The sequence below is a fragment of the Pseudomonas sp. HB05 genome (assembly GCF_016756915.1).
Taxonomy (GTDB): domain Bacteria; phylum Pseudomonadota; class Gammaproteobacteria; order Pseudomonadales; family Pseudomonadaceae; genus Aquipseudomonas; species Aquipseudomonas alvandae.
This window is the reverse complement of sequence record NZ_JAESPG010000017.1, coordinates 1-57245: the sequence shown is the minus strand read 5'-3', so window position 1 is coordinate 57245 and position 57245 is coordinate 1. Positions and strand designations below refer to the sequence as shown.

Annotated in this window: 48 protein-coding genes (1 of these 48 running past the window's edge); 24 read left to right on the top strand and 24 right to left on the bottom strand. The window is 61.1% G+C overall.

Translation table 11 applies throughout. The features are described from left to right. Both pxpB and JMN22_RS15960 read left to right on the top strand, forming a co-directional pair. Nucleotides 1-665: the 3' portion of a 5-oxoprolinase subunit PxpB gene (pxpB, locus tag JMN22_RS15965; protein WP_198797161.1), read on the top strand. It extends 40 nt beyond the left edge of the window; only the last 665 of its 705 coding nucleotides appear in the window; its start codon lies beyond the left edge, outside the window; its stop codon occupies nt 663-665. Continuing rightward, the gene (locus JMN22_RS15960) at nt 662-1582 is read left to right on the top strand and encodes a biotin-dependent carboxyltransferase family protein (RefSeq protein WP_198797162.1); all 921 of its coding nucleotides are present in this window, start codon (nt 662-664) and stop codon (nt 1580-1582) included. The genes pxpB and JMN22_RS15960 overlap by 4 nt, the downstream gene beginning before the upstream one ends. A gap of 119 nt (nt 1583-1701) precedes the next feature. Here JMN22_RS15960 and JMN22_RS15955 read toward each other — a convergent pair whose 3' ends face one another. Both JMN22_RS15955 and JMN22_RS15950 read right to left on the bottom strand, forming a co-directional pair. Next, nucleotides 1702-2880 carry a vWA domain-containing protein gene (locus JMN22_RS15955; protein ID WP_003198888.1) on the bottom strand — a complete coding sequence of 393 codons (1179 nt, stop codon included), beginning with the start codon at nt 2878-2880 and terminating at the stop codon, nt 1702-1704. A 34-nt stretch (nt 2881-2914) separates the two neighbouring features. After that, nucleotides 2915-3760, bottom strand: a complete 846-nt coding sequence (locus tag JMN22_RS15950) for an AAA family ATPase (RefSeq protein ID WP_003184225.1) — start codon at nt 3758-3760, stop codon at nt 2915-2917. A gap of 385 nt (nt 3761-4145) precedes the next feature. Here JMN22_RS15950 and JMN22_RS15945 point away from each other — a divergent pair, with 385 nt between their 5' ends. Further along, the gene (locus JMN22_RS15945) at nt 4146-4646 is read left to right on the top strand and encodes a DUF2442 domain-containing protein (protein WP_030141175.1); all 501 of its coding nucleotides are present in this window, start codon (nt 4146-4148) and stop codon (nt 4644-4646) included. Here JMN22_RS15945 and JMN22_RS15940 read toward each other — a convergent pair. Then, on the bottom strand, nt 4643-5719 hold the full coding sequence (locus tag JMN22_RS15940; protein WP_198797163.1) for a DUF748 domain-containing protein: 1077 nt from the start codon (nt 5717-5719) through the stop codon (nt 4643-4645). The genes JMN22_RS15945 and JMN22_RS15940 overlap by 4 nt on opposite strands. A gap of 126 nt (nt 5720-5845) precedes the next feature. Between JMN22_RS15940 and cysK the strand changes: the two genes are divergently transcribed. From cysK to JMN22_RS15925, 3 genes are all read left to right on the top strand, one after another. Then, nucleotides 5846-6820, top strand: coding sequence for a cysteine synthase A (gene cysK, locus JMN22_RS15935; RefSeq protein ID WP_030141173.1), 975 nt, complete (start codon nt 5846-5848; stop codon nt 6818-6820). Nucleotides 6821-7173: 353 nt separating this feature from the next. Beyond that, nucleotides 7174-8112, top strand: a complete 939-nt coding sequence (locus JMN22_RS15930) for an aspartyl/asparaginyl beta-hydroxylase domain-containing protein (protein WP_198797164.1) — start codon at nt 7174-7176, stop codon at nt 8110-8112. Nucleotides 8113-8446: 334 nt separating this feature from the next. After that, on the top strand, nt 8447-9310 hold the full coding sequence (locus JMN22_RS15925; RefSeq protein ID WP_198797165.1) for a DMT family transporter: 864 nt from the start codon (nt 8447-8449) through the stop codon (nt 9308-9310). Between the two features lie 115 nt (nt 9311-9425). Here JMN22_RS15925 and JMN22_RS15920 read toward each other — a convergent pair whose 3' ends face one another. After that, nucleotides 9426-10316 (bottom strand): EamA family transporter, encoded by an 891-nt coding sequence (locus JMN22_RS15920; protein ID WP_198797166.1) that lies wholly within the window; start codon nt 10314-10316, stop codon nt 9426-9428. A 130-nt stretch (nt 10317-10446) separates the two neighbouring features. Here JMN22_RS15920 and aceK point away from each other — a divergent pair, with 130 nt between their 5' ends. The 5 genes from aceK (at nt 10447) to JMN22_RS15895 (ending at nt 20580) form a co-directional block, all read left to right on the top strand. Next, nucleotides 10447-12168: a bifunctional isocitrate dehydrogenase kinase/phosphatase gene (gene aceK, locus JMN22_RS15915; RefSeq protein WP_198797167.1), complete on the top strand. Its 1722-nt coding sequence runs from the start codon at nt 10447-10449 to the stop codon at nt 12166-12168. 170 nt (nt 12169-12338) lie between these two features. Continuing rightward, the gene (hrpA, locus tag JMN22_RS15910; RefSeq protein WP_198797168.1) at nt 12339-16250 is read left to right on the top strand and encodes an ATP-dependent RNA helicase HrpA; all 3912 of its coding nucleotides are present in this window, start codon (nt 12339-12341) and stop codon (nt 16248-16250) included. A gap of 352 nt (nt 16251-16602) precedes the next feature. Further along, nucleotides 16603-17724, top strand: coding sequence for a beta-ketoacyl-ACP synthase III (locus tag JMN22_RS15905; RefSeq protein WP_198797169.1), 1122 nt, complete (start codon nt 16603-16605; stop codon nt 17722-17724). A 280-nt stretch (nt 17725-18004) separates the two neighbouring features. After that, on the top strand, nt 18005-19315 hold the full coding sequence (locus tag JMN22_RS15900) for an OprO/OprP family phosphate-selective porin (RefSeq protein WP_198797170.1): 1311 nt from the start codon (nt 18005-18007) through the stop codon (nt 19313-19315). Between the two features lie 140 nt (nt 19316-19455). Then, on the top strand, nt 19456-20580 hold the full coding sequence (locus JMN22_RS15895) for a GNAT family N-acetyltransferase (protein ID WP_198797171.1): 1125 nt from the start codon (nt 19456-19458) through the stop codon (nt 20578-20580). A gap of 164 nt (nt 20581-20744) precedes the next feature. On the opposite strand, the gene JMN22_RS15890 is transcribed toward JMN22_RS15895, so the two are convergent. The 4 genes from JMN22_RS15890 to JMN22_RS15875 form a co-directional block, all read right to left on the bottom strand. Then, a complete protein-coding gene (locus tag JMN22_RS15890) occupies nt 20745-22577 on the bottom strand; it encodes an ABC transporter ATP-binding protein (protein WP_198797172.1) in 1833 nt (610 codons plus the stop codon). Nucleotides 22578-22661: 84 nt separating this feature from the next. Then, entirely contained in the window at nt 22662-23225 is a 564-nt protein-coding gene (locus JMN22_RS15885) for a peptidylprolyl isomerase (RefSeq protein WP_198797173.1), read from the bottom strand. 4 nt (nt 23226-23229) lie between these two features. Continuing rightward, a complete protein-coding gene (locus JMN22_RS15880) occupies nt 23230-24033 on the bottom strand; it encodes an alpha/beta fold hydrolase (RefSeq protein ID WP_198797174.1) in 804 nt (267 codons plus the stop codon). A gap of 14 nt (nt 24034-24047) precedes the next feature. After that, nucleotides 24048-24971 carry a LysR family transcriptional regulator gene (locus JMN22_RS15875; RefSeq protein ID WP_030141161.1) on the bottom strand — a complete coding sequence of 308 codons (924 nt, stop codon included), beginning with the start codon at nt 24969-24971 and terminating at the stop codon, nt 24048-24050. A gap of 50 nt (nt 24972-25021) precedes the next feature. Between JMN22_RS15875 and JMN22_RS15870 the strand changes: the two genes are divergently transcribed. The 3 genes from JMN22_RS15870 to JMN22_RS15860 all read left to right on the top strand — a co-directional run bounded on the left by JMN22_RS15870 (nt 25022) and on the right by JMN22_RS15860 (nt 27295). Then, entirely contained in the window at nt 25022-25336 is a 315-nt protein-coding gene (locus JMN22_RS15870; RefSeq protein ID WP_030141160.1) for a hypothetical protein, read from the top strand. 150 nt (nt 25337-25486) lie between these two features. Continuing rightward, nucleotides 25487-26086 carry an FMN-dependent NADH-azoreductase gene (locus JMN22_RS15865; protein WP_198797175.1) on the top strand — a complete coding sequence of 200 codons (600 nt, stop codon included), beginning with the start codon at nt 25487-25489 and terminating at the stop codon, nt 26084-26086. A 342-nt stretch (nt 26087-26428) separates the two neighbouring features. Beyond that, nucleotides 26429-27295 carry a carboxylate/amino acid/amine transporter gene (locus JMN22_RS15860; protein ID WP_030141158.1) on the top strand — a complete coding sequence of 289 codons (867 nt, stop codon included), beginning with the start codon at nt 26429-26431 and terminating at the stop codon, nt 27293-27295. 109 nt (nt 27296-27404) lie between these two features. Here JMN22_RS15860 and JMN22_RS15855 read toward each other — a convergent pair whose 3' ends face one another. Next, nucleotides 27405-28703 (bottom strand): mechanosensitive ion channel family protein, encoded by a 1299-nt coding sequence (locus tag JMN22_RS15855; RefSeq protein ID WP_030141157.1) that lies wholly within the window; start codon nt 28701-28703, stop codon nt 27405-27407. Between the two features lie 191 nt (nt 28704-28894). On the opposite strand from JMN22_RS15855, the gene JMN22_RS15850 reads away from it, so the two are divergent. Next, on the top strand, nt 28895-30241 hold the full coding sequence (locus JMN22_RS15850) for a DEAD/DEAH box helicase (protein WP_198797176.1): 1347 nt from the start codon (nt 28895-28897) through the stop codon (nt 30239-30241). A 221-nt stretch (nt 30242-30462) separates the two neighbouring features. Here JMN22_RS15850 and JMN22_RS15845 read toward each other — a convergent pair whose 3' ends face one another. The 3 genes from JMN22_RS15845 to JMN22_RS15835 all read right to left on the bottom strand — a co-directional run bounded on the left by JMN22_RS15845 (nt 30463) and on the right by JMN22_RS15835 (nt 32237). After that, a complete protein-coding gene (locus JMN22_RS15845; protein ID WP_030141155.1) occupies nt 30463-30738 on the bottom strand; it encodes a hypothetical protein in 276 nt (91 codons plus the stop codon). A gap of 175 nt (nt 30739-30913) precedes the next feature. Beyond that, nucleotides 30914-31624 (bottom strand): sulfite exporter TauE/SafE family protein, encoded by a 711-nt coding sequence (locus JMN22_RS15840; protein WP_187293337.1) that lies wholly within the window; start codon nt 31622-31624, stop codon nt 30914-30916. Between the two features lie 340 nt (nt 31625-31964). Then, nucleotides 31965-32237, bottom strand: a complete 273-nt coding sequence (locus JMN22_RS15835; protein ID WP_198797177.1) for a hypothetical protein — start codon at nt 32235-32237, stop codon at nt 31965-31967. Between the two features lie 562 nt (nt 32238-32799). On the opposite strand from JMN22_RS15835, the gene JMN22_RS15830 reads away from it, so the two are divergent. Next, nucleotides 32800-33057 carry a BrnA antitoxin family protein gene (locus JMN22_RS15830; RefSeq protein ID WP_198797178.1) on the top strand — a complete coding sequence of 86 codons (258 nt, stop codon included), beginning with the start codon at nt 32800-32802 and terminating at the stop codon, nt 33055-33057. Nucleotides 33058-33251: 194 nt separating this feature from the next. On the opposite strand, the gene JMN22_RS15825 is transcribed toward JMN22_RS15830, so the two are convergent. Further along, complete coding sequence (locus JMN22_RS15825; RefSeq protein ID WP_198797179.1) at nt 33252-33983, bottom strand: DUF899 domain-containing protein; 732 nt, start codon at nt 33981-33983, stop codon at nt 33252-33254. 188 nt (nt 33984-34171) lie between these two features. Between JMN22_RS15825 and JMN22_RS15820 the strand changes: the two genes are divergently transcribed. Next, a complete protein-coding gene (locus JMN22_RS15820; protein WP_030141150.1) occupies nt 34172-34564 on the top strand; it encodes a hypothetical protein in 393 nt (130 codons plus the stop codon). Between the two features lie 124 nt (nt 34565-34688). Here JMN22_RS15820 and JMN22_RS15815 read toward each other — a convergent pair whose 3' ends face one another. From JMN22_RS15815 to JMN22_RS15805, 3 genes are all read right to left on the bottom strand, one after another. Next, the gene (locus JMN22_RS15815) at nt 34689-35555 is read right to left on the bottom strand and encodes a DUF6279 family lipoprotein (protein WP_198797180.1); all 867 of its coding nucleotides are present in this window, start codon (nt 35553-35555) and stop codon (nt 34689-34691) included. An 81-nt stretch (nt 35556-35636) separates the two neighbouring features. Then, nucleotides 35637-36347, bottom strand: a complete 711-nt coding sequence (locus JMN22_RS15810) for a TorF family putative porin (protein WP_030141148.1) — start codon at nt 36345-36347, stop codon at nt 35637-35639. A 197-nt stretch (nt 36348-36544) separates the two neighbouring features. Beyond that, on the bottom strand, nt 36545-36733 hold the full coding sequence (locus JMN22_RS15805) for a hypothetical protein (protein ID WP_018607615.1): 189 nt from the start codon (nt 36731-36733) through the stop codon (nt 36545-36547). A gap of 330 nt (nt 36734-37063) precedes the next feature. Between JMN22_RS15805 and JMN22_RS15800 the strand changes: the two genes are divergently transcribed. After that, nucleotides 37064-37900, top strand: coding sequence for a CvfB family protein (locus JMN22_RS15800; protein WP_030141147.1), 837 nt, complete (start codon nt 37064-37066; stop codon nt 37898-37900). A 407-nt stretch (nt 37901-38307) separates the two neighbouring features. Then, on the top strand, nt 38308-39762 hold the full coding sequence (locus tag JMN22_RS15795) for an NCS1 family nucleobase:cation symporter-1 (RefSeq protein ID WP_198797181.1): 1455 nt from the start codon (nt 38308-38310) through the stop codon (nt 39760-39762). Here JMN22_RS15795 and JMN22_RS15790 read toward each other — a convergent pair whose 3' ends face one another. After that, nucleotides 39763-40935 (bottom strand): MFS transporter, encoded by a 1173-nt coding sequence (locus JMN22_RS15790; RefSeq protein WP_198797182.1) that lies wholly within the window; start codon nt 40933-40935, stop codon nt 39763-39765. A 103-nt stretch (nt 40936-41038) separates the two neighbouring features. Here JMN22_RS15790 and ptrR point away from each other — a divergent pair, with 103 nt between their 5' ends. Both ptrR and JMN22_RS26665 read left to right on the top strand, forming a co-directional pair. Continuing rightward, entirely contained in the window at nt 41039-41932 is an 894-nt protein-coding gene (gene ptrR, locus JMN22_RS15785) for a putrescine utilization regulator PtrR (protein ID WP_198797183.1), read from the top strand. A gap of 138 nt (nt 41933-42070) precedes the next feature. Continuing rightward, nucleotides 42071-42199 (top strand): PA1414 family protein, encoded by a 129-nt coding sequence (locus tag JMN22_RS26665; RefSeq protein ID WP_256222727.1) that lies wholly within the window; start codon nt 42071-42073, stop codon nt 42197-42199. 249 nt (nt 42200-42448) lie between these two features. On the opposite strand, the gene JMN22_RS15780 is transcribed toward JMN22_RS26665, so the two are convergent. From JMN22_RS15780 to speB, 4 genes are all read right to left on the bottom strand, one after another. Continuing rightward, on the bottom strand, nt 42449-43837 hold the full coding sequence (locus JMN22_RS15780; RefSeq protein ID WP_198797184.1) for a sodium:solute symporter: 1389 nt from the start codon (nt 43835-43837) through the stop codon (nt 42449-42451). Between the two features lie 159 nt (nt 43838-43996). After that, nucleotides 43997-45541 (bottom strand): purine-cytosine permease family protein, encoded by a 1545-nt coding sequence (locus JMN22_RS15775; protein WP_334598811.1) that lies wholly within the window; start codon nt 45539-45541, stop codon nt 43997-43999. Between the two features lie 51 nt (nt 45542-45592). Then, the gene (locus JMN22_RS15770) at nt 45593-46000 is read right to left on the bottom strand and encodes a YybH family protein (RefSeq protein ID WP_198797186.1); all 408 of its coding nucleotides are present in this window, start codon (nt 45998-46000) and stop codon (nt 45593-45595) included. A gap of 9 nt (nt 46001-46009) precedes the next feature. Continuing rightward, a complete protein-coding gene (speB, locus tag JMN22_RS15765) occupies nt 46010-46960 on the bottom strand; it encodes an agmatinase (protein ID WP_072341466.1) in 951 nt (316 codons plus the stop codon). A 333-nt stretch (nt 46961-47293) separates the two neighbouring features. Here speB and JMN22_RS15760 point away from each other — a divergent pair, with 333 nt between their 5' ends. Then, the gene (locus tag JMN22_RS15760; RefSeq protein ID WP_030141140.1) at nt 47294-48187 is read left to right on the top strand and encodes a LysR family transcriptional regulator; all 894 of its coding nucleotides are present in this window, start codon (nt 47294-47296) and stop codon (nt 48185-48187) included. 2 nt (nt 48188-48189) lie between these two features. Then, entirely contained in the window at nt 48190-48786 is a 597-nt protein-coding gene (locus JMN22_RS15755) for a tRNA-uridine aminocarboxypropyltransferase (RefSeq protein ID WP_030141139.1), read from the top strand. Nucleotides 48787-48935: 149 nt separating this feature from the next. On the opposite strand, the gene JMN22_RS15750 is transcribed toward JMN22_RS15755, so the two are convergent. The 3 genes from JMN22_RS15750 to JMN22_RS15740 form a co-directional block, all read right to left on the bottom strand. Beyond that, nucleotides 48936-50300, bottom strand: coding sequence for an HlyD family type I secretion periplasmic adaptor subunit (locus tag JMN22_RS15750; protein WP_198797187.1), 1365 nt, complete (start codon nt 50298-50300; stop codon nt 48936-48938). A gap of 196 nt (nt 50301-50496) precedes the next feature. Continuing rightward, entirely contained in the window at nt 50497-52656 is a 2160-nt protein-coding gene (locus JMN22_RS15745) for a type I secretion system permease/ATPase (RefSeq protein ID WP_198797188.1), read from the bottom strand. 19 nt (nt 52657-52675) lie between these two features. Next, entirely contained in the window at nt 52676-54034 is a 1359-nt protein-coding gene (locus JMN22_RS15740) for a TolC family outer membrane protein (protein ID WP_198797189.1), read from the bottom strand. A gap of 453 nt (nt 54035-54487) precedes the next feature. Here JMN22_RS15740 and JMN22_RS15735 point away from each other — a divergent pair. Continuing rightward, the coding region (locus JMN22_RS15735; protein ID WP_202334973.1) for a retention module-containing protein at nt 54488-57245 on the top strand (2758 nt) is incomplete at its 3' end.

Below are 57245 nucleotides of genomic sequence, written 5' to 3'. Positions count from 1 at the left end.
TGGTGCGCCTGTTCGACGAAATCGCCGAGGCCAACATGCCGTGGATGCTCGCTGCCAGCGAGCGCCTGCGCCAGGTTTTCGCCGACGATCTGATCGATCTCGTGCCGTCCTATACGACCTTGATGGTGCATTACGATTTGCTTGCCCTGACGCCGGCCCAGGCGCGCGATTTGGTCGCAGAAGCGCTGAATAATCTTTCCCCTGATGCCCGGTCTGCTGGCCGATGCCATGTGCTGCCGGTGTGGTACGACCCCAGCGTCGGACCCGAGTTGGGTTTGCTGGCGAGTCGCAGCGGGCTGACGGTGGAGCAGGTGATCCGTCGTCACAGCGAGCGCGAATACCAGGTGTTTGCCCTGGGTTTTGCGCCAGGTTTCGCCTTCATGGGATTGGTGGACGAAGCACTGGCCGCACCGCGCCTCGACACCCCGCGCAAGCGCGTGGCGGCGGGCAGCGTTGGCATTGCCGAGCGCCAGACTGCGGCGTATCCGGTGGTGTCGCCTGGCGGCTGGAACCTGATCGGGCGATCCCCGGCCAAACTGTTCGATCGCGAGCGCGACGGCTACAGCCTGATGCAGCCCGGTGACACGGTGCGTTTCGCCGCCGTCGATCACGCTGAATTCATCGCCCTGGGCGGTGACGACACACCGCTGGAGGCCCAGGCATGAGCCGTTTGTTGATTGAGGCCAGCACCCCGCTGTGCCTGTTGCAGGACGCCGGCCGGTTCGGCGTGAGGCACCTGGGCGTGACCCAGGGCGGCGCGGCGGACTGGCTGTCGATGAGCTGGGCCAATTGGATGCTCGGCAATGCGCCGGACGCGGCGGTGGTGGAGATCACCCTTGGCGGCTTCACGGTGTTGGCCGAAGACGATTGCGTGCTGGCGTTGGCCGGGGCGGACCTGGGCGCGCGCATTGACGGCCAGGGCGTGGCGTCGTGGCGCTTCTTCAGTTTGCGCAAAGGCCAAGTGTTGGCGCTCACTCAGCCCGTGCTTGGCGCCCGGGCCTACCTGGCGGCGCCTGGCGGGTTCGACGCACCGCAAGTCCTGGGCAGTCGCTCGACGGTTGTACGTGAAGAGCTCGGCGGTCTGGATGGGCGAGGGCGAGCGCTGGGTCGCGGTGAGCGCTTGAGCTATTCGGGCCCGGCGACGCCGCGCCCAATGCCGTACACGCGGATTCCGGATTTCCAGCAGGTGCAGCCGCTGGACCTGATCCTCGGCGCGCAGAACGGTGCGTTCAGCGGGCGTAGCCTGTTTGATGCGTTCAATACCGATTGGACGCTGGACAGTCGCGCCGACCGCATGGGCATGCGGTTGTTGGGCGCGGCGCTGGAATACCAGGGGCCGGCGATGATTTCCGAAGGCATTCCGCTGGGCGCCGTGCAGGTGCCGCCGGACGGCCAGCCGATCGTGCTGCTCAACGATCGGCAAACCATCGGCGGTTATCCGCGCCTGGGCGCCTTGACCCCGCTGTCCCTGGCCCGGCTGGCGCAATGCCTGCCCGGGACGCAGGTGCGGTTGCGGCCGGTGGTGCAGGCGGTTGCGCATCGGCAGCAGGTTGAGTATTTGCAGGTGTTTTTGAAAGGCTAGAAGCATCGTCGGATCGCCGCCCGGAGCAAGCTCGCTCCCACAAGGGATCTCAGGTGTGACGAAGATCTCTGTGGGAGCGAGCTTGCTCGCGATGAGGCCTGTACAGGCAACCAAAAATCCTACTTGGAAAGAAACCGCATCCCTTCCTCCAACCCCCGCAACGTCAGCGGGTACATCCGGTCTTCCACCAACTCGCGCACGATGTTGGTCGAGGCGGTATAGCCCCAGGTGTCCTTGGGGTACGGGTTGATCCAGATGAGCTTCTTGTATTTCTCCATGAAGCGCTGCATCCACACGTAACCGGCTTCTTCATTCCAGTGCTCGACGCTGCCGCCGGCCTGGGTGATTTCATAGGGCGCCATGGCCGCGTCACCAATGAAGATGACTTTGTAGTCGGCGCCGTATTTGTGCAGCAGATCCTGGGTCGAGGTGCGCTCCGAGGTGCGGCGCAGGTTGTTCTTCCACACCGATTCATAGACGAAGTTGTGGAAGTAAAAGTACTCCAGATGCTTGAACTCGGTCTTGCAGGCCGAGAACAGTTCTTCGCAGATTTTCACGTGGGCATCCATCGAGCCCCCGATGTCGAACAGCAGCAGCAACTTCACGGTGTTGCGGCGCTCCGGGCGCATCTGGATATTCAGCAGGCCGGCGTCCCGGGCGGTGTGGTCGATGGTGCCGTCGATGTCCAGTTCTTCGGCCGCGCCCTGGCGAGCGAACTTACGCAGGCGGCGCAGGGCGATCTTGATGTTGCGAGTGCCCAACTCCACTTGATCGTCGAGGTTCTTGTACTCGCGCTGGTCCCAGACCTTGACGGCCTTGCCCTGGCGCTTGCCAGCGTCGCCGACCCGAATGCCTTCCGGGTTGAAGCCGCCAGAGCCGAACGGGCTGGTACCGCCAGTGCCGATCCACTTGTTACCACCGGCATGGCGTTCCTTCTGTTCTTCCAGGCGTTTCTTGAATTCTTCGATCAGCTTGTCCAGGCCGCCCAGGGATTGGATCTGCGCCCGTTCCTCGTCGGTCAGCGAGCGCTCGAATTCCTTGCGCAACCAGTCTTCGGGAATCAGCGCCTGGAGGTGATCGTCGAGTTTTTCCAGGCCGTTGAAGTACGCGGCGAACGCCCGGTCGAACTTGTCGAAATGCCGTTCATCCTTCACCAGGATCGCCCGGGACAGGTAATAGAACTCGTCCATGTCGGCGAAGATCACCCGCTGTTTCAGCGCGTTGATCAGGTCCAGCAGTTCGCGCACCGACACGGGCACCTTGGCGGCGCGCATCTCATTGAACAGGTTAAGCAGCATGGCAATCGCCCTCGCTCTTGTTGGACGAAGAGGATCAGCGCGTGCCGCGACGGCTCATGAACGCCAGGCGCTCAAGCAATTGCACGTCCTGTTCGTTCTTGACCAGGGCGCCGGCCAGCGGCGGAATCGCCTTGGTCGGATCGCGCTCGCGCAGCACTGCTTCGCCGATATTGTCGGCCATCAGCAGCTTGAGCCAGTCAACCAGTTCGGAGGTGGAAGGTTTTTTCTTCAGGCCTGGCACCTTGCGCACGTCGAAGAACACGTCCAGCGCTTCGCTGACCAGGTCCTTCTTGATGTCCGGGTAGTGCACATCGACGATTTTCTGCAGGGTGACGCGGTCGGGGAAGGCGATGTAGTGGAAGAAACAGCGGCGCAGGAAGGCGTCCGGCAGTTCCTTTTCGTTGTTGGAGGTAATGATGATGATCGGGCGCTGCTTGGCCTTGATGGTTTCGTCGGTCTCGTAGACATAGAACTCCATCTTGTCGAGTTCTTGCAGCAGGTCGTTGGGGAATTCGATGTCGGCCTTGTCGATCTCATCGATCAGCAGGATCACCCGCTCCTCGGACTCGAAGGCTTCCCAGAGCTTGCCCTTCTTCAAGTAATTGCGCACGTCATGGACCTTGTCCACGCCCAACTGGGAATCGCGCAGGCGGCTGACCGCGTCGTACTCGTACAAACCTTGGTGGGCCTTGGTGGTGGACTTGATGTGCCAGGTGATCAAGCGCGCGCCGAAGGACTCCGCCAATTGTTCGGCCAGCATGGTCTTGCCGGTGCCCGGCTCGCCCTTGACCAGCAACGGTCGCTCCAGGGTGATGGCGGCGTTGACGGCCAGTTTCAGGTCATCGGTGGCCACGTAGGCGCTGGTGCCTTCGAACTTCATCTGCAATTCCTCGAACGGTGTCGCCGGCCCGGCGAGGCGGGGCGCGCGAAATAAATGTCGTGCCCGACTATACCGCGAGGCCCCGCCGACTGTGAACGCAGACGCTGTATTCAGTCTCTGAATGGGGCGTCACATGTTGACTCAGTCTCGGCGGCTTGCCAGTATTGCATATCGCCAATTTGGCGATATGTTAAGGCCCAAGTTTTGTTAAAGGCGAAGAGCTGTTGTGGCGAGGGAGCTTGCTCCCGCTCGAGTGCGCAGCGCTCGCAGGCTTTTAGGGCCGCTTCGCAGCCCAGCGGGAGCAAGTGCGTAACACGAAAGTCATGTTTTGGTCGCTGGACTGGGTAAGGTCCCATCAGGCGCAATTGCTGGAGGAATGGCAACGATGCTACCCATGAAAAGGCCGCGGTTATTGGCCGTGCAGCCTTCATTACCGTTCAGTCTCGAGTTGACGTTTATCGACGGCCAGCGATTGACGCTGGATTTGACCGCCGACGTGCAACGTTACCCTGGCCTGAAACCCTTGCTGGAAAAGGGTGCGTTTGCGGGTGCAGCCCTTGGCGATGATGGCTGGAGCGTGGAATGGCCCGATCTGGATATCCAGATCGGCGCTGATACCTTGTATTTCGATGCGCTGGCGCAGAATGCCGTGGATGAAAACACTCGCATTTTCATCGACTGGCGCGCCCGCACCGGTTTGCCACTGAACAAGGCGGCCGAAGCGCTGGGCGTGAGCGCCCGTAGCATCAGTCGCTACAGCAGCGGTCGGGAGGCTGTGCCGCGATCGCTTGCCCTGGCGTGCCTGGGCTGGGACTCGCTGCAAAGCGGAGCGGGCCGAGCAGTGGCTGAGCAAAAAGGTCGCTATCGCGTAACGCCCAAAACTTAATCCTTCGAAGGTGGCGGTTGCTCGTAGCGGGCATTGAAGGCCTGGACGAAACCGTTGCGCAAAATCTGCAGGAAAGCTTCGAAGGCGCTGATGTCCTGTTGATGCACATTGCCACTGAGCTCGACCCGGGTGGCAAACTGGTTCTTGCGCTGGTTTTTCAGAGCGGTTTCGCTTGTGCCGACCAAGGCTTCCCAGACCGAGCGGAAGATGTTTTTGTTCTGGTTCTCCACGTCTTGCTGCCAGTCGAATACGTCCACGTCACGCAGCAGTGGCTTGATGTAGCCGCTGAGCCGGGCGTTGTCGGCTTCGGCCTCGATCACCAGGTCGCCGTGGCCGGCGTTGAAGTCGAATTTTCCATAGGCCGCGGCGAAATCGTTCAGGCGCTTGAGCTCGATGTTGGTGGCGCGCAAGCGGAAGTCGAAGTCCTCGAAGTTGCTCAAGGGGTCGAAGGTCGCCTGGACTTCCAATGGTGCGTGTTCCGCCACCAGGGCCTTGCCTTCGAAACGGGCGTCGCGCTTGCCTTCGGTGTCCACGACGTTGGTCAGGTTATAAAAGCTGGCGTTGACGTTGGTGGCCCGCAGGTTCACCGGCGGCTTGGAGTTGAAGTTGCGAAAGGTGAGCTTGCCGTCATTGATACGCACCTCGTTGAGTGTGATGGGCATCAGCTTGCTCAGTTGTTCTCGCCAATTGGTGCCCCGGCCTGTCTGGGAATTCTCGCGGTTGGCCCCGCCGTCGACGAAGTTGACTTCCGGATGGGCGAACTCCACTTCGGCGACGACCGCATGGTCATACCACAGCGAGTGCCAGCTTACGGACAAGTCGACCAATGGAGCATCGACGAACGGCACCGGGACCTTGCCGTCGACCTTGGTGATCTTCAGGCCATTGATCCGATAGGCGCCGCGCCAGAGGGCCAGATCGACGTCCGTGACTTGGCCGTGGTAATCGCCCATGTTGGCCAGTTTGTCGTTCAGGTAATCGCGCACCAAATAAGGCAAGGCGAAATGCACGGCCACCAGCAACGCAACGATGGCGACGAATGTCCACAGTGGCCAGCTGTATCGACGCTTCATAAGAGTAGTCTCCGTTGTTAATGCCATTGACTGTTGCAACAACGGGAACGTTCGGTGCAACTGGACGGCCTTCGGCAACAGGCTTACCTTTAAACGCTAAATTTTCTCTGTATTAAGGACCCGGCCATGAGTCGTATATACGCTGACAACGCCCATTCCATTGGCAATACGCCATTGGTGCAGATCAATCGCATCGCCCCGCGCGGCGTGACCATCCTGGCGAAAATCGAAGGGCGTAACCCGGGTTACTCGGTCAAATGCCGGATCGGCGCGAACATGATCTGGGACGCGGAAAGCTCCGGCAAACTCAAGCCCGGCATGACCATTGTCGAGCCGACCTCAGGCAATACCGGCATCGGCCTGGCGTTCGTGGCCGCCGCCCGTGGCTACAAGCTGACGCTGACCATGCCCGCCTCGATGAGTATCGAGCGGCGCAAAGTGCTCAAGGCCCTGGGCGCGGAGCTGGTGCTCACCGAACCGGCCAAGGGCATGAAAGGCGCCATCGAGAAAGCCGCCGAGATCATGGCCAGCGACCCGTCGAAATATTTCATGCCGCAGCAGTTCGATAATCCCGCGAACCCGGCGATCCACGAAAAAACCACCGGCCCGGAAATCTGGAACGACACCGATGGCGCGGTAGACGTGCTGGTCGCTGGGGTAGGCACCGGCGGAACCATTACGGGGGTTTCGCGGTATATCAAGAACACCTGTGGCAAGCCGATCCTTTCGGTGGCGGTGGAGCCCGAGGCTTCGCCGGTAATCACCCAGGCACTGGCGGGACAGGAGATCAAGCCCAGCCCCCACAAGATCCAGGGGATCGGCGCAGGTTTCGTACCGAAGAACCTCGATCTGTCGATCGTGGACCAGGTCGAGCGGGTCACGGATGACGAATCCAAGGCCATGGCCCTGCGCTTGATGCAGGAAGAAGGCATCCTTTGCGGCATTTCCTGCGGCGCGGCCATGGTCGTGGCGGCGCGCCTGGCGGAGAAGCCGGAAATGCAGGGCAAGACCATCGTCGTGATCCTGCCGGATTCGGGCGAACGGTACCTGTCGAGCATGCTGTTCAGCGATTTGTTTACCGAGCAGGAGATTCAGCAGTAACCACAGGCAGGGAGTGGCGAGGGGTTTTCTGTGGCGAGGGGATTTATCCCCGCTGGGCTGCGAGCAGCCCCCATTGCGATCAATTGCAGGATCTGTTTGGCCTTGTTGGGGTCGCTTCGCGACCCAGCGGGGATAAATCCCCTCGCCACAAATAGGTTTAGTTGCTCTGAAGATTGATTTGGTGTCAGCCAAGGTTCAGGCGACGCATGTTAACAAGGGCTTTGTTGCGTAATCCTCAACAGTGAATGTTGCGCCCGGCGATGTTTAACCGGCAAAGGGACGTTTAACATGGCCGGCCGCCGCGTCGGGCTGATGACGTTGCGTAAATGGTTCCAGACAAGGAGTTAAAAAGAATGACCGTTTCGTTTGTCGCGAAGGCCTCGGTGCTGCTGCTTTTCCTGGGCAGTACGCTGTATGTGCACTTGCGTGGCAAGGCGCGTTTGCCGGTGCTGCGCCAGTTCGTCAACCATTCGGCATTGTTCGCCCCTTACAACGCCTTGATGTACCTGTTTTCCGGCGTGCCCTCCAAGCCTTACCTCGATCGCAGCAAGTTCCCCGAACTGGACGTGCTCAAGGAGAACTGGCAAGTGATCCGCGACGAAGCGATGCATCTGTTCGACGAGGGTTACATTCGCGCCGCTGAGAAAGACAACGATGCCGGCTTTGGCTCGTTCTTCAAGAAGGGCTGGAAGCGCTTCTACCTCAAGTGGTACGACAAACCGCTGCCGTCTGCCGAGTTGCTGTGCCCCCGGACCGTCGAGCTGGTCAGCCAGATCCCCAATGTGCGAGGCGCGATGTTTGCCTTGTTGCCGGGGGGCAGTCACCTGAACCCCCATCGCGATCCCTTCGCCGGGTCCCTGCGTTACCACCTGGGGCTGTCCACACCCAATTCCGATGATTGCCGGATCTTCGTCGACGGGCAGATCTACGCCTGGCGCGACGGTGAAGACGTGATGTTCGATGAAACCTATGTGCATTGGGTCAAGAATGAAACATCGCAGACGCGTGTGATTCTGTTCTGCGATGTCGAACGGCCGTTGAGCAACCGGTTGATGACCCGGCTCAACCGCGCCATCAGCGCCTTCCTCGGGCGGGCCACCGCACCGCAGAACCTTGATGACGAACGTGTCGGCGGTATCAACCGGGCCTATGCCTGGAGCAAGTCGTTCAGCGACGGCATCAGCGGCAAGGTCAAGCAATTCAAGCGCAAGCACCCCAAGGCCTATCGGGTCATGCGTCCCGTCCTGGCCGTAGCCGTATTCACGGCGCTGGGCTACTGGTTGTTTGTCTAGATATTGCGTTACACATAGAGCGCTGGTTATAGTCGGCGCTCGGTTTTCGGACCCATCCCCCAAGAGATCGGCTCATGCCTGCATCCCCTTTCACCGCGGTCGTGGTTCCAGCGTTCAACGCTGGCGTCGTGCCGTGCGGGAATCGGTCGCCTGAGCAGATCGGTCAATACCCTCCACCTGTCAGTCGCTCACCGGTATACGCCTGCGTATCACCGCCGGGTGTTGGTGTTCAGGGCTGATCGGCAACGGTTGCCGTTCCCTGTGCCCGCCTGAAAAAACGACTGGATTTCAGCTTCGGCTGAGTTGGCTTCTTGCCTGACTACAGGTGGTATTCATGTTTTTCCTTTCCAAAAACGCCTTATTGGCGACGGCTTCCACGAGCCTGTTCGTTCTGCTGTGGAGCAGCGGGGCGATCTTTTCCAAACTGGGCTTGGCCCACGCGTCACCTTTCGCCTTCCTGCTGATCCGTTTTGCTATCGCACTGTGTGCGTTGGTGCTGTTGATACCCATGTTGAAGTTCAAGTTGCCCAGGTCCGGCAAGCCGATGTGGTACGCGGCGGCGACCGGCCTGGTGTTATTGGGCGCCTACCAGATTTTCTATCTGTTGGCGCTGCAACTGAACGTCACCCCTGGGGTGATGGCGACGCTGATGGGCGTGCAGCCGATCCTTACCGTGGTGCTCATGGAGCGCCAGCGTTCCTGGCAGAGGATGTTCGGCCTGGCGCTGGGATTGGTGGGCTTGATCATGGTGGTGTACCAAGGCATCGGCCTGGCCGGCATGTCACTGGCGGGCATGCTGTGCGGGTTGTTGGCGCTGGTGAGCATGACGGCGGGGTCCATCATGCAGAAGCGCATCACCGATAATCCGCTGGGCACGCTGCCGGTGCAGTACCTGGCCGGGCTCGTTTTGTGCGCGGTGTTCGTTCCGTTCCAACCCTTCCACTTCGAGCACAGCGCGGGTTTCATCGTGCCGGTGTTGTGGATGGGGCTGGTGGTGTCGGTGCTGGCGACGTTGTTGCTGTACCGGTTGATCGCCCGGGGCAACCTGGTCAACGTCACCAGTCTTTTCTACCTGGTGCCGGCGGTGACGGCGATCATGGACTACCTGGTGTTCGGCAACCGGTTGGCGTTGTTGAGCTTGCTGGGGATGGCGTTGATCATTGTCGGGTTGGTGTTTGTGTTTCGTAAGAGCCGATAGCTAACTCGTTGGCAGTACCACCGCTATCGCGAGCGAGCTCGCTCCCACAAAGGGCTGCGCATAATCCTGTGGGAGCGAGCTTGCTCGCGATGGCTTATCCAGATACACCAATGGACTACCGGCTAGGCACCCCAGGCTTCAACACCAACCACAACGCCGCCGCAATCAACACCCCGCCATACACATGCGCCATGCCCAGCGGCTCATCCAGCAGCAACGCGCCCCACAACACCCCGAACGGTGGGATCAGAAAGGTCGTGGTCATGGACTTGACCGGGCCGATGGAGCTCAGCAGCCGGAAATAAAGAATATAGGCAAATGCCGTACACACCAGGCCCAGGCCCAGCAGTGACAGCCAGACGCTCCAGCCACCCCAACTGGCCGGCGGCTGGGTGACTACGCTGTAGCCAAACAGCGGCAACAGGAAGAGCGTGGCGCCGAACATGCTGCCCAGGGCGGACAGGCGGCTGTCCAGCCCGCCTTGATGATCGAGCCAGCGCCGGGTGAGGAAACCGGCAAAGCCGTAGCAGGTGGTTGCGAGCAGGCAGGCGAGGGCGCCCATCAGCAGTTGCAGGTCGAACGCCACCGGGCCGGCCCGGGTCAGGATCGCGACGCCCATCAGGCCGAGAAAGACCCCGCTGACCTTCGCCGCCGTGAGTGGCTCACGAAAAAACAACCCACCGATCAGCACACCCATCAGCGGTGTCGTCGCGTTGAAGATTGCCGAATAACCGGCCGGCAATACTTGTGCTGCCAGGGAGTAGAACGTCGCCGGAATACCCGAGTTGATCAAGCCCAGTACCATCACGGCTTTCAGCTTGCCGCGAAAATTCCAGTCGACGCGCATCAGCGCGAGGATGCCCAGCAGGCCGACGAAGGCAATGGAAACGCGGAAGAAGGCCGTAGGAATCGTGCCAAGGACCGGGGCGATGATGCGCATGAATAAAAAGCTCGCGCCCCAGATGGCGGCCAGTGACAGCAAACGCAGGATATCGACGAGGTTCACGAATGTGTCCTTCCTTGATCGGGCCGCAAGTGTCGCCCCGCCAAACACCGATGGCAATGGTTGCGTTGCCGAGCAATTGACCTCTAAGCTCAATCGCCAATAACAAGCATGACCCGCCGAGGTTTACCCTATGCCGCAGCCATGGCCCGCCACCGATATCGCCCGTTCGATCCTCGACGGCTTCGACGATTATCGCGAGCATTTCCGGCAGATCACCGATGGCGCCCGCGCCCGGTTCGAGCAGGCCCGATGGCTGGAGGCGCAGGCGGCATCGGCGGCGCGCATCAATCTGTATGAAGAAAAAGTCTTCGAAACCGTCGCCAGGTTGCGCAACGCCTTCGCTGCCGAAACCTTGATGGACGTCGGTTGCTGGCCACTGGTGAAAAGTGCCTACATCAGCCTCATCGACCTGCGCTTTGACGACGAATTGTCGGAGACCTGGTACAACTCGATCTTCTGCGGCCTGTTCAGTCATGACCTGATCAGCGACGGCACCATGTTCATCCACACGACGCGGCCAAGCCTGCGCCGTGCCCGCGCGGCCCAGACCCGTAGCTACAAGCCCCAGGGGCAACTGGACAAGATGCTGGTGGCGATCTTCGCCGATTATCGCTTCAGCGAGGATTACGCCGACCTGCCTGGCGACCTGCAACGCCTCGAAAGCCAACTGCGCGAGAACCTGCCGGACTGGGTCTGCAAGGACCCGGAACTGACGGTCGAACTGTTTTCCTCGGTGCTCTATCGCAACAAGGGCGCTTACCTGGTGGGCCGCATCTACACCCGCGACGACCAATGGCCGCTGGTGATCCCGCTGCTGCACCGCGAAGGTCGCGGTATCCAGATCGACGCGCTGATCACCGACGAGGCGCAGGTGTCGATCATCTTCTCGTTCACCCGTTCGTACTTCATGGTCGACGTGCCGGTGCCGGCGGAATTCATCGGTTTTCTCAAGCGCATCCTGCCGGGCAAGCACATCGCCGAGTTGTACACCTCGATTGGTTTCTACAAGCACGGCAAGTCGGAGTTCTACCGCGCCTTGATCAACCATCTGGCGAACACCGACGACCAATTCATCATGGCTCCGGGCGTGCGCGGCATGGTCATGAGCGTGTTTACCCTGCCGGGCTTCAACACGGTGTTCAAGATCATCAAGGACCGTTTCTCACCGTCGAAAAACGTCGACCGGGCCACGGTCATCGAGAAGTACCGACTGGTGAAAAGCGTCGACCGGGTCGGGCGCATGGCCGACACCCAGGAGTTCGCCGATTTTCGCTTCCCCCTAAGCAAGTTCGAGCCGGCCTGCCTGGAGGAACTGCTGGAAGTGGCGCCGTCCACGGTCTCGGTAGAAGGCGACACCGTGCTGATTCGCCACTGCTGGACCGAACGCCGGATGACGCCCCTGAACCTCTATCTGGAAAATGCCAATGAAGCCCAGGTGCGCGAGGCGCTGGAAGATTATGGCCTGGCGATCAAACAGCTGGCGGCGGCCAATATCTTCCCCGGCGACATGCTGCTCAAGAACTTCGGCGTGACCCGCCACGGCCGCGTGGTGTTCTACGACTACGATGAAATCTGCTTCCTCACCGAAGCCAATTTCCGCCATATCCCCCAGCCGCGCACGCCGGAAGACGAGATGGCGTCCGAGCCCTGGTATTCCATCGGCCCGCTGGATGTCTTCCCGGAAGAATTCCCGCCGTTCCTGTTCGCCGATGCCGGCCAGCGCAAGCTCTTCGATCAACTGCACGGCGAGCTGTACAACGCTGACTACTGGAAAGGCCTGCAAGAGGCGATCCGGGCGGGGAAGGTGATCGATGTGTTCCCGTATCGGCGCAAGGACCCGGACAGCGAGTAACCTCCAGGCAAACGCGTCTCCCTTGCCACAACAGCATTCCTTGACGCAGATCCCCTGTGGGAGCGAGCAAGCTCGCTCCCACAGGGTGTGGCTGTTTCTGTGTTCGGCGCAATAGCCGCAAATCTGCGACAATCGCCCCCTCGCTCAAACCGACGACCCCTGCGTACCTGATGACCGACCAAGCCCCTACAATCGACAAACTGCTGAAAAACCTCGATCACGCCATGCTCGCCGACCGGCACCGGTTGCGGCGGCAGTTGCTCGAGCTGCGCAAGAAACCCGACGAAGCCAAGCTGGCCCAGTGGGTGACGCGCATGCAGGCGTCGTGCGACCAGGTGCTGGCGCGCAAGGCGAGCGTGCCGTCGATACGCTACGACGACAACTTGCCGATCGCCGCCAAGCGCGACGAAATCAAGGAGGCGTTGCTCAAGCATCAGGTGTTGATCATTGCCGGCGAAACCGGCTCGGGCAAAACCACGCAGTTGCCGAAGATCTGCCTGGAAATCGGCCGCGGCCAGCAGGGCTTGATCGGCCACACCCAGCCGCGCCGCATCGCGGCCCGCAGCGTGGCGAGCCGGGTCGCCGATGAGCTGGCCACGCCGTTGGGCGCGCTGGTGGGTTATCAGGTGCGGTTCGAGGACCAGAGCGACGCCAACACCCTGATCAAGCTGATGACCGACGGTATCCTGCTGGCCGAAACCCAGAACGACCGTTACCTCGAACGCTACGACACGATCATCGTCGACGAAGCCCACGAGCGCAGCCTGAACATCGACTTCCTGCTCGGCTACCTCAAGACCCTGCTGCCGCGTCGTCCGGACCTGAAAGTCATCATCACCTCGGCGACCATCGACCTGGAGCGCTTCTCCAAGCATTTCGATGACGCGCCAATCGTTGAAGTCTCGGGCCGCACCTTCCCGGTGGAAACCTGGTATCGCCCGCTGACGCTGGAGCAGGACGAGGAGGGCAACCGGGTCGAGGACGACTTGACCGTCGACCAGGCGATCCTCGCCACCCTCGACGAAATCGCCGCCTACGAGCGCAGCGAACGGCGCAGCCCCGGCGATGTGCTGGTGTTTTTGCCGGGCGAGCGGGAGATTCGCGACGCCGCGGAGATGCTGCGCAAGGCCCAGCTCAAGCACACCGAAATCCTGCCGCTGTATGCGCGCCTGTCGCCCGCCGAACAACAACGGATCTTCCAGTCCCACCCGGGCCGTCGCGTGGTGCTGGCGACCAACGTCGCCGAGACCTCGCTGACCGTGCCGGGCATCCGCTACGTGATCGACAGCGGCACCGCGCGCATCAGCCGCTACAGCTATCGCGCCAAGGTCCAGCGCCTGCCCATCGAAGCCATTTCCCAGGCCAGCGCCAACCAGCGCAAGGGCCGCTGCGGGCGGGTCGAGCCGGGGATTTGCGTGCGCCTGTACAGCGAGGAAGATTTCCTCAGCCGTCCCGAGTTCACCGATCCGGAAATCCTGCGCACCAACCTGGCGGCGGTGATCCTGCAGATGCTGCACCTGCGCCTCGGCGAAATCACCGATTTCCCGTTCATCGAGCCGCCGGACGGCAAGGCTATCAGCGACGGTTTCAACCTGCTGCAAGAACTCTCGGCGGTGGACCGCAACAGCCAGTTGACGCCGTTGGGTCGGCAATTGGCGCGCCTGCCGGTGGACCCACGCATGGGCCGCATGTTGTTGGAAGCGGCGAAATTGGGCAGCCTCCAGGAAGTGCTGATCGTTGCCAGCGCCATGTCGATCCAGGACCCGCGCGAGCGTCCGCCCGAGCGCCAACAGGCCGCCGACCAGGCCCACGCCCAATGGAAGGACGCGGATTCGGACTTTGCCGGGCTGGTCAATCTGTGGCGCGGTTTTGAAGAGCAGCGCCAGGCCTTGACCGCCAGCCCGCTGCGCAACTGGTGCCGCAAGAACTTCCTGAATTATCTGCGCCTGCGCGAATGGCGCGATTCCCATCGCCAGTTGAGCCTGATCTGCCGCGACATGCAGCTGAGCCTCAACAAGGACCCGGCCGACTACCCGAAACTGCACAAGGCCGTACTGTCGGGCCTGTTGAGCCAGATCGGCCAGAAGACCGAAGACGGCGATTACCTCGGTGCTCGCCAGCGGCGCTTCTGGGTCCACCCCTCGTCGGGCCTGGGCAAGAAACGTCCGCAGTGGCTGATGACCGCCGAGCTGGTGGAAACCACCAAGTTGTACGCACGCATGGTGGCGAAGATCGAGCCGGACTGGATCGAACCGCTGGCCGGGCACCTGATCAAGAAAAACCACTTCGAGCCCCATTGGGAGAAGAAGCGCGGGCAAGTGGTGGCCTATGAGCAAATCACCTTGTTCGGCCTCATCGTCGTCGGTCGCAGGCCGGTGCACTACGGGCCGGTGGATCCGGTGGTGTCCCGTGAGTTGTTCATCCGCGAGGCGCTGGTACGCGGCGAGATCCAGTCGAAGGCCAAGTGCCTGAGCGCCAACACGCGCTTGCTGGAACAACTCGACGAGCTCGAAGCCAAGGCCCGTCGCCGTGACATCCTCGCGGACGAGGAAACCCTGTTTGCCTTCTACGATGCGCGCCTGCCCGCCGAGATCCACCAGACCGCGACGTTCGATAGCTGGTACCGGATCAACAGCCAGAAAGACCCGCAGCTGCTGATCATGCGTGAGGAAGACGTGCTGGCCCGCGAGGCGAGCGAGGTGACGGCCAACCAGTACCCCGACACCTTGCGTGTCGGCGACCTGACCTTGCCGTTGAGCTATCACTTCGAACCCAACCATCCCCGCGACGGTGTGACCTTGCGGGTGCCGGCGCCGCTGCTGCCGATGCTCCCGCCGGAGCGTCTGGACTGGCTGGTGCCGGGGATGATCGAAGCCAAATGCATCGCCCTGGTGCGCAACCTGCCCAAGGCCTTGCGCAAGAACTTCGTGCCGGTGCCGGATTTCGTCAAGGCGGCGCTGCAGCGCATTACGTTTGCCGAGGGCTCGTTGCCACAGTCGTTGGGGCGTGAGCTGCTGCGCATGACCGGCGCGCGGGTCAGTGACGAAGCCTGGGCCGAAGCGACGCAGCAGGTTGAAAGCCATCTGCGCATGAACCTTGAAATCGTCGATGGCCAGGGCAAGTTTCTCGGCGAAGGGCGAGACCTGGCCGAACTGACCGCGCGGTTTGCCGAAGCCAGCCAGGCCGCGTTGGCCGTGCCGCAAACGGCCAAGAGCCAGGAACCGGTGGAAGCGAAAGTCTTCGCGCCGGTGGCCGAGAAAACCCAGCAGAAGATTGCCGGATTGTCGATGACGGTCTACCCGGCGTTGGTGGAAGAGGGCGGGGTGGTCAAGGAAGGACGCTTCCCGACCCCGGCCGAAGCCGAGTTCCAGCATCGTCGCGCGTTGCAGCGCTTGCTCATGCAGCAATTGGCCGAAACGGCGAAGTTTCTCCGAGGCAAACTGCCCGGGTTGACGGAGTTGGCCTTGTTGTACCGCGAGCTTGGGCGCGTGGACGGTCTGGTGGAAGACATCCTGTTGGCCAGCCTCGACAGTTGCATCCTCGAAGGCGAGCCGAGCCTGCCCCGTGACGGTGCCGCGCTGGCGGCCCTGGCCGAACGCAAGCGCGGCGGCTGGACCGAGCACGCTGAACGCCTGGCGAAGCTGACCCTGGACATCCTCAAAATCTGGCACGGCTTGCAGAAACGCTTCAAGGGCAAGATCGACCTCGCCCAGGCCGTGGCGCTGAATGACATCAAGCAGCAGCTTAGCCACCTGGTGTATCCGGGTTTCGTGCGGGAAACCCCGCACCAATGGCTCAAGGAGCTGCCGCGCTACCTCAAGGCCATCGAGCAACGCTTCGAGAAGCTGGGCAGCCAGGTGCAGAAGGACCGAGTCTGGAGCGGCGAGCTGTCCAACCTCTGGGCGCAATACCAGGCCCGCGCCAGCAAACACGCCCAGGAAGGCAAGCGCGACCCGCAATTGGAGCTGTACCGTTGGTGGCTTGAGGAATACCGCGTGTCGCTGTTTGCCCAGCAATTGGGGACCAAGGTGCCGATCTCCGACAAGCGTCTGGGCAAGCAGTGGGGGTTGGTGGAGGGTTGATGCCACACACCATCAACTTTCTGTGAAGCCCTGTGGGAGCGAGCTTGCTCGCGATAGCGGTGTATCAGTCAACATCAATGCAGGCTGAACCACCGCTATCGTCGGAACGCCGCCCGGAGCAAGCTCGCTCCCACAGGGTAGGGTGTTGTAGTGAATGGAACATGGGCCAAACGCCAGCGTTTATGGCAAACTTCGCGGCTATAAATGCCGGTCCCGTGGTTTTGCGCTTCAATCTCACGGGCGGATCGGAATAAAGCGATGCCTGGGCTGCTTCCCCGGATGGGAAAAGTCCCTTTGTGTGTTGGTACGTCGGTGCCAATATTTTCTGCCTGAACAGATCAGAGACACGACCATGCATAACGTCGTCATCAGCGGCACCGGCCTGTACACCCCGGCCAACAGCATCTCCAACGAAGAGCTGGTGCAATCTTTCAATACCTATGTCGCGCAGTTCAACGCCGATAACGCCGAGGCCATCGAGCGCGGCGAAGTGGAAGCATTGACCGAATCCAATGCGGCGTTCATCGAAAAGGCGTCGGGCATCAAGAGCCGCTTTGTCATGGACAAGGACGGTATCCTCGATCCTCAACGCATGACCCCACGCCTGCCCGAGCGCTCCAACGACGAGTGGTCGGTGCTTTGCGAAATGGCCGTCGGCGCCGCGAAACAAGCCCTTGAGCGCGCCGGCCGTACCGCCGCCGACATCGACGGCGTGATCGTTGCCTGCTCCAACCTGCAGCGTCCATACCCGGCCATCGCCATCGAAGTCCAGGAAGCCCTGGGCATCGAAGGTTTTGGTTTCGACATGAACGTGGCCTGTTCCTCGGCGACGTTCGGCATCCAGGCCGCCGCCAACAGCGTGCAGCTGGGCCAGGCCCGGGCGATCCTGATGGTCAACCCGGAAGTGTGCACCGGCCACCTGAATTTTCGTGACCGCGACAGCCATTTCATCTTCGGTGACGCGGCCACGGCCGTGATCATCGAGCGCGCGGACCGGGCGACCTCGCCGTACCAGTTCGACGTGGTCAGCACCAAGCTGCTCACCAAGTTCTCCAACAACATCCGCAACAACTTCGGCTTCCTCAACCGCGCGGCGGAAGAGGGCATCGGCACGCGGGACAAACTGTTCGTCCAGGAAGGCCGCAAGGTGTTCCGTGATGTCTGCCCAATGGTGGCGGAGCTGATCGGCGCTCATTTGGCAGAAAACCAGCTGAACGTCGGCGAAGTGAAGCGATTCTGGCTGCATCAGGCCAACCTGAGCATGAACCAGCTGATCGTGCGCAAGCTGCTGGGACGCGAAGCCACCGAAGAGGAAGCCCCGGTGATCCTCGACCGCTACGCCAACACCAGCTCGGCCGGTTCGGTGATTTCATTCCACATGTATCAGGACGACTTGCCCAGCGGTTCGGTCGCGGTGCTCAGTTCGTTTGGCGCCGGCTATTCGATCGGCAGCGTGATCCTGCGCAAGCGTTGATCTGCCCCTGCTCGATTTCCTGTGGCGATGGAGCAAGCTCCCTCGCCACAAAAAGCAGCCTGATCAGCTCTTCACCGCTCTAGCTTGCCGCTCGCAGCTCACCTCTCGAAGCTGCTCTTTTTTTTATTCCCTTTCGAAGTAAAAAGTTCCGCTGTCATAAAATCTTTATGTGATAGCAACTCGCCTGACATAACCCATCGCCAAGATCCCCTCCCAACACCAGCGGGCCCAGTTCCGCGTGTTTTCTAACGCATAGACTACCAACTAGGGGAATTCTTCGATGATCCGTAAGCACTTCGCAGGTGTTGCCGCCAGCGCACTGGCAATGGCAGTAACCGCCCAGGCTTTCGCCGGCACCGTGACCACTGACGGCGCCGATATCGTGGTCAAGACCAAGGGCGGCCTGGAGGTCGCTACCACTGACAAAGAGTTCAGCTTCAAGCTCGGCGGTCGTTTGCAGGCTGACTACAGCCAGTTTGATGGTATCTACACTGACAACGGCAACTCGGCAGACGCCGCTTACATCCGCCGTGCCTTTCTGGAACTTTCCGGCGTGCTGTACACGGACTGGGCCTATACCATCAACTACGACATGTCCCACAACAGTGGTGACTCCGACAACGGTTACTTCGACGAAGCGTCCTTGGCCTACAACGGCTTCAAGCCTGTTTCGATCAAGGTTGGCCGTTTCGACCCCGACTTCGGCCTGGAAAAAGCCACCAGCTCCAAGTGGGTGACCGCGCCAGAGCGTAACGCCGCCTACGACCTGATCGACTGGGCCAACAGCCACCAGAACGGCCTGGGCATCCAGGCGTCGAGCACTTTCGCCGATTCGTTCTACGCCTCGGCTGGCGTGTTCAGCAAAGACACCGACGACACCGACGGCGACAGCGTCAAGCAGGTCAACGGTCGCTTCGTGTTCGCACCGATGCACGACGCCGGCAACGTGCTGCACTTCGGCCTGAACGTGGCTTCCCGTGACGTGTCCGACACCGTGTTCGATGCACGCTACCGTTCTCGACTGGGCATGCGTGGTGTTGAAACCCTGGGCGGCAATGACGCCGGTCCAAACGGCAACCGTCCGGTATTGGGCGGCGCCAACAACTCCCCGGCCGGCTCGTACGACCGCGACACTGCTTTCGGCCTGGAAGCCGCTTTCGCCATGGGCCCAGCGTCGATCCAAGGTGAGTACATCACCCGCAAGACCAAGGCTGACGCGGACGGTTTCGAAGACATCAAGGGCCACGGCTTCTACGTCCAGGGTGCCTACACCCTCACGGGCGAATCTCGCGGCTATAAAGTCGGCAAGTTCGACGCGATCAAACCGCAGAACAAGTCCATCGGCGCCTGGGAAGTGTTCTATCGCTACGACAGCATGACCGTCGAAGACGACAACATCACCACCGCTACCGCGACCCGTGACGTGGGCGACGCCGAAGCCAAGGTGCACAACCTGGGCGTGAACTGGTACGCCAACGAAGCGGTGAAAATCTCGGCCGCCTACGTCAAGGCCAAGACCGACAAGGTCACCAACGTCAACGGTGATGACGATGGCGACGGCTTTGTCATGCGCGCCCAGTACGTGTTCTAAATCGCTTTGACCTGATACACCGCTGCACTTTCATCCGTTACAGCTCCTTTGAACCCCGCCTCTGGCGGGGTTTTTTTATCCCCGTCCGCTCAGGATCGGCGATACTCGCCTGATCCGTCGTCTGGATCTCGGGGAACCGCATGCCGCTTCACGTCTTGGACAGCCTGTCCGCCATCGCGCCACACGAGTGGGACGCGCTGGTGCCCGTCAACCAACCCTTCCTGCGCCACGCTTTTCTCACCGCCCTGGAAGACAGCGCCAGCCTGGGTTCGCATACCGGGTGGCAGCCCGAGCATCTGCTGCACCTCGAGGAGGGGCGGTTGCTGGCGGCGTTGCCCAGTTATCGCAAATGGCATTCCTATGGCGAGTATGTGTTCGATCACGGTTGGGCCGACGCTTGCGCCCGGGCCGGCATCGACTATTACCCCAAGCTGCTCACGGCGGTGCCGTTCAGTCCGGTCAGCGGCCCGCGACTGTTGGCGGCGCGTGCGGAGGACGGCTTGGAGTTGCTCGGCAGCCTGCCGGGCTATCTGGAAATCGAGGGGCTTTCCAGCGCTCACATCAACTTCACCGATGCCTCCACCGACGCCGCGCTGGCTGGGCAAGAGGGCTGGTTGCAGCGGATCGGCTGCCAATACCACTGGCAGAATCGCGGCTATCGGGACTTCCAGGATTTCCTCGATGCGCTCAGTTCCCGCAAGCGCAAGCAGATGCGCAAGGAACGCGAGCAGGTGGCGGGGCAGGGCATTGACTTCGAATGGCTGGAAGGCCATCAACTGGACGAGGCGCAGTGGGACTTTGTCTACGCCTGTTACGCCAATACCTACGCGGTGCGTCGGCAGGCGCCTTATCTGACCCGTGCGTTCTTCAGCCTGCTGGCGGAGCGCATGCCCGAGGCCATTCGCGTGGTGCTGGCCAAGCAAGGTTCACGGCCAGTGGCGATGGCGTTCAGCCTGGTGGGCGGCGACAGTTTTTATGGGCGTTATTGGGGTTGCCTGGCGGAATTCGATCGCCTGCATTTCGAGACATGTTTCTACCAGGGCATGGACTACGCGATTGCCAACGGCCTGCAGCGTTTTGATGCCGGAGCACAGGGCGAGCACAAATTGATTCGCGGGTTCGAACCGGTGATCACGCGCTCGTGGCACTACCTGCGTCATCCAGGCCTGAAAGCGGCGGTGGCGGATTTTCTCGCACGCGAGCATGAGGGCGTGATGGCGTATGCCGAAGAGGCCAGGACGGCACTGCCTTATCGGCAGTGCTGAGGATGTTATGAAATCCCGTGGCGAGGGAGATTGCTCCCGCTGGACTGCGCAGCAGGCCCCTGCGGTGTATCTGACACATCGCAGTGCCAGATACAGTTTGGGGCTGCTACGCAACCCAGCGGGAGCAAGCTCCCTCGCCACGGGGTTTTGTGCTTAACCAGGGTTCAATCGATCCCGACAAATCCACCCGTCTGATGCTGCCACAGCCGCGCATACAACCCACCCTGGGCCAACAGCTCGGCATGGCTGCCGGTCTCGGCGATCCGACCTTTCTCCAGCACCACCAGCCGATCCATCCGGGCGATGGTGGAGAGGCGGTGGGCGATGGCGATCACGGTCTTGCCTTGCATCAGCGTCTCGAGGCTTTCCTGGATGGCTGCCTCGACTTCCGAGTCCAGCGCTGAGGTCGCTTCGTCCATGATCAGGATCGGCGCGTCCTTGAGCAGCACCCGGGCAATAGCGATGCGCTGGCGCTGGCCGCCGGAGAGCTTCACGCCGCGCTCGCCGACGTGGGCATCGAAACCGGTGCGGCCTTCGGCGTCCGAGAGCAATGGGATGAACTCATCCGCCCGGGCCTTGTGAACCGCTTCCCAGAGTTGCGCGTCGGTGGCGTCAGGCTTGCCATAAAGCAGGTTGTCGCGGATCGAACGGTGCAGCAGCGACGTGTCCTGGGTGATCATGCCGATGCGCGCGCGCAGGCTTTCCTGGCCGACGTGAGCAATGTCCTGGCCATCGATGAGGATGCGCCCGCCCTGGACGTCATAAAGACGCAACAGCAGGTTCACCAGCGTCGATTTACCTGCGCCGGATGGCCCGATCAGGCCGATCTTCTCGCCTGGCTTGATCACCAGGTTCAGGTCGCCGATCACACCGCTTTTCTTGCCGTAGTGGAAATCCACATGCTCGAAACGCACTTCGCCCTGGGCCACAGCCAGCGGCTTGGCTTGCTCGCGGTCGGTGACGCTGACGGGTTGGGAGATCGTCTGCAGGCCGTCCTGGACCATGCCGATGTTTTCGAAGATGCCGGTGACCACCCACATGATCCAGCCGGACATGTTGACGATGCGGATCACCAGGCCGGTGGCCAGCGCAATCGCACCGACGCTGATCAGCGATTGGGTCCACAACCACAGCGCCAGGGCCGTGGTGCCGGCGATCAGCAGGCCGTTCATGCTGGTGATGACCACGTCCATGCTCGTTACCACGCGGCCGGCCAGCTGGGCTTTTTCGGTCTGCTCTTCGATGGCTTCGCGGGCGTATTGCTGTTCGAAGTTGGTGTGGGCGAACAGCTTCAGGGTGGTGATGTTGGTGTAGCCATCGACGATCCGCCCCATGAGTTTGGAGCGGGCATCGGACGACACCACCGAGCGTTCCTTGACCCGCGGTACGAAGTAATACAGCGCGCCGATGTAGGCGGCGATCCACATCAACAGCGGGATCATCAGGCGCCAATCGGCTTCGGCGAACAGCACCAGGGAACTGATGGCATAGATCAGCACGTGCCACAACGCATCCACGGCCTGCACCGCCGAGTCCCGCAAGGAGTTGCCGGTCTGCATGATGCGCTGGGCGATGCGTCCGGCGAAATCGTTCTGGAAGAAGTTGAGGCTCTGCTTGAGCACGTAGCTGTGGTTCTGCCAGCGGATCAGGCTGGTCATGCTCGGGCTTAGGGTCTGGTGGACCAGCAGGTCATGCAGGGCCACGAAGATCGGCCTGAACACCAGCGCAACCACGGCCATCCACGCCAGTTCAAGGCCGTGGACCTTGAAGAAGTCGGCGCTGGGCGTCGCCTGGGTCAGGTCGATGATACGGCTCAGGTAGCTGAACAGCGCCACTTCGATCAGCGCGCCGATCAGGCCGACCACCAGCAGCGCGGCGAAGCTGGGCCAGACTTGTTTCAGGTAATAGGTGTAGAAGGGCAGGACGCGGTTCGGCGGGGCCGAGGTCGGCGCGTCGCGAAAGATGTCGATCAGTTTTTCGAAACGGCGATAAACCATGGGTTACATAGCCCGGGCAGGGCTCTCCTTATTTGCTGTGGGCGGCGCGGGATCGCCGACGCCGCCCAGGCTTGCCCTGCGGGTTTAGTCGATGCGCTTGGCCGACTTGATGATCACAGGGTCGATCGGCACGTTTTGCATGCCTTGTTTGGTGGTGGTCTGGGAGTTGACGATGATGTCCACCACGTCCATGCCCTTGACCACCTTGGCGAACACTGCGTAGCCGGCGTCGCGGCCTGGGTCGAGGAAGGCGTTGTCGGCCACGTTGATGAAGAACTGGCTGGTGGCCGAATCCGGGTTGGAGGTGCGGGCCATCGACAAGGTGCCGCGCACGTTATGCAGCCCGTTGCTGGCTTCGTTCTTGATCGGCGCCTTGGTGTCTTTCTGTTGCATCTGCTGGGTAAAACCGCCGCCCTGGGCCATGAAGCCCGGAATCACACGGTGGAAAATCGTGTTGTTGTAGAAGCCGCTGTCGACGTACTCAAGGAAGTTCTTGGTACTGATAGGGGCCTTCACCGGGTCCAGTTCGATTTCGATCTGGCCGTTGGTGGTGTCCAGCAAGACGTGTGGCGCCTTGGCCGGTTGCGCGGCCATCAGGTTGGCAGCAAAAAGGATGGTGCCGGCGGCGAGGGCGAGTTTTTTCAGCATGGGTTCAATGATCCTGGGTAGTGGAATCGATAGCGGTCAAGAATTCGAGCAGGGTCTGGTTGAAGCGTTCAGGTTGATCCAGCGGCGTAGCGTGCCGTGAATCGGTGATGACTGCCAGTCGTGCGTCAGGCAATAGCTTTACATAAGCCTCTTTCAGCGCCACCGGGGTGTAGTCGTGATCGGCGCAAATAATGAGGGTTGGACAGGCAACTTGCGCCAGGCGTTCCTGTACGCCCCAGCCGACAATGGCGTCGAAGCTGGCGAGATAAGCACGTTTGTCGTTCGTTGCCCAGCGCCGGGCCATTTCCAGGCGCAGCTCGGTCTGTTCGGGCTTGGGAAACAGCTTGGCGCCGAGGGCCTTGCCGATGGTTTCCAGGCTGAGCAGGCGCATCAGGCTCCAGCGCTTGAACCATTGCCAGCAATCATCGGGCGTGCGGACCTTGACCTCGGGGGCACTGTTGACGATGCACAGGCTCTTGACCCGCGCGGGTTCGTCCACGGCCAGTTGGAAACAGATCATGCCGCCCATGGACCAGCCCACCAAGTGCACGGCGCCCAGGTCGAGGTGATCGATCAGCGCGCCCAGGTCTGCGCTGAAACCGCCGATGCTGTAGCGCTCGCGTGGCTTGTCGGAGCGACCGTGGCCGCGCACATCCAGCACGATCAGGCGATAACGGGCGGACAGCACCGGGATCTGCTTTTCCCAGTCCCGAGTGCTGGAACCCAGCCCATGGACCAGCACCAAGGGCGCGCCGTGACCATATTCCTCGTAGTGCAGGTTGCAACCTTCGTGCGCAAAGTAGGCCATCGGCGAAGTCCTTGTCAGGCTTGTTCAGGGGCGGCGAACGGTGCATCCAGCGGCGCCGTGTCAAAGGTGCGCAGCAGTTCGATGAGGATTTGCGTGGCCGGGCCCAGGGGTTTTTCCTTGTTGGAGAACAGATAGAAGGTCGAATTGCGGCTGCCTCCCTGTTCCAAGGGTAGACGCTTGAGCAAGCCTTCCTTGAGTTCTCGTTCGATCATGTGCCGGGGCAACCAGGCGAATCCCAGGCCGCTGCCGACAAACGTCGCGGCAGTGGCGAGGCTGCCGACGGTCCAGCGTTGCTCGGCACCGAGCCAGCCGACGTCCCTGGGCTGTTGGCGGCCGGAGTCGCGGATGACCACTTGCAGATGGCTTTCCAGGTCCTGGAAGTTCAGCTCGCGGTTGAGGCGGTGCAGGGGGTGCTCGGGATGGGCCACTGCGATGAATTCGACGTCGCTCAATTCCGCGCCCAGGTAACCGGGAATGCTGAAGCCACTGATGGCCAGGTCGGCCACGCCTTCGAGCAGCACTTCTTCGACGCCGGACAACACTTCCTCACGCAGCCGCACCCGGCAGCCTCGGCTCTGCGGCATAAATGCCGTCAGCGCCCGGACGAGGCGGGCGCTGGGGTAGGCTGCGTCGACCACCAGGCGCACCTCCGCTTCCCAACCTTGCTCCATGTGGTGGGCCAGGTCTTCCAGTTGGCTCGCCTGCTTCACCAGTTGCCGCGAGCGGCGCAACAATACGCCGCCGGCCTCGGTCAGCACGGCCTTGCGTCCATCGATGCGCAGCAGCGGCACGCCGAGCTGGTCCTGCATGCGGGCCACGGTGTAGCTCACCGAGGATTGGGAGCGGTGCAGCACTTCGGCGGCCTGGGCGAAACCACCGTGGTCCACCACCGCCTGCAACGTTCGCCATTGATCAAGGGTCACGCGGGGCGCTTTCATATTGAGCTCCTCTTGTCCTAAGCTGGCGGTCCCTTGGTGGAGACTGCCGAATGAAAAAAATCTGTTGTGCGCTGTTGGCCCTGTTGCCGCTGACCGCCTTTGCCTACCCGATCGACGTGGAAAAACACCTCAACGGCCTGAGCATCGACTACAACGCCTACGACACCGATGCCGACATCGGCTCGATCCAGGTCAACAACTACGGCAGCACCGATGCGGCCTGCAAGGTGGTGTTTCGCAACGGCCCGGAAGCGCCGCGCACCCGCAACATCGAAGTCGCCGCCGGCAAGTTCAAGAACGCCACCGCCAAGTTCAACCGCAACATCATCAAGCTGCGCATCGAGCTGACCTGCAAGCCGAAATAGCCGGCGGCGGGGCAGCGCCATAAAGCTTGCTCCGCTTATAAACGAAAATATCGATGTGTTGCAGCAATTATTTGCGCTTTTTCATCGATATGATCGCGCTTAACCTTCACTCCATCGACTGACAACATTTTCAGATGGAGCCTACAAGCCATGTCCCGCGTCCTGATCATCGAAAGCAGTGCCCGCCAGCAAGATTCTGTTTCCCGTCAACTGACCCAGACCTTCATCAGCCAATGGAAAGCTGCGCATCCGTCCGATGAAATCACCGTTCGCGACCTGGCCGTCAATCCGGTACCGCACCTGGATGCCAACCTCCTGGGCGGCTGGATGAAGCCGGCCGAGCAGCGCAACGATATAGAAAATGCGTCGCTGGAGCGCTCCAACCAACTGACCGACGAACTGCTGGCCGCCGACTTACTGGTGATGGCGGCGCCGATGTACAACTTCGCGATCCCCAGCACCTTGAAAGCCTGGCTCGACCACGTGCTGCGTGCCGGTGTGACCTTCAAGTACACCCCCACCGGCCCTCAGGGACTGCTGACCGGTAAACGCGCCTTTGTGCTCACCGCACGCGGCGGCATTCACGCCGGCGGCGCCTCCGATCATCAGGAACCGTACCTGCGCCAGGTCATGGGTTTCATCGGTATCCATGACGTGACCTTCATCCATGCCGAGGGCATGAACCTGGGCGGCGACTTCCAGGAGAAGGGTTTGAACCAGGCCAACGCCAAGCTTTCCCAGGTCGCCTGAGCCGTTAATCCTCGGGTAATCGCCGAGTGGTCTAGTGACTCGGCGCTTCCCTTCAAACCGTTTTGCGCATCGAACCTCCCTTTGCACTTATTGCTCCTGAGTGCATCAGCCCGATTGAACGCTTAAGCGAGATCGGGCTTTTTTTTGCCTGCAATTTTCCATTCGCTGAATGCCCATGTGGGAGCGAGCTTGCTCGCGAAGGCGTCGTGTCAGTCGATGCATTAGCTGCCTGATACTCCGCTTTCGCGAGCAAGCTCGCTCCCACAGGGTCCTGCGTGTCGAGATAGTCGCGACAACCACCAAAACCCGCTATCTTCGCCGCCATTCAAAACGAGGAGCGGTATGGGCTATCTACTTTTTGTGACCTTGATCCAGGCATTTTCCTTCAGCCTGATCGGCGAATACCTGGCGGGGCATGTCGACAGTTATTTCGCGGTGCTGGTGCGCGTCGTGCTGGCGGGACTGGTGTTCATTCCCCTGACGCGCTGGCGTCAGGTCGAGCCATCGTTCATGCGCGGGATGCTGTTGATTGGCGCTCTGCAGTTTGGCGTGACCTACGTCTGCCTCTATCTGAGTTTCCGAGTGCTGACCGTGCCGGAAGTGCTGCTGTTTACCATCCTTACTCCGCTGCACGTGACCTTGATCGAAGACGCCCTCAATCGTCGCTTCAATCCCTGGGCACTGATCGCGGCACTGGTGGCTGTGGCCGGTGCGGCGGTGATTCGCTACGACCGGATCAACCCGGATTTCTTCATGGGCTTCTTGCTGTTGCAACTCGCCAACTTCACCTACGCGGCCGGGCAGGTGTTGTACAAGCACTTGGTGGCGCGTCACCCAAGCGACCTGCCGCATTATCGGCGTTTCGGTTATTTCTACCTCGGCGCGCTGATGGTGGCGTTGCCGGCGTTCCTGCTGTTCGGCAAGGCTGATTTCTGGCCGGAAGCACCGTTGCAATGGGGCGTGCTGGTCTTCCTCGGGCTGGTCTCCACCGCGTTGGGGCTGTACTGGTGGAACAAAGGTGCCTGCCTGGTCAACGGCGGCACGCTGGCAGTGATGAACAACCTGCACGTGCCGGTGGGGCTGCTGGTGAACCTGTTGATCTGGAACCAGCACGAGGCGCTGGGGCGGTTGCTGCTGGGTGGGTCGGTGATACTGGCGGCGGTGTGGATCAGTCGGTTGGGGGTACGACAACCTCAGCCTTCACCCTAACCCCTGTGGGAGCGAGCTTGCTCGCGATGGCGCACTATCAGTCAGCATCTATGTTTCTGACACACCGCTATCGCGAGCAAGCTCCCACACAGGGGGAATCGGGTTGGCTTCAGACCACCTGCTTCTGCGCCTCCGGCAGGTGACTCGCCCCCAGCACCGCCGGCAGCAACCCCGCCCGCAGATCCGTGCCGCTCGGCTGCTGGTACAGGCCCAGCCCGAACTCCGGCATCACCGCCAGCAGGTAATCGAAGATATCCCCCTGGATGCGCTCGTAGTCGGCCCACACGGTGGTGCCGGTGAAGCAGTAGATTTCCAGCGGGATGCCCTGGGCGGTGGTCTGTAGCTGGCGCACCATGCACGTCATGTTCGGCTGGATCTCCGGGTGGCTTTTCAAATAGGCCAGGGCATAGGCGCGAAAGGTGCCCAGGTTGGTCATCCGCCGGCGGTTGGCCGCCATCGCCGCGACGTTGCCCTGGGCTTCGTTCCAGGCCTTGAGTTCGGCCTGTTTGCGGCCCATGTAGTCGGTCAGCAGGCGAACCTGGGACAGGCGCTGCTCTTCGTCATCATGCAGGAAGCGCACGCCGCTGGCATCGATGAACAGGCTGCGCTTGATCCGTCGTCCGCCGGATTGCTGCATGCCGCGCCAGTTCTTGAACGACTCGGACATCAACCGCCAGGTCGGGATCGAGACGATGGTCTTGTCGAAGTTCTGCACCTTGACCGTGTGCAGCGTGATGTCCACCACATCGCCGTCGGCGCCCACCTGCGGCATCTCGATCCAGTCGCCGACCCGCAGCATGTCGTTGCTGGTCAACTGCACGCTGGCGACGAACGACAGCAGCGTGTCCTTGTAGACCAACAGGATCACCGCCGACATCGCACCCAGGCCCGACAGCAGCAACAGCGGCGAACGATCGATCAGCGTGGCGACGATGATGATCGCGCCGAACACATACAGCACCATTTTCGTCAGCTGCACATAGCCCTTGATCGAGCGGGTGCGTGCGTGTTCGGTGCGGGCGTAGACGTCCAGCAGGGCGCTGAGCAGGGCGCTGATGGCGAGCAACATGAACAGGATGGTGAAGGACAGCGCGACATTACCGAGGAAAACCGTGCTGGTCTTGCTCAAGCCAGGCACCAGATGCAGGCCGGACTGAATGATCAGCGACGGCGTCGTCTGCGCCAGGCGATGAAAGACTTTGTTCTGGCGCAGGTCGTTGACCCAGTGCAGGGCCGGTTGCCGGCCGATCAGCTTGGCGCCGTGCAGGATCAGGTAGCGCGCCACGCGCCCGAGCACCAATGCGATCGTCACCAGCAGCGCCAGCGCAAGGCCGGAATGCAGCAGCGGATGTTGATCCAGGGCGCCCCAGAAATCCTGGAGGTTGAGCCAGAGTTGTTTGATATCCATGGGTGAGACGGTCTTCTGTGAGCGCGATGGGGCGAATTAGAGCATTTAAGCGCCGTGAAGTGACCGTTGATCGTGAATCCAGTCATCAAAACACGTCGATTTGCTGCCGTTTGCACAAAGAAACTCGGCCTTCGCGCTCGAAACCGTTACCCTATGCAGCTGTTTTTTTGCATTTCTTCGAGGTAGCACCCGTGTTTTCCCAATTCGCCCTGCACGAACGCCTGCTCAAAGCCGTGGCCGAGCTTAAATTTGTCGAGCCAACGCCGGTGCAGGCAGCGGCTATTCCGCTCGCGCTCCAAGGGCGTGACCTGCGGGTGACGGCGCAAACCGGCAGCGGCAAGACCGCCGCGTTCGTGTTGCCGATCCTCAACCGCCTGATCGGCCCGGCCAAGATCCGCGTCAGCATCAAGACCCTGATCCTGCTGCCGACCCGTGAACTGGCCCAGCAGACCTTGAAGGAAGTGGAGCGCTTCTCGCAGTTCACCTTCATCAAGTCCGGCCTGATCACTGGCGGCGAAGACTTCAAGGTCCAGGCCGCCATGCTGCGCAAGGTGCCGGACATCCTGATCGGCACGCCGGGGCGGATGATCGAGCAATTGAACGCCGGCAACCTCGACCTCAAGGAAGTCGAAGTGCTGGTGCTGGACGAAGCCGACCGCATGCTGGACATGGGCTTTGCCGAAGACGTGCAGCGCCTGGTGGACGAATGCGTCAATCGCCAGCAGACCATGCTGTTCTCTGCCACCACCGGCGGTTCGGGCTTGCGCGAGATGATCGCCAAGGTGCTGAATAACCCTGAGCATTTGCAGCTCAACGCGGTCAGCCAACTGAACTCCACCACCCGCCAGCAGATCATCACCGCTGACCACAACCAGCACAAAGAGCAAATCGTGAACTGGTTGCTGGCCAACGAGACCTACGAAAAAGCCATCGTCTTCACCAACACCCGGGCCATGGCCGACCGCATCTACGGTCGCCTCGTTGCCCAGGAATACAAGGCGTTCGTGCTGCACGGCGAGAAAGACCAGAAGGACCGCAAGCTGGCCATCGACCGCCTCAAGCAGGGCGGCGTGAAAATTCTCGTCGCCACCGATGTTGCTGCCCGTGGCCTGGACGTGGATGGCCTGGACATGGTCATCAACTTCGACATGCCCCGCAGCGGCGATGAATACGTGCACCGCATCGGTCGTACCGGTCGTGCCGGCAACGACGGTCTGGCGATCTCGCTGATCTGCCACGGCGACTGGAACCTGATGTCGAGCATCGAGCGCTATCTCAAGCAGAGCTTCGAGCGCCGCACCATCAAGGAAGTCAAAGGCACGTACGGCGGACCGAAAAAGGTCAAGGCGTCGGGCAAGGCCGTTGGCGTGAAGAAGAAAAAGGTCGACGGCAAGGGCGACAAGAAAAAAACCGGCGCCAAGGCCCCGACCAAACGCAAGACCGCCAACCGCCCGAAGACCGACGCCCCGTCGCTGGTCAGCAAGGACGGCATGGCCCCGCTCAAGCGCCGCAAGCCAGAGGCGCCGGCGGCTGAGTGAGTTGGCGTTAGCGCTTCATGAAAAAACCGGACCTTGGGTCCGGTTTTTTTATGCACAGATGAATCTGACACGACGCCCGTGGCGAGGGGATTTATCCCCGCTGGGGCGCGAAGCGGCCCTAAATCTGGCAACCCGGTATGTCAGATTAATCGGGAGGGCCGCTTCAGCCCAGCGGGGATAAATCCCCTCGCCACAAAAGCTGGTCATGCCTGACTCAGCGATCACTCCGCCTTCTTCTGCGCCTCTTCCAACTCCTGCAGACGCTTGTCGATCAACTGGCACTTGTCCGGCAGATCCTTGCTGGAAGTCCCCAGATCCATGGCTTGCAGTTCGTCATTCATTTCCTTGGCCTTGGACGGGTCCTGCTCGGTGAGCTTGGCAACCTTATCCGCCAGTTGCTCGCGCTTGAGGGTGGCTTCTTCAGGCGTGCAGGTGGCCCAGGCGGGCAGGGCGCAGGCGAGGGTGGCGGCGAGGGTGAGTTTGATGAGGGTTTTCATGGCTCGGGCCTCGTATTCCTTTGTTGGGCGGATATCCGGTTGAGGCTGGGGGCGGGTGGAAAGTTCATTGATTTACCATTTAGAAAATCCCGCTTTTGGCTTGTTGCGCCAGCAGTTTCTTTGCCTGTCCGCCGGCAGCAGGCGAGTCGAGAAGCGCATCCCTTCGATAAACCTATCAGTAGAAGCCTCGCACCAGCAGCATAACCGCACCGATGAAAACCACGCCCTCCATTAAAAGTGAATGCCCGCCCGGTGTCACATTGCGTAATAAACGGCGGGCGACAAACGCCCCGGGTACGGTTGCCAATCCGATCAAAAGCCCGCCCAGCACCAGTTTGGCGTCGAGCTGCTGGAACCCTCCGAATACGGCTACCTTGACCAGTCCCATCGTCAAAGAGATGACCGCATCGGTTGCAATGAGAGGAGCGCCGTATAGCCCCGACGACAAGAGGATGGTGCTGAGTACTGGACCAGTTCCAGTCATTGCCCCATTGACGAGGCCAAACCCCGCGCCGCAAACGCCTTCTCCCAGGCTTCCAAGAGCGTGGTTGGATGACGAACGCAACCGTCGGAACAAGATGCTGCAAAACATGACCCCGCTGAGCAGGACGCAAATCCATCGTGAGGACAGCAGGGTGTAGCTGTAAGCACCCAAGGCGCAACAAGGCAAGCCCGCGCACAGCAGTCTTTTGACGTGTACCCACTCGATAGCCCGCCAAAACGCCCAGGCTCGGCTACCGTTAGTCAGGACCATGCCGACCGCCATTAGGGGGATCACGTTCTCAACGCCAACAATAGGCACCAGTGCGATGGGCAGGATCAATCCCGTCCCGAAGCCTGAAACGCCTCCGATCAGGGATGCAAAGAATGCAACGGCGGCGATCACTACTGCCTCGTACAGGCCAACGTTTCCCAACTGCAACCCCCTCTATTCTCCCGACCGTGTCTGGCATGATCAAGCAAAGTCCGGCTGCTGCTACAACGTTCAAGCAAAAAGGAAACAGATTTGAATGGCAACTACTTATCCTTCTTCGGGTATCCATTCTTCCTGACTTCGGTCCTGGTGATCGACGTCTTTTCATCAGTATGGGGTAAGGCTTGGGTCTTCGTTTTATAGCGCACGGCTCAACTGTTGATGCTGTGCTTGTAGAACCTGGTCTGTACCCAGAGTCCATTTTGCTTTCCGCGCATGTGAAAAACGGCGACCCGAAGGTCGCCCGTTTTCGTTATTCAGCAGCTTGCGCTCGCAGCCGTCTCCCAATCACATCCAACACATCACACCCATCGCGCAGCGATATCGTCAGCAGCTTGCAAAAATCAGAAAGCACAACCGTATCGGAGCTGATGTCCGAACGGAACGCGATGTTTTCCAGCAGCTGGGTCACGGTGCGGATGCGGTAGTCGGCGGTTTCGAAGAGTACGTCGAGTGGGGCTTCGGTTTCGATGAGGAGGGTGGCAGGCGTGCAGTCGACGCCAGTGATGGGCATGTATCTGGTCATAGCAAGAGCCTCGGAAGTTGATGAGCCTCTCTGTTGATGCGAGTCGCCAAACCCGGTCGTCTTTTTGAGCGACGAGGGACTATAGGCTGGCCCGGTCCAGTGCCACAAGACACCGCTTTCCGAGCTTCGTGTAGGACGTTTGGCCTGGCATTTGTCGGTTTAAAGCAAGCGACTGCTACGCAGTCGAGCGGGAGCAAGCTCCCTCGCCACGGGGCGGTGCTCGGCTTGAAGATTGTGCTTATCCGCATCGTTAGCCGCAGGGGTTGGCCTCTTAGTGTCCGTTGGGATGTGGATAAGTCCTCGTTTCTTCCACTACGAGCTGTTTTGTCATCTGTCTATTTGTAGGAAGTTTCAACCTTCGAGCGAGATCCTTCGTACTTCTATAGGGGACGCGTCTGATTTCAGAAGGACGGTTTCGACAGTAGTCTCTTTGGTCAGAGGTGCGCCGCGTCGAACCATTGGCCGGATCAGTATGTGGCTGGCGCGGTTGGCTACACCGAACGGCGAGGCGATGAGATCCGCATGCCTCCGCCCGATAGCTACGAAATAGGAGGCATACGTTATGTCGAAAACATCGAAAACTGACTGGGAGCGCTTGGCCAAGTTGGATGATGCGGACATCGATACCAGCGATATCCCCGAATTGGATGAGGACTTCTTCCGTCGCGCCGAGCTGCGTGTGCCGGTAAAGCAGGCGGTGACTATTCGCCTTGATGCCGATGTGGTTGAGTGGTTCAAGGGGCAGGGTGCGGGTTATCAAACACGCATCAATCAGCTTCTTCAGCAATACATGCAGGCTCAGCAGGGCCATCATCGGTGAGCAAATCAATGACAACGGGCGACTGAGAAGTCGCCCGTTGTCATTGATTCTGTTAGCGGCGCTCGCAGGTCTTCCGATTCGATCAATCCTCTCGCGTAGCGCTGTGGTTAAGGCAAAACTGGCGACTGCTACGCAGCCGAGCGGGAGCAAGCTCCCTCGCCACGAGATCGCGCTCGACTGGGTTGCTTGGCGCATCAGCTGTGGCAGCAACTATGGGGCTTGGCCTCTTCGTACTTATCATGATGCCGCACCCAATCCATGATCTCGTCTTCATTGCGGCCCTTGGGCGTGAGGTCGAGGTAGTTGTAGGTGCCGACCAGGATGTCCAGGCCGCGGGCGTAGGTGGAGTAGGTGTGGAAGATGTCGCCGGCTTCGTTGCGATAGAAGACGCTGAGGCCTGGGAGTTCGCCTTCGGTGGTGTCGGTTTTTTCGTAGTTGTAGGTGGCTTTTCCGGCGGCGCTGTCTTCGGGTTTGAAGCTGACGCCGAAGTCGTAGTTGAAGTCGCAGCCATGCGATGAAACCCAGTCGAAGGCCCAGCCCATGCGGCGCTTGAAAGGTTGGAATTCGGCGAAGGGGGCGCGGGAGACGGCGACCACGGCGACGTCGTGGTGGGCCAGGTGTTGGTTGGCGCCGTCGATGTGGTCGGACAGGAACGAGCAGCCTTGGCAGCCTTCGGTCCAGCCGGGGCCGAACATGAAGTGGTAGATGATCAGTTGGCTGCGGCCGCCGAACAGGTCGGCGAGGCTCAGTTCGCCGTGGAGGCCTTGGAAGCGGTAGGGTTTGTCGATTTTTACCCAGGGCAGGGCGCGGCGTTCGGCGCTGAGTTTGTCTCGTTCGCGGGTGAAGGCTTTTTCGTGGGCCAGGTGTTCGCGGCGGGCGGCGAGCCATTCTTCACGCGAGACGACCTGATGGTGCTCGATGTTCATGGGGCTTCTCCTCAGGGATGGATTTACCGACGATTGCAACGGTTAGTCGTTTGGCTGGCGGCGGATTCGACAAACCGTTGGTCGGCTTGTGGATAAGGGCGGTCGAAAACCCGGCTGAACGGCGCTGAACCGCTTCGGTCACACGTTAGGTAGGCATCTCTCTCTTAAGCTTTAGAGGATGGACCAGGATGACGACTTATAACTGGGACTTGATCGAACGGTTGCTCCACGAAGTGCAGAACGGCGCCGGCCACAGTTTTACCCCTCGGCCCTACGCGGAGCAGCACGCGGCGGAAAAGGCGGCTCAGGGCGAGGAAATCGAGAACCTCGATCATCTGAAAGCGGTCGCTGGGGAGTACGAAAAATTACTGTTGGAGCGTGGGTATATCGAGCCCCGGCCAGAGGAGGAGGGCGGCAACGGCGAGAATTTTGTGCTGACACCACGCGGCTCGCGGTTGTTGAGCCTGATCGACAGCAGCATTCCAGGCAATGACCATCCGCGCCAGGTGCTGGATGAGCAGGAAGATGCGCTGGATGAGTTTACCTTTGATGATCTGGCTTCGAAGGCGCAGATTGCCTGATGGTCTGCGCTGAACCCTGTGGGAGCGAGCTTGCTCGCGATAGCGGTCTGACATTCAACTGATGTGTTGCCTGTTCAGCCACTATCGCGAGCAAGCTCGCTCCCACATTGGATCTACAGTGGTTTTACGAGCGCGCCGCCTTCAAGCATTTCAGATCACTGAAATCCTTCTTCACCCCATCAATCTTCTGCAACAACCGTTCACGCTGCGCCGGGGTGCTGTTGGCCATCAGGTCCACCAGCAGGCTGCGGGCCTGGGCTTCGGTTTTGTTGTAGGCCTCGCGGTAAGCGGGCGTCCATAGGCTCTCGCGGTTGACCAACAATTGTTCGATGCGTTTCGGGAAGTCCGGGCTGTGGCGCTGGGCGACGGCTTCGCTGAACTGGTTTTGCCAGTGGGCGCGGTTGGCGATCCATTGCTGGTTCTGGTCGCCCAGGGCGGTGGACCAAGCCATCACCCGCTGGCGCTGTGCGTCGTTGATCGGGCCGATCCAGTCGTCGAGGCGTTTCTCCATGCGCTCGGCGCGCTCCTTGATCTGTTGTTCTAAAGTCGGCTTGAGGTATTCACGCTGCCGCTTGCGCTGGTCCTTGACGAACGCGGCGTCCATGTCGGCGACCTGCTCGTCGCTCAGGCCCTGTAATAACTCGATGGCCGAAGGTGTGATCTCCCGGGCGGTCTCGGCGATCGCGGCCTTGGCCTCGCGCGTGCGCTGCTGCAAGGCTTCATCAGTCACCTGGTTGGTCTGCACCATGGTCTTCAGGCGATCGAGCCAATCCAGGTAGCCGGGCAATTGCGTGGTGCAATGCCAGCTCAAGTGCTCCTTGAGGCGATCGTCGAACCAGTCTTTTTGCTGACCGTTGATCTCCAGGTAATCGTTGAGTGTCCAGGGAATGATCAGGTCGAGGTTGCGGTAGGCCAGGCCGACACGGCTGCAAGCGGTGAGTGTCAGCAGCAGGGCGATGAACATGGCGGTGCGTACTAACCAGCGCGACATGAGCGAGTCCTTGCGAAAGCGGAGGTGCTTTGTTTGAGCATGGCAGGCGCGCGGCAGTTCAGCCGATTGAATAAGTAACGCTTAGTAAAAAGGATGGGCCATCTTCAGGGTCAGCAGGCTATCGCATTCGCTGTTGTGGCCGGAGTACGCCGAGCAGCTGCTACCGCTGAGGCTTGAGTCGCTGTAGATCAGGTCCAGGTCGATGCCCCGCCACGGACGGGAAATTTTCAGCGACCAGTCACTGAAACTGCCTACATAACCATCTTCCACCGAGACTGGAGTATTGAGTTGGTGAGTGGTGTATTTGGCGCTGATGCCGATGCCGAAGGGCACGTTGCCACCGAGGTCGGCAAACAGGGTGCTGTTCTGTTTATCCGGGTCGTTGCTCAATGCCGCACCGAAGCGGCTGCCGAGGATGGTCAGGCCGCCGTAGAATTCCTGGCTGTCGAGGGTGTCGACGGTGGGGTAGCTGTAGTGGATCAGGCCGACTTCGTAGCCCAGGGTCTGGTCGAAAGGGTGTTTGAAGCCCATGTAGGAATCGACTTCAAGGTCGGCGGAGTAGCCGGCACTGGGTGACCATTGTCCGACGTACCAGCCACTGTCGTGGCTCAGGTCCAGGCCGCCGTGGAACGAGCCGGTGCTCGACGGTGTGACCAGGCCTTGGGCCATGCTGCGGCTGGGGGTGGTGCCGAGCTTGAGGTCGAAGTCACCGAGCTCGCGCTGGAATACCTGCCCATAGGCAAAGGGGCAAGCGAGCAAGCTGAACGTCAGCAGGACAACAGGAATGCGCATGCTTCACTCCATCAATAGCGAGGAGCAGGGAACCGTAACCAAGCTGGAACGCTTGAGCTAGAGAGGTGCAAGCATACCGGCGAATGTTCGGCAGCGATGGCCGTTCGTCGATTTCTGCGGGAATGGATTTAAGGAGAGGGGTTCCAGCCCAAGCGCTTCGGGATTCAAAGCGCTTTGGGACCAGGTGACGCGGGGGATTACTTCTTGCCCAGGCTGATCTGCTTGGACGGACCGAAGGTCTGGCCGCTGACACCTTTGGCAATCTGCTGGATTTCACCGCCGGACTTGAGGAACGCAGCGATCTGGTCGTTGATCGACTCGCTGGTTTCAACGGCTGGAGCTGGCTTTGCTTTGCTGTTGGATGCTTTTACGCGCATGACGGCCATTAACCTATGGATAATTAATTGGGCCAGGCATCGTACAGGAAATACTTGACAATTGCTTGGCAAATATCCCCTTTGATTATTTTCGGCAAGGCCTGAATATTGACCGATCCATGCCTGTTTATTACCGCTAAGCCACTGTTTTTAAATAACAACCGTGCCTTTTATTCAAAGCTGAAGCGGCACGGCTCGAGCCCTTCGCCGTCTGACGAGTGGCTTTGTCAAGGGCGAAAACCCTTGAAAATCAAGGCCTACGCGGTCAGATCCTTCAACGTCACGAATCGCACCGCAAAACCGGGTAGAATGCCGCCCACGCAATGAGGGTATTTGGAAATGGCTTTAGTCGGGCGCTACAACAGTTTGCAAGTGGTTAAACACACCAACTTCGGTTTATACCTGGACGGCGGCGCGGACGGTGAAATCCTCCTGCCCAACCGTTATATCCCCAAGGATATTCCCAGTGAAGATGAAGACTGGCTCAATGTTTTCATTTATCTGGACAGCGACGACAAACTGATCGCCACCACGGAAAAACCGAAAGTCCAGGTTGGGGAATTCGCCAGCCTGAAAGTGGTTGAAGTCAACAGCATTGGCGTGTTCCTGGACTGGGGCCTGCCGAAGGATCTGCTGCTGCCGTATTCCGAAGAAAAACGCCAGCTGACGGCGGGCGAGTACTGCGTGGTGCACGTCTACCTCGACAAGCACACCCGCCGCATCACCGCCACCGCGCGGTTGGATCGTTATCTGGACAAGACGCCGGCCAACTACACGGCTGGGCAGGAAGTTGATTTGCTGGTTGCCGAAGCTACCGACATGGGCTTCAAGGCGATCATCAATAACAAGCACTGGGGCTTGATCCACAAGAACGAAATCTTCAAGTTCATGCGCGCCGGCAAACAGGAAAAGGGTTTCATCAAGGAGATCCGTCCGGACGGCAAGATCAGCTTGAGTTTGCAGCCGGTGGGTCAGGAAGCGGCCACCAGCCTCAACGCGAAGATCCTCGCCAAGTTGCGTGAAAACAACGGCACGCTGCCGGTCAGCGACAAGAGCGACCCGGTGTTGATCAGCAGTCTGTTTGGCGTGAGCAAGGGCAACTTCAAGAAGGCCATTGGTGCGCTGTACAAGAATGGGCAGATTGTCATTCATGCTGATCGTATTGAGCTGACTTGATCGTTAGGCCGAGCAAACCACCGTTGGCTAGGTCATCCTGTGGCGAGGGGATTTATCCCCGCTGGGCTGCGAAGCAGCCCTGATTCGAACGCCTCGGTGTACCTGCCAGATTGAGTGGTTATTTTTGGGGCTGCTCCGCAGCCCAGCGGGGATAAATCCCCTCGCCACAAATTTTCGCTGTATACAAAACTCCTTGCACCTTAACCATGCACCCGCGCCCCGTTCGTGGGCGTTCTGTTGTGCTCGTTCGGTTTTTACCTGCGCTGAAAAGCGCGGTTTGTCTCGTATCCAGCGCCTATGGCACGCATTCTGCGTAGCAACCCGTATACAAACCACGCCGGCTCCCGTGCGCAGTGTGGTGGACAATCAAACTCGGGGGCACGGCGGCACCCAAAAGGAGCCCCGCAATGTCCGAGCAATTGCCCAACGGCTACAGCCCCCGTCTCTATAACGAAGACCTGGGCCCGCTGCCGCAGAAATGGAATTGGTACAACATCTTCGCGTTCTGGATGAGTGATGTGCACAGCGTCGGCGGCTATGTGTTTGCCGCCAGCCTGTTCGCCCTGGGCCTGGCGAGTTGGCAGGTGCTGATCGCGTTGCTCGGCGGGATTTGCATCGTGCAATTGATCGCCAATCTGGTCGCGAAGCCGAGTCAACAGGCGGCGGTGCCTTATCCGGTCATTTGCAGGCTGGCATTTGGCGTGTTCGGGGCGAATATCCCGGCGGTGATTCGCGGGCTGATCGCGGTGGCCTGGTATGGGATCCAGACGTACCTGGCGTCAAGTGCGCTGATCATCGTAGTCCTGCGGTTTTTTCCTTCGATGGAAGCCTACGCGACACCGCATTTTGCCGGCTTGTCCTACCTGGGCTGGTTCGGTTTCCTCAGCCTGTGGTTCGTCCAGGCATTGGTGTTCTGGACGGGCATGGAGTCGATCCGTCGTTTCATCGATTGGGCTGGGCCGGTGGTGTATGCCGTGATGTTCCTGCTGGCCGGCTGGATCGTCTGGAAGGCCGGTTGGAGCAACATCAGTTTTACCCTGGCGGAAAAATCCTTATCCGGTTGGCAGGCATTCGGCCAAGTGATCGTGGCGACGGCCCTGGTGGTGTCCTACTTTTCGGGTCCGACCTTGAATTTCGGCGATTTCAGTCGGTACTGCCGGAGCATGTCCGACGTACGTCGTGGAAATTTCTGGGGCCTGCCGGTGAATTTCCTGGCGTTCTCCCTGGTGACCGTGGTGATTGTTTCAGGCACGTTGCCGGTGTTTGGAGAAATGCTCCACGACCCGATCGCCACCGTGGCGCGCATCGACAATAACGTCGCCGTCCTGCTGGGCGCTTTCGCCTTCGTCACCGCGACCATCGGCATCAACATCGTCGCCAACTTCGTGTCCCCGGCCTTCGACTTTGCCAACGTCGCGCCGAGCAAGATCAGTTGGCGCGCCGGCGGGATGATTGCGGCGGTGGCCTCGATTTTCATCACGCCGTGGAATCTGTTCAACAACCCTGAAGTGATCCACTACACCCTGGACGTGCTGGCGGCGTTTATCGGCCCGCTGTTTGGCATCCTGCTGGTGGATTACTACCTGATCAAGAAGCAGCAGATCGACGTCGATGCGCTGTTCAACGACGGCCCGACCGGGCGTTATTACTACAGCGGGGGTATCAACTGGACAGCGGTGAAGGCGTTGATCCCGGCGACGCTGATGGGCGTGGCAATCACGTTCACGCCGTTTCTCCAATCGATGGCCAACTTTGCCTGGTTCACCGGCTGCTTCCTCGGCGGTGTGTTGTATTTCGCCTTGGCGCGACGTGAACCTTTCCCACAACTGAACACATCGCTGAACCCGGCCGGCCAGGCCTGATCACCGCAGGACGGTCTGGGCGCAGCGTTCGACCGCGCTTCGGTTTGCGGGCCGCAGCAACAGGCCGCCCGCCAGCACCAGGCCGCTGCCGGCAATGATCAGCGCGGGTTGCAAGCCGCCGCTGAAATGGCTGCTCAGCGCCGCCAGCAACGGTCCGCTGAGCTGGCCGATGGCGAAGCAGGCGGTCAGCAATCCGATGTTGCGCTGGATTGCGTGGGGCGCCAGTTCTCGGGAACGCAACACCATCAATTGCATGCAAGCCAGGAACGGCGTGCCACACAGGATCACGCCCAGCGCCAATCCCGCGCCGCTGCCCAGCAGGCAGGCAAAGACGCCAGCAGCTTGCAGCCACAAGGTCGCCATCAACCAGCGGCTGGTGGTGTTCGGGTTGGGCCGGCGCAGGCTCACCAACAGCACGCCGATGGCTGCGGCCAGGCCGAAGCAAGGCCAGAACAGGTCTGCCTGCCATTGCCCGTGGAACTGTGCGGAAGCCATCTGCGACAGGAAGGTCGCCGGAATGATATAGCCAACGCCATACAAGGCATAAACCACGCAGAGCCGGGCGATGCCGCGGTGGTTGGCCACGGTGGTTGGCGCTGCAACAGTGGCCGTAGGCACGGGTTTCGGCAGGGCCGGCAGGATCACCAGCAACATCAACAGCGCCGCCCCGGCGTATACCAGCCACAAGATGTCGGATGTCTGGCCCAACAGGTTCGAGCCAAGGGCCAACAAGCCTGTCAGAAAAATTCCCAAGCCAGGTCCGGCGAATACCAGTGCGCCCAGCCGTGGTCGCCCCGTCGCCGCAGCCAAGGGTTGGCTCAGCGCAGTAATCATCACCATCACCCAGGCGCTCGCCACGCCCGTGCCGAAGCGCAACGCCAGGTGCGGCCAGAAGCCCCAGGCCCAGAACGACGCCAGGGTTAACAGCACGCACAACCACAGGCCGCCGAGCAACCGTCGCTGCACCTGTTCCGGACGGCGGGCGAACATGGCGTCGAGCGCGCCGAGCAGATAACCGAGGTAGTTGGCAGCGGCGATTAGACCGGCGGCGGTCAAGTCCACCTGACCTTCGCCGATCAAATGAGGTAACTGCGGTGTGAGGGCGAAGCGGCCAATGCCCATGGCCATCATCAGGGCAATGAAGCTGGCGAGCAGGCGAATCAAGGGCGACATGGTCGATCTCCGGCGTCGAGGTGATTGACCGTCAGGCTAGGATCGATTGACTTTCATTAAAAATGAATAATAGTGAGCAACTTGTTCGTTTTTGGAGAAGGTCGTGGAGTTCAGCCAGTTACGTATTTTCCAAGCGGTGGCCGAAGAGGGTTCCATCACTCGGGCCGCCGAGCGTCTGCACCGGGTGCCGTCGAACCTGTCGACCCGGCTCAAGCAGCTGGAAGAGCAGTTGGGCGTGGATCTTTTCCTAAGGGAGCGTCAGCGATTGCAGTTGTCGCCTGCGGGAAAAGTCCTGTTGGACTATGCGACCAAGCTGTTCGCCTTGCATGACGAAGCCCACGCGGCGGTGCAGGGCGGCCAGCCGGCCGGGGATTTTGTCCTGGGCACGATGTACAGCACGGCGGCGACGCATTTGCCGGACCTGCTGGCGGCTTATCACCGGGCTTATCCGGCGGTGAACCTGCAAGTGCAATCGGGACCGAGTGGGGAGTTACTTGAAGGCCTGCTCACCAATCGCCTCGATGCGGCGCTGGTGGACGGCCCGCTGGAGCTGGCGGGGTTGGATGGCGTGCCGTTGTGCGACGAGCGGTTGGTGTTGATCACTGAGACCGATCATCTGCCGGTGCGCAGTGCGCTGGATGTGCAGGGCCGTGCGGTGTTCACTTTCCGGCGTGGCTGTTCCTATCGGATGCGCCTGGAAGCCTGGTTCGCCCACGACCATGCAACCATGGGCCGGGCGATGGAGATCGAGTCATACCAGGGAATGCTGGCCTGTGTGATTGCCGGCTCCGGGGTGGCGCTGATGTCCGAGTCGATGCTCGCCAGCCTGCCGGGGCGCGAACGTGTCATGGTGCATCCGCTGGCCGAGCCGTTTGCCAGTGCGACGACGTGGTTGATGTGGCGCAAAGGCATGGTCGGCGCCAACCTGAACGCCTGGATTGAATTGCAACAACAAGCCTGGCCGCGTGCGCCAATGATCCCGGCGCAATCGGCTTGAACTCACCACCTGGGATTTGGATCAATTCAGTAACAGATCATTGCAATCTGTAACGAGCATTGAACAGGACTTCGGACTATTATCAGTGCGAAGGGGCCACAGAAATCTGCCGCTCGCACCACCTGAGGGGGCACCACGATGAAAGAGAAAATCCAGAACTGGCTTCATGACCTGGGTGTCGCGCTTGGCCTGATCGAGCCGCCCATGCAGCCGATACCGATCCGCACTGACGACGAGCAACGTCGCCGCCAGCCGCGCCGCCGGTAAACCCACCAGGAATTTGGAGAGATCGCAGTTCCGGACCATTTCAATCGAGATGGCCCGGAACTGCGATCTTTTTATTGGCGGCGCGAACACCTGTGGCGAGGGGATTTATCCCCGCTCGACTGCGCAGCAGTCGCAAACAGGGTCAAGAGTATTTTCTGAAAGATAGGAAAGGCTTAAACAGGGCAGCTTCGCAGCCCTGCGGGGATGAATCCCCTCGCCACAAGTGTGTTCGGCTCGATTCAGTTTCGATCAAGCGGCCTTGGCCACCACATTCGACCTTGGCGACAGCAAACTCACCACCACGAAACTCACCAACGCCACGCTCAGGCTGTAATAGATCGGCGTATTCGCGTCCAGCCCATCCTTGAACATGAAGAACAACGCCGTCACGAAGCCCAGCGACATGCTGCTGATCGCGCCTGCGGTGGTCGCGCGTTTCCAGTAGATGGCGCCGATCAACGGAATCAGCATGCCGCCCACCAGCAGGTTGTACGCCAGCGTCAGGGCGCTGATGACATCGCTGACCACCAGGGCGATCACCAGGACCACCCCGCCCAACAGCAAGGTCGCGATGCGGTTTTCATGGACGTCGCCGTTACCGCTTTCACGACCTTGGCGCAGACGCGGCAGGAGATCCTGGACGACGGTGGTGGAGGCCGCCAGCAGTCCCGCCGCTGCGGTGGACATCAGCGCCGCGAGGGCAGCGGCGATGACGAGGCCGCGGATCCCGTTGGGCAAGCTGTGTTGCACCACGCTGGCGAAGGCGTTGTTGACGTTTTCCAGGTCCGGCAGCAACACCTTGGCCGCCATGCCGATCAGCGCACCGGCCAGGCCGTAGAGCACGCAGTACAGGCCGGCGGCGGTACCGGCGACTTTGGCCACGCCTTCGCTGCGGGCGGTGAATACCCGCTGCCAGATGTCCTGGCCGATGAAGATGCCGAAAAAGTAGATCAGGAAGTACGTGACGATGGTGTCCCAGCCAATCGCGGTGAAATCGAAATAGCGCGCCGGCAAGGCCGCCACCATCGCGTCCCAGCCACCGGCGTCACTGATGGACATCGGCATCAGCAAGAACACCAGGCCGATGGTCATGATCAGGAACTGCACGATGTCGGTCAGGGTCAGCGACCACATGCCGCCGATGGTGGAATACAACACCACTACGCCGCCGCCCACCAGGATCGAAACCCAGAAGGGCAGGCCGAACAGCACTTGCATGACCGTGCCGATGGCGATGGTCGACGTGGCGCCGATCATCAGCGCGTAGACCAGCATGATCAGTGCGCTGGCATGGCGCGCGGCCGGGTTGTAGCGGCGCTCCAGCACCTGGGTCACGGTGTAGATCTTGAGCTTGAGCAACGGCTTGGCGAGGAACAGGCTCAGCCCGACGATGCCCAGGCCGATGGCGCCGCACAACCAGAACCCGGAAATGCCATGGACATAGCCCAGGCGCACGGTGCCGATGGTCGATGCGCCGCCGAGCACGGTGGCGGCCATGGTGCCCAGGTAGAAGCCCGGGCCGAGGTTGCGCCCGGCGACGAGGTAGTCGTCACGGGTCTTGGCGCGGCGCATGCCGTACCAGCCGAGGGCGATCATGCCGGTGGCGTAGATGAGAACGACGATTAAATCCAAGGCCATGATGGCGTGTCTCCGATTTGTCTTTTTTATAGGAAGTCGAGATGGCGCCATGGACAGATGGAGTTGTGGCGAGGGGATTTAGCGAAACGTCGCACCGCCCCGCTGGGCTGCGAAGCAGCCCCAAAACAGCCAACTCAATCTATCAGGCACACCGAGATGTCAGGGTTTGGGACCGCTGCGCGCTCCAGCGGGGATAAATCCCCTCGCCACAGGTCCAGCGCTCGGCGAGACAGCATCCTTGCTCCGCGGATCCTGCGGCCCATACACCGCCGCAGGTTCCGGAAACAGCCCCAGCAACGCCAGGTACACCACCGACGCCAGCCCCAGGGTCACCGGCAGGCTGATGTCGATCCCACCGGCCAATTCCCCTAGCGGGCCGACGAATTGCCCAGGCAGGTTGACGAAGCACAGGCCGACCAATGCGCTGGGAATCCACGCTCCCAATCCGCGCCAGTTCCAGCCATGGCTGAACCAGTAGCGCCCGCCGGTTTCGCCGCGGGTGAACACCTGCAGGTCATCCGGGCAGTAGAAGCCACGGCGCACCAGCAGGCCGATGATCATGATCACCATCCACGGCGTGGTGCAGGTGATGATCAGCACGGCGAAGGTCGACACGCTTTGCACCAGGTTCGCCGCGAAGCGACCGATGAAGATGAAGGCGATCGACAGCACGCCTATCAGCAACGTCGCCTTGACCCGCGACAGCAGCCGAGGGAACACGCTGGACATGTCCAACCCGGTGCCGTACAGCGAGGTGGTGCCGGTGGACATGCCGCCGATCACCGCGATCAGGCACACCGGCAGGAAGAACCACCCCGGCGAAACCGCCAGCAGCCCGCCCACGTAGTTGTTGGCCGCGATGTAGTCCGGCGCCTTGATCGCCACGATGGTGGCAGTGGCGAGGCCGAACAGGAACGGGATCAACGTTGCCAGTTGCGCGGCGATCACCGCCAGCATGATCCGGGGCTTGGGCGTGTTGCGTGGGATGTAGCGCGACCAGTCACCGAGGAATGCGCCGAAAGAAATCGGGTTGCTCATTGCGACCAGCGCCGCGCCGATGAAGGCGGCGTAGAAGCCCGGCTGGCCGAGGGCGACCGTGCCGGCAAACTGGCTGTCGAAGCTTGGCGCGAAGGCGAAGATGCCCAGCAGGAACAACAGGCTGGCGGCCCACACGGCGATGCGATTGACCCACAGCATGAAGCGAAAGCCGTAGATGCACACCGTCAACACCAACAGGGCGAACAGACCGTAGGCCAGGCCCAGGCTCAGGTCGGTTTCCGGCACGCCGACCAGCCGCTTGGCGCCGCCGATCAGCGCATCGCCCGAGCTCCATACCGACAGCGAGAAGAACGCGATGGCGGTCAGCAGCGACAGGAATGAACCGACGATGCGCCCGTGCACACCGAAATGCGCACCGGAAGACACCGCGTTGTTGGTGCCGTTGAGCGGACCGAACAGGCCCATCGGCGCGAGGATGATCGAACCGACCAACACGCCCAGGACGATCGCCCAGACCCCGGCCTGGAAGGACAGGCCGAACAGCACCGGGAAACTGCCGAGCACGGCGGTGGCAAAGGTGTTGGCGCCGCCGAAGATCAGTCGAAACAGATCGCCCGGGCCGGCGGTTCGTTCATGGTCCGGGATCTGCTCGACCCCGTTGGTTTCAATCTGCGTAAGGCTTTTATCGTTATTGTTATGCATGATCTGCTCCGATCATCGAGGCGCGTTCATCGTGCGTGAACGTCGCCTGCTTGGCTAAGGGGGTGGCAGCCCTTCCGGCATTGCGGACAAATGTTCATGACAGGCCAGCCATAGGCCTTGTTGTTCTTGGCGAAACACAATGGTTTCGCGCTCCTGGCTAAAGTGAAGCTCCCCTTGCATGCGCAGCTCGGTGGCCACGTCATGGATGAAAATCGCCACGTCCCCTTGCAGGCTGACGAAGGCGTTACTCGATGTGCAGTTCAGCACCTCGAAGCCATCCTCGAACCGCCAGCGATCCCACAACGCCTGGTAGGCATCGCGCGACAGCAACGGCTGATCGAGGGTGTGGAACACGAAACTCGCATCGACCGTGAACGCACCGAAATAGGCGTCGCGGTCATTGCGGGCGAAGGCCGACACCAGTTTTGCGGCGGCCTCGAGTACCTGATCGTAATCGTTCATGGCCGCGCCTCAGCGATGAACCACGCCGGGCAGTACGCAGAGCATCTCGTACAGCAGGTTGGCGCCCAGCAGCGAGGTGTTGCCGGTGGTGTCGTAGGGCGGCGAGACTTCTACCAGATCGCAACCGACCAGGTCGAGGCCCTGGCAGCCACGCACGATTTCGATCGCCTGGATGGTGGTCAGGCCGCCTATTTCCGGGGTGCCGGTGCCTGGCGCCCAGGCCGGGTCGATGCCATCAATGTCGAAGCTCAGGTACACCGGGCCGCCGCCGACTTTTTCACGCACTTCAGCCATCAGTGGGGCCAGGGATTTGTGCCAGCACTCTTCAGCCTGGACCACGCGGAAGCCCTGGTTGCGGCTCCAATTGAAATCCTCGGCGGTGTAGCCCTGGGCGCGCAGGCCGATCTGCACCACGCGGTCGCAATCGAGCAGGCCTTCCTCCACGGCGCGGCGGAAGGTGGTGCCGTGGGCGATTTTCTCGCCGAACATGTGGTCGTTGACATCGGCATGGGCGTCGATGTGCACGAGGCCGACTTTGCCGTGTTTCTTGTGGATCGCCCGCAGGATCGGCAGGGTGATGGTGTGGTCACCGCCGAGGGTCAGCGGGATGACATTGTGTTCGAGGATCTTGTGATACGACTCTTCGATGATCCGTACCGCGTCCAGCAGGTTGAAGGTGTTGATCGCCACGTCACCGATGTCCGCCACCGACAGGGAGTCGAACGGCGCGGCACCGGTGGCCATGTTGTAGGGGCGGATCATCACGGATTCGGCGCGGATCTCGCGGGGGCCGAAACGGGTGCCGGCGCGCAGGGAGGTGCCGATGTCCAGCGGCACGCCGACGAACGCCGCGTCGAGGCCGGCGGCGGTTTGCAAATGGGGGAGTCGCATCATGGTGGCGATGCCGCCGAAGCGCGGCATTTCGTTGCCGCCCAGTGGTTGGTGAAGAATCTTGTCCACGGGTAGGGCCTCATCGTTTGTTTTATTTATCAGGGGCCGATTCTGCGAAAAGCCGTTGCCGCGAAGAATCGCTGGCGGCAAATACTTAGTTCAGATTTTTCTAAACTAATGGCGGGCGGGGCGATAGACTCCGCGTCTGTGCAGTCCTGGGGCAAAAAGCCCCCTGTGGCGAGGGGATTTATCCCCGCTGGGGCGCGAAGCGGCCCTAAACCCTGATATCCCGGTGTATCAGGCAGATTGAGTTGACTTTCTTGGGGCTGCTTCGCAGCCCAGCGGGGATAAATCCCCTCGCCACAAGAGCGCTACCAAGCCCTGAGTAATTCGGAGACCCCAATGGCCAACGCTCTACCCGACCTGAAACTGCTGCGCATTTTCGTCAGCGTGGTCCGGCACCAGGGCTTCGCCAACGCCCAGCACGAACTCAACCTTTCCACGTCGGCCATCAGCACCTACATGAGCCAGCTCGAATCGGCCCTGGGCCTGGTGCTCTGTCATCGCGGCCGGGGCGGGTTCAGCCTGACCAGCAAGGGTGAACTGTTCCATCAGGAAACCTTGCGCCTGCTCGGCGAGCTCGAAGGCTTCGAGCAATATGCCGCCGCGCTCAAGGGGGAACTGCGCGGCACGTTGAACCTGGGGGTGATCGACTCCACTGTCAGCGACAAGGCCTTGCCGTTCGCCGAAGCCATCGGTGCCTACAGCCAGGAACATCCGGCGGTGCATCTACACCTGTCGGTCCTGAGCCCCTATGAACTGCAACTCGGCGTCCAGGACAACCGCCTGGACCTGGCCATCGGCGCGTTTTCCACGCGCATGAGCGGGCTGGTCTACATGCCGCTGTATCGCGAGCAGCACTGGTTGTATTGCAGCAACCGTCATCCGCTGTTCACTGAACGGCGCATTCCCGAACAAGTCATCACCCAGCAGCGCATGGTCGGGCGCGGTTACTGGAGCCAGGCCGAATTGGCCCGTCATGGCTTCAAGCACAGCGCGGCGACGGTGGAGAGCATGGAGGCGCAGTTGATCCTGGTACTGTCGGGCGCCTACATCGGTTACCTGCCCGAGCATTACGCCCAGGCCTGGGTCGACAAGGGCGACTTGCGGGTGCTGTTGCCGGCGACGTTTGGTTATCAGGCGCCGTTCTCGATGATCGTGCGCCGTGGCCGCAGCCGCGAGCCGCTGATCCAGACCTTCCGTGATCTGCTCAAAGCTCAACTGAACCAGGCGTGACCATGTCCAGAATCCAATGCCCGCGCTGCCAACGACCGCAAAGCCATTGCCTGTGCCCGTTGATCCCCTGCCTCGACAGTCGTACTCGCGTTCTGCTGTTGCAGCATCCCAGCGAAGTGAACCATGCCTTGAATACTGCCCGACTGGCGGCGTTGGGGCTCAACAATGCCGAGTTGATCGTGGGTGAAGTGTTCGAGGACTTGCCCCGGCTGCTCAACCAACCGGGTTACCGGGCGCGGTTGTTGTTTCCCGCTGACGATGCACAGCCAATCCAGACCTATGGCGCGTCCGATGAGCCGCTGCTGTTGGTCGTGCCCGATGGCACCTGGCGCAAGGCGCGCAAGATCCTGCACCTCAATCCGCTGCTGGCGGCACTGCCGAGGGTAACGTTGGCCGACGGTGGCGTGTCCCGCTACCGCTTGCGCAAGGCGCCAGGGCCGGGGGCGCTGTCGACGGTGGAGGCGATTGTCCAGGCGTTGCAGGTCCTGGAGGCGCCGGTGAGCTTCGAGCCGTTGCTGAGGCCGTTCGAGGCGTTGATCGAGGGGCAGATTGCGGCGATGGGGGAGGAGACGTTCCGGCGTAATCATGCTGGAGAATAGGTGGTGTGGTTGCCGGCCTCATCGCGAGCAAGCTCGCTCCCACAGTTGATCTCCAGTGCACTCAAGGTTAGTGGTCACCACAAATCCAATGTGGGAGCGAGCTTGCTCGCGATGGCGACAGCCCAGACACCGAAGATCCCAGCCAAAGCCTACCGCTCGCGCATCGCCTCGGTCCGTGCTTTCAACACGGGCTTGAGCAGGTAATCCAAGACACTTTTCTCCCCGGTGATGATATCCACCGTCGCCACCATGCCCGGGATGATCAGCAACGGTTTCGCATCCCCACCCAAATGGTTCCTGTCGGTGCGCACCTGGATCAGATAGAAACTGTTGCCCTTGTCATCGGTGATGGTGTCGGCGCCGATCAGTTCGAGCTTGGCGCTGAGTCCGCCATAGATCGTGTAGTCGTAGGCACTGAACTTGACCATGGCTTTCTGGCCTGGATGCAGGAACGCCACGTCTTGCGGTCTGACCTTGGCTTCGATCAGCAGGTTGTCCTCCAGGGGCACGATCTCGATCATGTCGCTGCCGGGCTGGACCACGCCGCCAATGGTGTTGACCTTCAATTGCTTGATCACCCCGTGCACCGGCGAGACCACGGTGGTGCGGGTCACGCGGTCGTCGATGGCGATGCTCGTGGCGGTGATTTTTGACAGCTCGGTGCGTTTCTCGTTGAGGTCTTTCGCGGCATCTGAGCGGAAGGTCTGTTCCGATTCGTCGATCTTGCTCTTGATCTCGTTGATCGCAGATTCGGCCCGAGGGATCGCCAGTGTGGTGGCGTTGAGCGAGCCGCGGATTTCCACCGCGCTGCGCTTGAGCCGCAGGATTTCGACGGGTGAAACCGCCCCGGTGCGCACCAGCGGCGCCGACATGTTCATTTCTTCTTGCAGCAAGGCCAGCGCCGAGCTGAACTGGCCTTGCTTGGAGCGAAACTCTGCGAGTTCCTGGGTTTTCTGCCGCAGCTGTTCGGTCAGCGTCCGCTGCTCGCTGGCCAGGCGTCGCTGGCGTTGTTCATAGAGGGCGCGCTCGTCCTCGGCCACCTGCGGCGCCTTGCCGGTCACTTCGCTGGACAACTGCAAGGGCCGTCCTTCGGCCTCTGCCGACAAGCGTTCGACCTGGGCCATCAACGCATAACGATCCGCCTCGCTCTCGCCTTTGTTCGACAGGAACCGCGTATCGTCCAGGCGCAGCAGGGTGTCGCCCTTGTTTACCATCTGGCCTTCGCGCACGAAAATCTCGGTGACGATGCCGCCCTCCAAGTTCTGGATCACCTGGATCTTGCTCGACGGAATCGCCTTGCCTTCGCCGGTGGTGACTTCCTGCAACACCGCCAGTTTGGCCCAGACCAGCCCGCTGATAATCAGCCCTGCGGCCAGCCACACGGTGACGCGCGACCGGCGCGGCGAGTCCTGCAGCGTCGCGCCGGCGGTTTCCGGCATGAACTCGCTTTCGGCGCTTTTGCTGAAACTGCCGAAGTAGCTTCGAGCGGCTGAATCGGGTGTTTGAGCAGACATGGGGCGGTACCCGTTGGTTAATTGTTATAGATCCGGTGCGAGCTTTTGTGGCGAGGGGATTTATCCCCGCTGGGCTGCGAAGCGGCCCCAAGACAGTTGCCTCAGTCTGTCTGGCACACCGAGGCACATGGTTTTAGGACTGCTGCGCAGCCCAGCGGGGATAAATCCCCTCGCCACAAGGGATATGTGTTGGTATTTAAACCGCCGCTGAGCCCACCCGTCCCTTGCGCAATGCCTCGATCACCGCATCCTTCGGCCCGTCCGCCACGATCCGGCCGTTATCCAGCACCACCAGCCGATCCACCAGGCTGAGCATCGAGGTGCGGTGGGTGACCAGCAGCACGGTCTTGCCCTGTACGTGGGTATGAAGTTTCTGCCGCAGGACGTCTTCGCTGCTGTTGTCCATGGCGCTGGTGGGTTCGTCCAGCAGCAGGATCGGCGGGTCGAGCAACAAGGCCCGGGCCAGCAACACGGCCTGGCGCTGGCCGCCGGACAGCAACTGCCCGCGCTCGCCCACCGGACGATCAAAGCCCTGCGGATGTTGGCGCGCCAGTTCGGTGACACCGGTCAGTTCCGCCACTTCCAGCATGCGTGCGTCGCTGATGTAGCGGGCACCGAGGGTGAGGTTGTCGCGTAGGCTGCCGGCGAGCAGCGGCAGGTCATGGGCGACGTAGCCGATCTGTTGGCGCAAGTCGGCGACGTCCAGTTGCCGCAGGTCCAGGCCGTCCAGCAGTAGCTGGCCTTCCTCCGGCGCATAGAACCCCATCACCAGCCGCGCCAGGGTACTTTTGCCCGAGCCGCTGCGGCCGATGATCCCGACCCGTTCACCCGGCTTGAGGCTGAAACTGACGTTCGCCAGCGCCGGGGTGTTCTGGCCGTTGTAGTGGAAGGTCACGCCGCTCACGTCCAGCGCGCCTTGCAATTGCGTGCGATCAAGGGGCCGCTGCTTGGCATCGCGCTCCTGGGGCAAAGCCATCAGGGCATCGGTGCTGCGCATGGTGAGCTGGGCCTGCTGGTAGCGGGTGATCAGCCCGGCGATCTGGCCCAGCGGCGCGAGGACCCGGCTGCCGAGCATGTAGGTCGCCACCAGCGCACCGACGCTGAGGTTGCCAGCGATGATGCTGTAGACCCCGGCGACAATGGTCGTCATGCCGGCCAGTTGTTGGAGGAACAGCGTGCCGTTGGTCGCCAGCGCCGAAAGGTTGCGCGCGTGGCTGTCGAGGCGGGTGAGGGCGCCGTGGGTGCTTTCCCACTGATGCTGGCGCTCGCTTTCGGCGCTGCAGGCCTTGAGGGTTTCCAGGCCGCCGAGGGTTTCGATCAGCAGGGCCTGGCGTTGGGCGCCCAGGGCCAGGCTTTTCTGCACGGTGTCGCGCAGCCGCGCCTGGATGATCATGGCGAAGACAATGGTGATTGGAAACGCCACTACGGGAATCACCACCAGCCATCCACCCAACAGGCCGATCACCACCAGCATCAGCAGGGCGAAGGGCAGGTCGATCAGACTGGTGAGTGTCACCGCCGTGAGAAATTCTCGCAGACCCTGGAAGTCATGGATGCTCTGGGCAAAGCCGCCGATGGTCACGGGCTTGGCTTTCATCGCCATGCCGGTGATGCGTTCGAACAGGGTCGCCGAGAGAATCACGTCGGTCTTCTTGCCGGCGGTGTCCAGCAGATGGGCCCGCACCACTCGTAGCACCAGTTCGAAACCGGTGCCGATCAGCAGCCCCACGGCCAGCACCCACAGCGTTGATGTGGCCTGGTTTGGCACAACGCGGTCGTAGGTCTGCATGACGAACAGCGGCACCATCAAGCCCAGCAGGTTGATCAGGAAACTCGCCAGGATCGCGTCGCTGTACAACCAGCGCGACAATTTCAAGGTGTCGCGAAACCACGCTTCGACCCGCGGCACCAAGGGCGCGCGCAGGTCTTCGAGTTCGTGACGCGGCCGGGCGAACAAGGCCTGGCCGCTGTAGTCGATGGTCAGCTCTTCACGGCTGACCCATTGTTCGCCGCCATCGGCCTCGCTGGGCAGGATCAGCGCGCGACCGTCCTCGCCCCAGCGCCGCAATATTGCGCAGCGGCCCCCGGCGAGGATCAGCATCACCGGCAGATTCAGCGCCGAGATGTCCGCCAGGTCGCGACGCAACAGCCGCGCCTGCAAACTGGCCCGGGCCGCTGCACGCGGCAGCAGTTCCAGGCTCAAGCGTTGGTGCGCCATAGGAAGCCCGGCGCTGAGGCTGGCGCGACTGACGGTCGCGCCATGGAGTTTGCAGAGGATCAACAAGCCGTCCAGCAAGGGATCATCGAAGTTCGAGCGCGGGTCGGCGCTCGGGGTGGTGGGTTCCATGCTGGTCAAGTCGGTCGCTCCCACGGGATTACTTCAGTTCCGGCAGCCGTGCCTGGTTCTTGACTTCGGTCTGCGCGACCGCATCGGCCGGCAGCACGATCCGTTGCTTGTGCAGCAGCAGGCCCATGTTCGCCAGCACCCGGTACATCGAAAACTCCTCGGTGTAGCGCACCTCGGTGTAGCGACGGTTGGCGTTGTACAGCTCGTTTTCGCTGTCGAGCAGGTCGAGCAGGGTCCGTTGGCCGAGGCCGAATTGATCCTGGTAGGCGGAGCGCACGCGGGCGGTGGTGTCGGCGTATTCACGGGCCGTCGGGGTCTGTTTGCGCGCATTGAGCATGGCGTTCCAGGCCAGGCGCGTGTCTTCGTTGAGCTGGCGCAGGGCGTTGTTGCGGATGTCCATGGCCTGGTTGATCTGGTGCGCGTTGGACGCCAGCCGCGCCTTGTCGCTGCCGCCGCGGAACAGGTTGTAGTTCATTACTACGCCCAGCCGCCAATTGTTGTCGTGACCTTCTTCACCGCCGATGTTGTTGTTGGCGCCCACTGCCGCCTCGGCGTCGAAGCGCGGGTAGAACGGCGATTTCGCCACTTCATATTGGCTTTCGGCGGACTGGATGTCGGCCTGGGCCGATTTCAGGTAAGGGTTGTTATCCACCATGCTTTGCTGGGCTTCGCGCAGTTCGGCAGGGATCTCGCCTTTGGTGGACGGCGGGGTCTCCAACTCATCGGGCATGCGCCCGACCACGCTATAGAAGTTCGCCTCGGCGTCGGCCAGGTCGACCTGGGCGGTGTCGTAGTTGTTTTCCGCCAGGGCCCGACGGGCATTGGACTGATCGGAGTCGGCGGTGCTACCCACCCCGCGCTCGGTGCGCAGGCCGATCTGGTCGTTGACCCGCAGGTGCGCCTGCAAGTTGTTCTTGGCCAGGGTCAGCAGCTCGCGGCGCTTGAGGACTTCCAGGTAGACCTCGATGGTGCGCAGGGCCAGGTCTTGCGCGGTGCCCTGGGCGTAATAGGCCCGGGAATTGACCACGCCCTGGGTGCGTTCGACTTCATTGGCGGTGTTGAATCCGTCGAAGATCATCTGCCGCAGGCGCAGCTCCGACTGGGTGTAGGTCAGGATGTTCGTGTGATGGTTGCCCAGCGCCCGGGTATTGGTGTTGTCGCTGTAGCCGCGACCATATCCGGCGTTCAGATCCACTGACGGATAAAAGCCCCCTCTTGCCACTTTGACGTCTTCATTGGCCGACAGGCGGCTGTCCACCCGTTGCGCCAATTCGGGGTGCGTCGCGATGGTGCTCTGGATGGCTTCGGTCAACGACATCGCCTGCGCCTGAGAAGAACAGGCCATGGCCAGCAAAACCGCGCTGCAGAGGGGTGTAAGAACGCGCATGGGGTGTATCTCCTGAGGTCTGTTGTGCTTCGTTGTCGCCAGAAAATTGACGTTTAAAAGATCAAAACCGTTTCAACCTTGTAACAACACAGCTAAGAACATCCTGTGGAAAACCTAAGAAGAATTTCTCATAACGCTTATTTCGAAAAAAACTTATGTCGTTAAAAAAAACCGGCACATTGTTCAGAGCAAGAGCCTTTGTATATACGGGTTCTGACGGTTTTAAGACGTCAATAAAAAGTTCCATTCAAATTTTGAAACGACGTGAAGAACAGCAAAAAAGTTGAAAAACGGGGCGGTTCAGGGTGACGGTTTTTTGTCGTTATGGCGAAGCGCTAGCGTCGCCAGGCCCCGTGAAAGCTGGCAGATTTTCCAGATTCTGACGGTCGACTTGAGCGTGACTTCTTCACCCAGACAGATGCCGACCACGGGTTGGCAACGGAGGGAATGCACATGGCAGCGCTCATCGGTACCGTCAGCAAGGTGGTAGGGCAGGTTTTCGCGGAGGCCGCCGGTGGGGTGCGACGCCCATTGGTCGAAGGTGATCGTTTGTATGCCGGCGAACACTTGGTCACCGGGGCCGAAGGCGCAGTGGCCGTGCATTTACAGAACGGCCACGAATTGACGTTGGGGCGCGGCAGCGACCTGACCCTGACCCCGCAATTGCTGGCTAACCAGGCGCCGCATGTCGACACGCCTGAAACCGCAGCGCCGAGCGACGCGCAACTGACCGATGTGCAAAAGCTGCAGCAAGCCATCGCCGCCGGCGCCGACCCGACCCAGGCGGGCGAAGCCACCGCGGCGGGGCCCGGCAACGCAAGCGCGGCGGGAGCCTTGGGTGGCGGTCACAGCTTTGTGTTGCTGGAGGAAGTCGGTGGACAAGTCGACCCGCAGATCGGCTTTCCCACGGCGGGGTTCAATGGGATTCCGGAGTTTCCCCAGCTGGAATTGGCGGCCGATCCGGATAGTAATAACGACGGCATCGTCCCCCCCGTAACGCCCGAGACCCCGGACAACCCTGTCACCCTGGATGGCCTGACCGTGGACGGCGGCGAACTGACCGCCAACGAAGCCAACCTCGCCGACGGTACCGCCAGCAATCCAGGCGCGCTGGTGCAAAGCGGTACGTTCACGGTTTCTGCGCCCGACGGGCTGAGCAGCCTGAGCATCGGTGGTGTCAATGTGATTACCGGCGGCGTGCCCGCAGGTTTCCCACAATCCGTCACCTCGCCCTTGGGCAATACCCTGACCGTCACAGGCTATGACCCGGCCACTGGCGTCGTCAGCTACAGCTACACCTTGAACGACAACGAAACCCATCCGGCGGGTGGCGGTGCCAACAGCATCAGCGAGCAATTCCCTGTGGTGGCCGTCGACACCGATGGCGACACCGCCAACGGAACCTTGGACGTCAACATTACCGACGACGTGCCCCAGGCGATCGACGACAGCCACGCCAGCACCGCATCGGAAACCCTTGTCACGCTCACGGGCAATGTCTTGCCCAACGACCACCAGGGCGCTGACCGAATTCCCACCGGCCCCGACAGCGGGCCGATCATTGGCGGCACCTTCACCGGCACTTACGGGACCCTGGTCCTCAATCCCAACGGCACCTACACCTACACGCTGAACACCAGCGATCCGCAATTCGTCGCGTTGCACGGCGGCGGCAACGGCACCGAAACCTTCACCTACACCCTGACCGACGCCGACGGCGACACCAGCACCGCCAGCCTGGTGCTGCAAGTCCACAACAACGACGATCCAGTGATCATCAGCGGCCTCGACACCGAAGGCGGTGAGCTGACGCTGCAGGAGAAAAACCTCAGCGACGGCAGCAGCCCGGACGCTCCGTCACTGACCCAAAGCGGCACCTTCACCGTGACCGCGCTGGACGGTGTGCAGACCCTCAGCGTCGGCGGCATCACCGTGGTCAGCGGTGGCGTGGCCGCCGGCTTCCCGCAATCGATCACCACCGCGCTGGGCAACACTTTGACCGTGACCGGCTTCAACGCCGCGACGGGCGTGGTCAGCTACAGCTACACCTTGCTGGACAACGAAGCCCATCCGAATGCGAACGGCGCGAATAGCCTGGGCGAGCAATTCTCCGTGGTCGTCACGGACGATAACGGCACCACCGCCACGGGCAATCTGGACGTGAACATCGTCGATGACCTGCCCAAGGCCGTGGACGACAGCAACGCCAGCACCGCCTCGGAAAGCAACCTGACCCTGACCGGCAGCGTGCTGACCAACGACACCCAAGGCGCCGATCACTTGGCGTCCGGCCCGATTACCCCCGGCACCTTCACCGGTACCTACGGCACGCTGGTGCTCAACGCCGACGGTTCCTACACCTACACGCTCAATACCTCCGACGCCGATTTCAAAGGCCTGCACGGCGGCGGCAATGGCACCGAAACCTTCGCCTACACCCTGACCGACGCCGACGGCGACACCAGCACCGCCAGCCTGGTGCTGCAAGTCCACAACAACGACGATCCAGTGATCATCAGCGGCCTCGACACCGAAGGCGGTGAGCTGACGCTGCAGGAGAAAAACCTCAGCGACGGCAGCAGCCCGGACGCTCCGTCACTGACCCAAAGCGGCACCTTCACCGTGACCGCGCTGGACGGTGTGCAGACCCTCAGCGTCGGCGGCATCACCGTGGTCAGCGGTGGCGTGGCCGCCGGCTTCCCGCAATCGATCACCACCGCGCTGGGCAACACTTTGACCGTGACCGGCTTCAACGCCGCGACGGGCGTGGTCAGCTACAGCTACACCTTGCTGGACAACGAAGCCCATCCGAATGCGAACGGCGCGAATAGCCTGGGCGAGCAATTCTCCGTGGTCGTCACGGACGATAACGGCACCACCGCCACGGGCAATCTGGACGTGAACATCGTCGATGACCTGCCCAAGGCCGTGGACGACAGCAACGCCAGCACCGCCTCGGAAAGCAACCTGACCCTGACCGGCAGCGTGCTGACCAACGACACCCAAGGCGCCGATCACTTGGCGTCCGGCCCGATTACCCCCGGCACCTTCACCGGTACCTACGGCACGCTGGTGCTCAACGCCGACGGTTCCTACACCTACACGCTCAATACCTCCGACGCCGATTTCAAAGGCCTGCACGGCGGCGGCAATGGCACCGAAACCTTCGCCTACACCCTGACCGACGCCGACGGCGACACCAGCACCGCCA

What these genes read in the sequence shown, in the direction of transcription:
- JMN22_RS15960 (WP_198797162.1), top strand. Translation starts at nt 662, where the DNA reads ATGAGCCGTTTGTTGATTGAGGCCAGCACCCCGCTGTGCCTGTTGCAG.
- JMN22_RS15950 (WP_003184225.1), bottom strand. Translation starts at nt 3,760, where the DNA reads ATGAAGTTCGAAGGCACCAGCGCCTACGTGGCCACCGATGACCTGAAA.
- JMN22_RS15815 (WP_198797180.1), bottom strand. Translation starts at nt 35,555, where the DNA reads ATGTCGCGCTGGTTAGTACGCACCGCCATGTTCATCGCCCTGCTGCTG.
- JMN22_RS15780 (WP_198797184.1), bottom strand. Translation starts at nt 43,837, where the DNA reads ATGGCCTTGGATTTAATCGTCGTTCTCATCTACGCCACCGGCATGATC.
- JMN22_RS15750 (WP_198797187.1), bottom strand. Translation starts at nt 50,300, where the DNA reads ATGTCTGCTCAAACACCCGATTCAGCCGCTCGAAGCTACTTCGGCAGT.
- JMN22_RS15825 (WP_198797179.1), bottom strand. Translation starts at nt 33,983, where the DNA reads ATGAACATCGAGCACCATCAGGTCGTCTCGCGTGAAGAATGGCTCGCC.
- JMN22_RS15930 (WP_198797164.1), top strand. Translation starts at nt 7,174, where the DNA reads ATGACCGTTTCGTTTGTCGCGAAGGCCTCGGTGCTGCTGCTTTTCCTG.
- JMN22_RS15810 (WP_030141148.1), bottom strand. Translation starts at nt 36,347, where the DNA reads ATGCGCATTCCTGTTGTCCTGCTGACGTTCAGCTTGCTCGCTTGCCCC.
- JMN22_RS15820 (WP_030141150.1), top strand. Translation starts at nt 34,172, where the DNA reads ATGACGACTTATAACTGGGACTTGATCGAACGGTTGCTCCACGAAGTG.
- JMN22_RS15755 (WP_030141139.1), top strand. Translation starts at nt 48,190, where the DNA reads ATGTCCAGAATCCAATGCCCGCGCTGCCAACGACCGCAAAGCCATTGC.
- aceK (WP_198797167.1), top strand. Translation starts at nt 10,447, where the DNA reads ATGCCGCAGCCATGGCCCGCCACCGATATCGCCCGTTCGATCCTCGAC.
- JMN22_RS15790 (WP_198797182.1), bottom strand. Translation starts at nt 40,935, where the DNA reads ATGTCGCCCTTGATTCGCCTGCTCGCCAGCTTCATTGCCCTGATGATG.
- JMN22_RS15890 (WP_198797172.1), bottom strand. Translation starts at nt 22,577, where the DNA reads ATGGTTTATCGCCGTTTCGAAAAACTGATCGACATCTTTCGCGACGCG.
- JMN22_RS15865 (WP_198797175.1), top strand. Translation starts at nt 25,487, where the DNA reads ATGTCCCGCGTCCTGATCATCGAAAGCAGTGCCCGCCAGCAAGATTCT.
- JMN22_RS15805 (WP_018607615.1), bottom strand. Translation starts at nt 36,733, where the DNA reads ATGGCCGTCATGCGCGTAAAAGCATCCAACAGCAAAGCAAAGCCAGCT.
- JMN22_RS15945 (WP_030141175.1), top strand. Translation starts at nt 4,146, where the DNA reads ATGCTACCCATGAAAAGGCCGCGGTTATTGGCCGTGCAGCCTTCATTA.
- JMN22_RS15855 (WP_030141157.1), bottom strand. Translation starts at nt 28,703, where the DNA reads ATGGATATCAAACAACTCTGGCTCAACCTCCAGGATTTCTGGGGCGCC.
- JMN22_RS15770 (WP_198797186.1), bottom strand. Translation starts at nt 46,000, where the DNA reads ATGAACGATTACGATCAGGTACTCGAGGCCGCCGCAAAACTGGTGTCG.
- JMN22_RS15895 (WP_198797171.1), top strand. Translation starts at nt 19,456, where the DNA reads ATGCCGCTTCACGTCTTGGACAGCCTGTCCGCCATCGCGCCACACGAG.
- JMN22_RS15955 (WP_003198888.1), bottom strand. Translation starts at nt 2,880, where the DNA reads ATGCTGCTTAACCTGTTCAATGAGATGCGCGCCGCCAAGGTGCCCGTG.
- JMN22_RS15880 (WP_198797174.1), bottom strand. Translation starts at nt 24,033, where the DNA reads ATGGCCTACTTTGCGCACGAAGGTTGCAACCTGCACTACGAGGAATAT.
- JMN22_RS15860 (WP_030141158.1), top strand. Translation starts at nt 26,429, where the DNA reads ATGGGCTATCTACTTTTTGTGACCTTGATCCAGGCATTTTCCTTCAGC.
- cysK (WP_030141173.1), top strand. Translation starts at nt 5,846, where the DNA reads ATGAGTCGTATATACGCTGACAACGCCCATTCCATTGGCAATACGCCA.
- JMN22_RS15795 (WP_198797181.1), top strand. Translation starts at nt 38,308, where the DNA reads ATGTCCGAGCAATTGCCCAACGGCTACAGCCCCCGTCTCTATAACGAA.
- JMN22_RS15925 (WP_198797165.1), top strand. Translation starts at nt 8,447, where the DNA reads ATGTTTTTCCTTTCCAAAAACGCCTTATTGGCGACGGCTTCCACGAGC.
- JMN22_RS15760 (WP_030141140.1), top strand. Translation starts at nt 47,294, where the DNA reads ATGGCCAACGCTCTACCCGACCTGAAACTGCTGCGCATTTTCGTCAGC.
- JMN22_RS15905 (WP_198797169.1), top strand. Translation starts at nt 16,603, where the DNA reads ATGCATAACGTCGTCATCAGCGGCACCGGCCTGTACACCCCGGCCAAC.
- JMN22_RS15900 (WP_198797170.1), top strand. Translation starts at nt 18,005, where the DNA reads ATGATCCGTAAGCACTTCGCAGGTGTTGCCGCCAGCGCACTGGCAATG.
- hrpA (WP_198797168.1), top strand. Translation starts at nt 12,339, where the DNA reads ATGACCGACCAAGCCCCTACAATCGACAAACTGCTGAAAAACCTCGAT.
- JMN22_RS15800 (WP_030141147.1), top strand. Translation starts at nt 37,064, where the DNA reads ATGGCTTTAGTCGGGCGCTACAACAGTTTGCAAGTGGTTAAACACACC.
- JMN22_RS15875 (WP_030141161.1), bottom strand. Translation starts at nt 24,971, where the DNA reads ATGAAAGCGCCCCGCGTGACCCTTGATCAATGGCGAACGTTGCAGGCG.
- JMN22_RS15740 (WP_198797189.1), bottom strand. Translation starts at nt 54,034, where the DNA reads ATGCGCGTTCTTACACCCCTCTGCAGCGCGGTTTTGCTGGCCATGGCC.
- JMN22_RS15835 (WP_198797177.1), bottom strand. Translation starts at nt 32,237, where the DNA reads ATGACCAGATACATGCCCATCACTGGCGTCGACTGCACGCCTGCCACC.
- JMN22_RS15845 (WP_030141155.1), bottom strand. Translation starts at nt 30,738, where the DNA reads ATGAAAACCCTCATCAAACTCACCCTCGCCGCCACCCTCGCCTGCGCC.
- JMN22_RS15870 (WP_030141160.1), top strand. Translation starts at nt 25,022, where the DNA reads ATGAAAAAAATCTGTTGTGCGCTGTTGGCCCTGTTGCCGCTGACCGCC.
- JMN22_RS15940 (WP_198797163.1), bottom strand. Translation starts at nt 5,719, where the DNA reads ATGAAGCGTCGATACAGCTGGCCACTGTGGACATTCGTCGCCATCGTT.
- JMN22_RS15830 (WP_198797178.1), top strand. Translation starts at nt 32,800, where the DNA reads ATGTCGAAAACATCGAAAACTGACTGGGAGCGCTTGGCCAAGTTGGAT.
- JMN22_RS26665 (WP_256222727.1), top strand. Translation starts at nt 42,071, where the DNA reads ATGAAAGAGAAAATCCAGAACTGGCTTCATGACCTGGGTGTCGCGCTT.
- JMN22_RS15885 (WP_198797173.1), bottom strand. Translation starts at nt 23,225, where the DNA reads ATGCTGAAAAAACTCGCCCTCGCCGCCGGCACCATCCTTTTTGCTGCC.